We start from the raw sequence: 57,671 nt of genomic DNA, 5'->3' as shown, positions 1-57,671 counted from the left end.
ACCGTCTTGCTCTACAGCAGGCCTTACATAATCATGTAAAATTTGCTGAATTTTAACTTCTACTTCTGTACCTTCAAAATTCACATTCTCATCCTGTACTTTTTCTTGTACGTTGTATTCTGATTCTACAGCACCCTTAACAAATTCTTTCAAAATAGGCTCAATATCATTCCACTCTGCATCTTCTGTTTTGGTTACCGTAACAAAATTACTAGCGAAAAACACGCCGTTAACAAAACTGAATTTATATAATTCTGATGCAAATCTTGATGCAGATGCACTTTCTTTATTAGGGTAATCTACACTGCCGTTGATTAATAATTTATTAACAATGAATTTCATTGTTGAGGGGTTAGGTGTTGATTCTGTATATACGGTAATATTCATATCCTTAATATTTTTAACAAAAATACTATCCAAATACCTAACCCTATCATGTAGATTTAGTTTTTACTTCATCATGACTGTTTATAGCAACTAAAAAAGCCAATCATACCATGATCCTGGTTGATGATTGGCTTTTAAGAACATTATATACTGATGTGCTTTAGGATTAAGTCTTCCAAAAGACATTTGAAAAAAAATCTATGATTTACGTGTTTTCAGTAGCGAAAATCATCATTTTAAGTTTTTCCTCTGCCTCTTGTAATTCTTTAAGCATCTTGTTTTTATACATATCCGTTTGGTTTTGAATCTCCGGAATAAGCTGTTTATAGTAATGGATACCTTGTTCTAACTGCGCTCTAAACTTGGTATAGTATTTAACCTTTTTGTCAGATAAATCTTGCCAGCTCATGCTGATATCTTTTTTTAGATGCTCTATATACAAATTAAGTTCGTTAATAAACATATTAGAGCGCTCTGTACCAGCCAGTAAATTGATTTTTCCGTAAATGTGTTTTACCATCTCATCTAAAGAAAACTTGCCAGAAAAATAAGCAATATTAGGACCAGGGCAAATGGTTACTGCTTTGCTTTCTTTCGATTTTATCATGTCGTTCTTTAAATAAGCAGAGGTAACTAGGCCCTCGCATAGGCAAATTTTCTCTGTTACTTCGTTTATTTTAGTTTGCAAGTCTTGTTCATCTAAACCACTGTTTTGAAGCGATTTTATTTTTAAGTTTTGATATTTTCTGGAAGCTGTACAAATAGGCTCTTTGGTAAACTCGGTATTAGAAACTAAGTATTTTTTGGTACATGGGCTGCCAGGTTTTCCTTTTGCAATACGCTCTAAACGAAGTTTTTCTGCAGTAGTTTTTCTGAAATTATTAAAAGGAACACCCAAAGGCGATGAGCCGCTGATGTAAAAATCCTCTCGAGTAGCTTCAGCTAAATTGTTAAGCGTTTCTTCATCCACATTGGTAGCTTCCGGAACCAATAAAAACGGACTGCCCCAGCCCGTAGCGTCTAACTCATAATGCTTTAATAAAAAATTGTCTTCTGCTGCTGTACCTATACCACCCTGTACACTTATTTTCATTCGAGGTGTTTCTATATCGCCAGTATAACCTTTTGTCAATAGCGCATTTTTGTACATCCCGGCAAGCTCGGCAAGCATTTCTTGTCTTTTTACCTTAAATTCTTCTAAAATAGGGCCCAATAAATAACCCTCAGTAGCAAAGGCATGGCCGCCACAATTTAATCCCGATTCTATCCTAAATTCTGAAACCCATAAACCTTTTTTTGCTAAGAATTTTGCTTGAATTAGAGCCGATCTAAAATCAGAAACTTTTAAAATAATGGTCTTTTTTATTAGATGGTTTTCATTAGGATAAAAATCTTTGAAATTCTCTAAATGTGCGTATAATCTAGGGTTCATCCCGGCAGATAAAACCACGCCAGCATTTAATTTACTCTCCGCAAAACCTTGTAAAGAAGCCAACGCATCACTCAACTGCTCTTCACCATGGATAGGGCTATTTATTTTATCCACTTTAGCCATAATATTTACATCTATGGCTCCTTTTTGCATGTTATCTTTTAATTGCTTTTGTACAATTGCTTTTATTTCTTCATCTTGAATGTTAAGCATTTGTAAATAAGTTTTTTTAAGTGCAGAGTGATCTGGTTGTAAATCAAAATACCTTGTCAAATCTGTACCAGGCTCAAAAGCTTGTTGTTTTAAAGCTTCAAACTGTTTATCAAGCAAGTCTTGCATCAAGTTTAAATAGGCAGTAATTCTTTTGGCTCTAAAATGCGGTTCGTTATCTTGAATAGGGATATAGTTTTCCTGGTTTTGCTTTGCGTGGTATGCTCGCATTCTTTCTATTAAATGATCATCAACAATAGATACAACAGAAGAAATACCATAACGGCCTACTTTTAGCGGCGTATCAACAGAATATGCTAAACCTAAAACAGGAATATGAAATGTATGACTCATTAAATTATTTTTTTTACGAAATACCGATTAATAATCCTTTTAGAATATGATTTTAGTCACTTAAGCTTTATTTTTTGGTCATATTTAGAGATAAAAGAAACCTTTTTTGATGACGATTGTCATTTTTTATAAGCTTAAAATAAAGCTATTTTGAGCCATAAAATTTAGCCACATGGATGTTCATTATATCAGTGCCGCAGAGGCCGTTAAAGCAGTAAAGTCAGGAGATAGGGTGTTTTTACATGGAAGTGCTGCAACACCTGTACACCTTATAAAAGCCTTACAACATAGGTATCAGGAATTGGAAAATGTTGAATTGGTTAGCATCACCACTTTAGGAGATGTCAATTTTAATGATGAAAAATACAGAAATAGTTTTTTCTTCAATTCCTTATTTGTATCGGCAAATTCCAGAGCGGTAGCTAATAGCCAGTTTGGCGATTATGTACCTGTATTTTTAAGTGAGATACCTATCCTGTTTAACGAAAACTATTTACCTATTGACGTAGCCATTATTCAAGTATCCGTACCAGATAAACATGGTTATTGTTCTTTAGGAACATCGGTAGATATTGCCAGAGCAGCCATAGAAAATGCGAAATATGTGATTGCTCAGGTTAATCCTTTTATGCCCAGAACACACGGAGATGGGTTTATCCATATCAATAAAATAAATGCATTGGTTTGGCAAAAGGCAGAGCTTCCAGAAGTAGATTATGCTACAAAAGCCAGCGATGTAGTGGTGCAAATTGGTAAAAATGTGGCTTCTTTGATAGAAGATGGTTCTACCTTACAATTAGGAATTGGTAGTATTCCAGACCAAGTTCTAAAAAATTTGGTAAACCATAAAAATTTAGGTCTGCATACCGAAATGCTTTCTGATGGAGTAATCCCATTGATAGAAAGTGGCGTTATTGATAATAGTATGAAGAAGCTTAACAGAGGTAAAACGGTTACTTCTTTTATGGTAGGCACCAGAAAATTGTATGATTTTGTGGATGATAATACATCGGTAAGGGTGATGAATATCAATTATGTAAATGATACGAGTGTTATCCGCCAAAACCCTAAAGTAATTGCTATCAATAGTGCCATAGAAATTGATTTAACAGGTCAGGTTTGCGCAGATTCTATAGGAACATACCAATTTTCTGGTATTGGTGGGCAAATGGATTTTATCAGAGGTGCATCTTTATCGCAAGGTGGTAAACCTATAATTGCTTTGCCATCAACTACCAATAAAGGAATCTCCAGAATTGTTCCTTTCTTAAAAGAAGGTGCAGGTGTGGTAACCACCAGAGGACATGTACAATGGGTGGTAACGGAATATGGTATAGTAAATTTGTATGGAAAAAGTTTAAAACAAAGAGGAAGAGCTTTGATAGAAATAGCACATCCAGACCATAGAGAAGCTTTAGAGAAAGCATTTGAGGAGCGATATAAATAATCTTCATAAGTATTTTTATTAGTAATACTTTTAAGATAAATTAGCCAAATGGATAAAGAGGCTTTACTGGAAGCAATTATTAATAACGCTATTGATGGGATTATTACCATTGATACAACAGGATTAATAGAAGCCATTAACCCATCGGCCTGTGAACTGTTTGGTTACCAGGTTAATGAAGTAGTAGGTAAAAATATATCGATGTTGATGCCAGAACCTTATAGGTCTCAACACGATGGTTATATCCATCGCTACCACCAAACAGGCGAAGCACATATTATTGGGATTGGTAGAGAGGTAACTGGGCTAAGAAAAGATAGAAGCCAATTTCCATTCAGGCTAGCCGTAAGTAAAGTGCAGTACGAAGGCAGGATAGTTTATACCGGATTTATACACGATTTAAGCAGAGAAAAAGACGCCGAAGAGCAATTAAGAAAATACACATCCAGACTAGAGCATTTAGTAGAAGAGCGAACAGAAGCTTTACAATCTATTGTTGCGCAGTTACAAAATGCCAAAGAAGAGGTTAGTTTATCTCTTGAAAAAGAAAAAGAACTTAACCAATTAAAAAGCCGATTTGTATCTATGGCATCACATGAGTTTAGAACACCCTTAAGTTCTATACAACTCTCTGCATCTTTGATAGAAAAATATGCCCAAGAGTATCAAAATCCCAATATTGCCAAACATGTGGGCAAGATAAAAGTTGGTGTGGGCAACCTTACCAATATTCTTAACGATTTCTTATCTCTGGAAAGGCTGGAGGCTGGTAAAATTAATCCACAAGCAGCACCGTTTGATTTGGTAAAACTGGCAGAAGAAATTACCGAAGAAATGCAATTGATAGCCAAGCAAAATCAAAATATCATTTATCAACATACTGGAAAAAGCAGCTTAGTTACTTTAGATGCAGCCTTATTAAAAAATTGTATCATCAACCTGATTGCTAATGCTATTAAATATTCTGGCGAAAACACCTTTATAGAGTTTAATACCGAGCTGGATGAAAAACGCTGTATGGTGATGATTAAAGATGATGGTATTGGTATTCCTGTAAATGATCAAAAACATTTATTTGAACCTTTCTTTAGAGCCAACAATACAGGGAGCATCCCGGGTACTGGTTTAGGATTAAATATTGTTAACCGTTATATTAAATTGATGAATGGCGAGGTGGAGTTTGAGAGTGCAGAAAACAAAGGCGCTAAATTTACCCTGATTTTTAATCTTTAGCATGAAAAAGAAAATCCTGATTATAGAAGATAACGAGGATATTAGAGAAGGAACAGCAGAAATTTTAGGTTTGGCTGGTTATGAAGTGGAAACTGCCGTTAACGGCAAATTGGGTGCAGAAAAAGCCCAAAAATACCTTCCAGATTTAATTATTTGTGATATCATGATGCCAGAACTTGATGGTTATGGTGTTTTGTATCTGCTGAATAAAAATCCGGAAACGGTTAATATTCCTTTTATTTTTCTGACGGCTAAAGCAGAAAGAGCAGATATGCGTAAAGGAATGGAGATGGGAGCAGATGATTATTTGATTAAGCCTTTTGACGATATGGAGCTTTTAAACGCTATAGAAAGTAGGCTTAATAAAAAGCAAAAACAAGAAGCCTTTTATACAAAAGGCTTAAAAAGTCTGGAAGATTTTGCCTCACAGGTTGAAGATAAGCAGGATTTAAAATCGTTAATCTCTCAAAAGAAAATAAGACAGGTTAAAAAAGGTCAGATTATTTATTACGACCAAGACCATGCACAAGGTATTTATTTAGTGCTCGAGGGTAAAATTAAAACCGTTAAGTTAAGTGAAGATGGCAGAGAACTTTTAACCGGAATTTACCATGCCGATGAATATTTTGGTGTGCATGATGCCTTAATTAGTCAGTTGCATACAGAAACTGCCGAAGCTATGGAAAATAGCAGCATTTGCATGTTGCATAAAGACCAGGTGAATGCCTTGTTAAACCATAATACAGCAGTTGCCATGCAGTTTATTCGGTTACTTTCTGCACATATTCATCAAAAGGAAGAACAATTGGTACAACTGGCTTACCACTCGGTAAGGAAACGCTTGGCAGAAACTTTAATGCGTATCAGGGAAGTAAATAAAAATCAGGATATTTTTAAAATTTCTAGAGATGATTTAGCTGCAATGGCTGGTATGGCTACAGAAACTGTTAGTCGTACCTTAAGCGATTTTAAAGAAGAAAAACTGATTGAGAAGAAAGGTGGTGAGATACACATTATAGATGTAAACCGTCTTAAAAATATGAAAAATTGATTTTTATCACTTTTCTTGCTGATTACACTCATGTTACAATAGGAATATAGCTGGTAGCTTTGCTTGTATAAAGCGAAGCAAATGAAAGTTGTAGTTTACAGTACGAGGTCTTTTGAGAAAGAATTGCTGGCAAAAGCCAATCAAAAAAAGCATGATATTACGCTAATAGCTAATCCTTTAACTGATGAAACTACATCTTATGCAGAAGGTAAAGATGCAGTTGTAGTTTTTACAAGTGATGATGTTTCGGCATCCGTAATTCAAAAGCTTGCCCATTACGGCGTTAAATATATTGCCACACGTTCTGTAGGTACAGATCATATTGATAAACAAGCAGCGGCGGCAGCCAATATTAAAATAGCTAATATCCCTTCTTACTCGCCACACAGTATTGCAGAACACGTGTTAACGCTTGTTTTGGCTTTAAATCGTAAAATTTTATTATCAACAGAAAGAAGCAAAAACTTCGATTTCAGGTTAGATGGTTTGGTAGGTTTTACCTTGTATGGTAAAACTGTAGGTATAATAGGTTTAGGCGAGATTGGCTTGATTACAGCAAAAATATTTAACGGTTTTGGCTGTAAAGTTTTGGCTTATGACCAAGTAAAACATCAACATACAGGTATAAAGCATGTGGGTTTAGAAGAGCTTTATGCTAAATCAGATATCATTTCTTTACATGTTCCTTTAACTGATGAAACCAGGCATATCATCAATGCAGAGCATCTTGCAAAAATGAAACCTGGTGTGATGTTAATCAATACCGGAAGAGGAGGTTTATTAAATACCAACGATGTTTTGCAAGCACTTAAATCTGGTAAGATTGGAGCTTTAGGTGCCGATGTTTATGAATATGAACACGGCTTATTTTTTGAAAATCATCATCAAGACAAACAAAAAGATTGCTTGTTGCAGCAGTTATTGGCTTTTCCTAATGTGATGATAACACCACATCAGGCTTTTTTAACTAAAGAAGCCTTACAAGAAATAGCACAACTTACCATAAAAAGCTTAGACCTTTGGCAAGAAAATAAATGTGTGGGTAAGGCTTGCGCATGTGCTAAAAATTGTCAAAAAGAAGCTACCAAAATAAAGCAATTATCACCTCACCAATCCTAGTATGCTTAGCCAAAATATCACAACTAAATATACGGTACCTGTACCTAGGTATACCAGTTATCCTACGGTTCCGTTTTGGGATGAAAGTACCTTTAATAAAGCTTTATGGTTGCAAAAAGTTAAACAATCTTTTGATATCAGTAATCATAATGATGGTATAAGTGTTTATATCCATTTACCTTATTGCGAAAGTTTGTGTACCTATTGTGCCTGCAATAAGCGTATTACTAAAAATCATGGTGTAGAGGAGCCTTATTTACAAGCCGTTATCAAAGAGTGGAAAATGTATCAAGCCGTTTTTGGCACCCAACCTCAGTTAAAAGAAATACACTTAGGCGGAGGCACACCCACATTTTTCTCGCCAGAAAATTTAGCGCTTTTAATCACAGGTATTTTAGAAGATTGTATCATTCATGAGGATGCAGAATTTAGTTTTGAAGCGCATCCGGCAAATACCACTCTCGCACATCTTGAAGTATTACATGCTTTAGGTTTTAAAAGATTAAGCTTAGGTATACAAGATTTTGATGAGCAAGTGCAAATCATGATCAACAGAATACAGTCTGTAGAAGAGGTAGATATCGTAAGTAAACAAGCCAGAGCCGTAGGTTATACTTCCATAAATTTCGATTTAATTTATGGTTTGCCCTTACAAACCGTTGCTAGCCTTACAGCTACGATAGAAAAGGTTATCGGCTTAAAGCCTGATAGAATTGCTTTTTATAGCTATGCGCATGTCCCTTGGGTAAAATCTGGTCAGCGAAAATTTACAGAAGCCGATTTACCTGATACCCATTTAAGGCAAGAATTATATGAAAAAGGCAGAGAAATGCTTCTTGCTGCTGGTTATTTAGATATCGGTATGGATCATTTTGCTTTTGCCAATGATAAGTTAAACATAGCTGCACAAAACAAAAAGTTACACCGTAATTTTATGGGTTATACCCATCAGTACACCCGTTTATTGGTTGGTTTAGGCGTTTCTTCTATTAGCGATACCTGGGATGCCTTTGCCCAAAATGTTAAAAGCGAAGAGGAGTATTTGACTTTGATTAATGCCGGAGAAATACCAGTAGTAAAAGGACATGTGTTAAATGAAGAGGATTTATTAATCAGGAGGCATATTTTAAATATCATGTGTAAAGGTGTAACCACCTGGACTGATGAAGATTTACAAAACGATGCTTTCAGAGAAAATTTATCAGGATTAACAGAGCTGGTAGAAGATGGTTTAATCATTCAGGAATATCAATCTATAAAAGTTACCAAAATAGGAAAACGCTTTTTACGAAATGTTTGTGCTGTATTTGATGCTCGCTTGCAAGCAACTAAGCTAAGTAAACCACTATTTAGCATGGGCTAAGGTTATAGAAATCAAATCTGAATGTCATTTAATAAATGGCATGATTGTGGTTTCTTGTTTCTTTAAAATATCTCTACTAAATTAGTAGAGAATTAAAATTTTAGAATTATGTTAAGACTAGGTGATGTAGCTCCAAATTTCAAGGCAAAGACCTCTGAAGGAGAAATTGATTTCTATGAATATTTAGGTGATAGCTGGGGTGTATTATTTTCGCATCCGGCAGATTATACACCAGTTTGTACAACCGAATTGGGTCGTACAGCAGCTTTAAATGATGAGTTTGCTAAAAGAAATGTAAAAGTAATGGCTTTAAGTGTTGATTCTGTTGAATCTCATAAAGGCTGGATAAGTGATATTAATGAAACACAAGGTGTAGAGGTAAATTTTCCTATCATTGCTGATGAAGATAAAAGTATTTCAGAAGCTTATGGTATGTTGCATCCTAATGCATCAACAACTTTTACAGTAAGGTCTTTATTTATTATAGCACCAGATAAAACTGTAAAATTGATTATATCTTACCCTGCATCAACAGGTAGAAATTTTCAGGAAATTTTAAGGGTGATAGACTCTTTGCAGTTAACCGCTTACCACAGTGTTGCTACACCAGCAGATTGGAAAGATGGGGAAGATGTAGTGGTTGCGCCAGCTATTAAAACAGAGGATATTCCGGCCAAGTTTCCAAAAGGTTTTACAGAAATTAAGCCATATTTAAGAACAACTCCGCAACCTAATAAGTAATTTTTATTAAATCTGTTGTTTTTAGAATATATTTTATATTTTAGAGATTAAGAAATAAATAGAATTACAATCTTTCTTAAATTATTTTACCCAATCAGTAAGAAATTTAGGTCTGATTATTATTAAAACACTAAAATTAATTATGAAAACGGGTAAAGTAAAATGGTTTAACGCTCAAAAAGGTTTTGGCTTCATTATTTGCGATGGAAAAGACATTTTTGTTCACTTTAAAGATGTTATTGGAGGGGTAAATGCCATCTCAGACAATGATGATGTAGAATTTGAGATTGCTGATGGTAAAAAAGGTCCTCAAGCTATTAATGTAAAGAAAGTTTAAAAACATAAAGCTTTAAAATGTTCTAAAAGTCCTGAATAATGTTCAGGACTTTTTTATTTTACATCCATCCTGATAGGGGTTAACACCATTTGTTTCTGCATAAATCATCAGATTTTTAAATCCTTAACTTAAAATATTAGAAGGTTTTAAACTACTAATGAAAAATATGTTTAGTGATGAGATAATTAATTTGATAAAAATTAATAAATAAGTTTTAATCGGTTATATGTAGCAAAGGTTTTAATAAAGCTACATTGTATTATTAAAAATATTCAATAAATTTGAATAAATCTGATCTCCAAAAAGATGTTGCTAAGCCATAAAGAGGAAGATAAATTATTGTTATTACAAATGCAAGAAAACGATGATAATCTTGCGTTTGATACCCTTTATGATAAATATTGGGAGCAAATGTATAATGCAGCTTACAAACGCCTAAAAGATGCTGATTATGCAAAAGATATAACCCAAGATATTTTTCTGCAATTATGGCTTCGCCGTAAAGAGCTTTCTATTGATAATCTGGTTTCTTATTTACACACATCAGTAAGAAATAATGTTTTTAAATGGATGGAAAAGGAGCAAAGGTATACACCAATTCCTGAAGTTCTGATTCAATTAGGTATAGCCAAAGACCAAACTGATGCTGAAATACTAAGAAAAGAGTTTTTACTCAAGTATGAAAGATTGATAAACTCTTTAACTCCATCACAACAAGAAATCTTTAGGATGAAATATCAGGAAGATTTAACCACGCAACAAATAGCAGATAAGCTTCAAATCAGTAGAAAAACGGTTCAAAACCAATTAGGAAAGAGCATGGCTCAACTAAGAGAATCTCTCGGACCTTTATATTTGATGTTCTTACTTCAAAATCTATAATTTTTTTTTATTTCTCGTGGGACTTTTCGTTTCTCGGCGGTCATATCTTTAAAGGCTCATCAAACTAAGAGTCGATACAAGATGGATCCAAAGGAATTTTATAAAATTCTTCGAAAATATAGGCTAGGAGAGGCAAGTCAGGAAGAAATAGACTTTCTAGATGCTTACTATAACCTTTTTGAGGTAGAGGAGAATGTGTTAGACGGAATGCAAGATAAGGCTAAAAGCCAATTAAAAGATGCTATAAAGGCAGGTTTGAGTGAACAAATTGCTGCGGAAGAGCTTAAAAGCTCTTCCAAAGTAATTTGGATGAAGAAATGGTTGATTGCTGCATCTGTTCTATTATTTACGGGTGTTGCTTCTTATTTGTTTTTTAAGCAAAGCGGTAGCATAGAAACAGGTAATCCAAAAGTGAAACTTGCAAAAGTTGAAATTAAACCTGGTGGTAATAAAGCTGTTTTAACTTTAGCAGATGGTTCATCAATAATCTTAAATGATAAAGAAGATGGTTTAATTACACAAGATGCTGGTGCAGAAATAGTAAAAACTAAAGATGGTCAGATTGTATATCATACCAAACAAGCAAACCAATCTGCAGCTATAAATATGATCAGTACGCCGCGTGGAGGGCAATATCAATTGACTTTAGCAGATGGTACCCAAGTATGGCTTAATGCGTCTTCATCTATCAAATTTCCTACAGTTTTTACCGGAGCAGAACGTAAGGTTGAAATTACCGGAGAGGCCTATTTTGAAGTTGCTAAAAATATACATAAACCTTTTAAAGTGGTATCAGCTCATCAGGTTATTGAGGTATTAGGTACGCATTTTAACATCAACACTTATGATGATGAAAGTGCTGATAAAACCACGCTTTTAGAAGGCAGCGTAAGGGTACACAAGCTTAATATGCAGGGAAAAGAAGAAAATATTTCTGCTGTGCTTAAGCCTGGCCAGCAAGCTGTTTTAGCCAATAACGCTAAAAGCTTCAAAGTATCAGCAGCAGATGAAGAAGCCGCCATAGCTTGGAAAAATGGATATTTCAAATTTAACAGAGATAATATCCAAACCATTATGAGGCAGGTTTCCAGATGGTATAATGTGGATGTAGAGTATCGCGGAAAAATATCAGAAGATTTATTTGTTGGAAAAATTAACAGAAGCGAAAACGTAACAGAAGTTTTAAGAATTCTAGAACTAAGTAAAATCAATACAACTATAAAAGGTAATAAAATTATCATAACCAATTAATCATGTTTAACCTAATTTATAAATGATATGAAGACATAAGTACTGTTATTGATAATCCAACAAAAAAACCGGATGTGCTACCAACACAACCGGCTTAAAGGAAGCTTTGTAAAAAAGCTATTTCCGGTTTGGATTAACCCTAAAAAAATTCTGTGGAAGGAACTTAATCTATTAACCCAAACTTTACAAAAGTATGCAATTAAATGTTTACGGTAAAATCCGGAATGTATCCGGCTTATTCCCTTCGAAAACGTTTCGTATTATGAAACTGACGGTCATCTTATTAACTCTTGGATGTTTACAGCTTAGCGCAAAAAGTTTTTCGCAAAGTATCAGTATTTCTGGAAAAAATATCTCTTTAGAAAAAGCACTTACTACCATTGGCGAGCAAAGTGGCTATTTCTTTTTTTATAAGTATAACGAGTTGGTAAATGCCAAGCCAGTTACTTTAAATTTAAAAGCAGCAAGTCTTGAAAAAGCTTTACAAGCAAGCTTTAAAGGCCAGCCTTTTAGTTATTCTATTGAAAATAAAACGATTATAGTTAATAAAATTGAAATTAAACCTGAGCCTAAATTACCTGTAGATATAAAAGGTAAAGTTACAGACAACACCGGACAGCCCTTACCTGGCGCTACCATAAAAGTTAAGGGTTCTGATAAAGTTACCCAAACTGATATCAATGGTAGCTTTAGCCTAAATGGTCTTGCAGATAATGCAGTTATTGTAGTAACCTATACTGGTTTTGTGGTACAAGAAATTGCTGTAGCTGGTAAAAATAACATCAACGTAAGCTTAGTAGAAGATAGCCAGAATTTAAATACTGTGGTAGTAGTAGGTTACGGAACTCAACAACGTAAAGATGTTACGGGTTCTATCAGCTCTATCAACGCACAAAGAATTAAAGATCAACCTGTAGTGAGTTTAGATAACGCTATGGCTGCACAAATGGCAGGTGTACAAGTTACCCAGGCAACAGGTGCACCAGGTGGTGGTTCTACTGTAAGAATTAGAGGTGCAGGTTCTTTAAGTGCCGGAAACGAGCCTTTATATGTGGTAGATGGTTTTCCGGTTACTAATGATTATAACCAAAGAAATAACCCTTTAAATACCATTAACCCTGCTGATATTGATAATATTCAGGTTTTAAAAGACGCATCAGCAACAGCAATTTACGGTTCCAGAGGTTCTAATGGTGTGGTTATCATCACTACAAAATCTGGTAAAAGTGGTGTTTCTAAAATTGATTTTAGTGTAAATACAGGCGTACAACAGGTAGAAAAAACTTTAGATGTATTAAATGCTAGAGAGTATGCTTATTTTATTAATGAAGCTAGAAATAATGCTTGGGTAAACTCAGGACCTGGTCGTTCTGCATCAGACCCTAACTCTGCTCGTTTAAATAACGTCATGTATTTATTGCCAGCTGTATTCTCAGATCCTGAATCTTTAGGCGAAGGTACTAATTGGCAGAATGAGATTTTTAGAACGGCACCAATGAGTAATTATCAGCTAAATTTCTCTGGCGGTAATGATAAAACCAGATTCTTTGTTTCTGGTGGTTATTTAGCACAAGATGGTATTATCCTAAATTCAGACTTAAAACGCTACTCTTTTAGAGCTAATGTTGAATCTCAATTAAATAAAAGAGTAAAAGTAGGAGCAAACTTAACGCCTTCGTTTACTTTCTCTAATCAAACTTTAGCAGAAGGAAACTGGCAGGGAGGTGGTATAATACAATCGGCCCTAACAGCTGCTCCTCATTTAGCTCCTTATGATGCTAATGGAAATTATACACAAATTACGGGACAAGGAGTAGGAACTAGCGAGGTTGATAACCCTGTGAAAATTGCTAAAGAGTATTTCCAACAGCAAAATACTTTAAGATTATTAGGTACTGCTTTTGTGGACATCAATTTGGCAAAAGATTTAAATTTTAAAACTTTAGTAGGTGCCGATTTTAGAAATTTTGATCAGGATGTATTCAGTCCATCTATCATTAATCCTAATAGTACCAATGCAACAAAACTTCCTGTAGGTTCTTATGAAGAATCTAATAGTAGAAACTGGTTATCAGAGTTTACTTTAAATTATAAGAAAACATTTGATAAACATGCTTTTGATGTATTAGCGGGTTATACTATCCAAAAGGAAAGAACAGATTTAACTAGCTTAAGTGGAAGCAACTATGCCAGCGATGTTGTAAGAACAATTAATGCTGCTGGTTTAGTAACTGTTGGTGCAGCATCAGGTCCTCAAGAGTGGTCTTTATTATCTTATATCGCTCGTTTAAATTATAGCTATAACGATAAATATCTGTTAACTGCAACTTTCAGACAAGACGGTTCATCTCGTTTTGGTGGTGATAATAAATGGGGAACTTTCCCTTCGGTATCTTTAGGATGGAGAGTTTCTGAAGAAGATTTTCTTAAAGATGTAAATTGGTTAAGCGAGTTAAAAGTTAGAGCTAGTTATGGTTTAACAGGTAATAACTTTATCACTAATTATGGCTCTGTAGGTTTAACAGGAATAGAAAATTATATTTTTGGCCCTAGTGGAGGTATCGTAAATAACGGTATCAGACAAACCACCATTGCTAACAGCCTTTTAGGTTGGGAGAGAAACAAACAGTTTGATGCTGGTTTAGAGTTTGGTTTGTTACAAAACCGTTTCTCTATGTCTTTTGATTATTACAATAAAACTACCTCAGACTTATTGCTAAACGTACCTGTACCTACTTTAACAGGATATAGCGAAGCTTTAAGAAATATTGGAGAAATTAATAATAAAGGTTTTGAGTTTACTTTGGTTAGCCGTAATATGGTTAAAGAATTTAAGTGGACTACAGACTTTAACTTCTCTACCAATAATATTAAAGTGGTTGCATTAGGTCCAGATGGTTCTCCTATCTTAAGAAGGCAAGCAACTTTTGCAGCAGGTAATACACACATTACTCAAATTGGTTCCGATCCAGGCTCTTTCTTTGGTTATAAGGTTGTGGGTATTTATCAAAATGCTGATGATGTTGCTAATAACCCAGCGGTAGAAAACGCTTCTGGTGCAAAAATATCTAAGCCAGGTCAGTTAAAATTTGCTGATGTTAATGGTGATGGTAGAATTACTGCAGATGACAGAACAAGTTTAGGAAGCCCTTTCCCTGATTTTACTTACGGCATGACTAATAGCTTCGCCTACAAAAACTTTGATTTTGCATTTACACTACAAGGCGTACAAGGTTTTGAAGTTTTAAATGCAGCTAGAAGATTTTATGGTAATTACGCAGGTTCTTACAATGTACTAAGAAGTACTGCAAATGGCTGGAAATCAGAAACCGACCGTGGAGATGGGGTAAGCCCACAAATTGATCGTAATTTTGGTGCTTTAGGTGTTGCATCTGTAATTAATAACGTTACTTCTCAATTTGTAGAAGACGGCTCTTTTTTAAGAATCAGAAATATTACTTTAGGATATAACTTGCCAGCATCAGCTCTTAAAGCCTTAAAAGTGGCCAACGCCAGATTAAGCTTTACCATCCAAAACGCTTATACTTTTACTAAATACGAAGGCTATAACCCAGAGGTAAGTTTTGAAGGAGCTAATCCTTTAGTACCAGGTGTTGATTCAGGAGGTTATCCCTTAGCTCGCACCTTTATGTTTGGATTAAATTTTGGATTCTAATACAGTTATAGACATGAGAAATATTAAAACATTATTCACTGCAGGCGTAATTGTATTACTTTCTGCAAGTAGTTGCAAAAAAGATTTTTTAGAATTAGCACCTATTGCCCAGCAAAATGCTAATAACTATTATAAGACTGGAGATGACATGAAAAATGCGCTCACAGCAGCTTATGGAGGTTTACAATATGCTGGCTTATACTATTCTTCTATGCACATCATTGGCGATTTACGTTCTGATAACACAGAAATTACCAATGTAAACGCCGGAGCAGATTTAGACGCTGTAGACAAGTTTGTAAACTTACCTACAACCTCTATCAGTAGCACTACATGGGCGGGCCATTATCAGGCTATACAAAACACCAATATTGTGATAGAGAAAATACAGGCGGTTACTATGGATGAAAATTTAAAAGCCAGATACATTGGCGAAGCTAAATTTTTAAGAGCCTTAATGTATTTTAATTTAGTTAGGATTTTTGGTGGTGTGCCCCTTGTAACAAAAGTAATTGTTAATCCACAGGAAGGTTATGATTATGGTAGAGAAACAGTTGCAAATGTATACAATCAAATTATCACAGATTTAACTGATGCTGAAGCTGTTTTACCATATGAATATACAGCTGGTGATATTGGTAGAGCAACTAAAGGTGCTGCGATGTCTTTATTAGGAAAAGTATACTTAACCCAAAAAAGATGGGACTTAGCCGCTCAAAAACTTGAACAAGTTATTGCTGCACAGGCACAAACCAAATATCAGTTATTACCATCTTATGCTAGTGTATTTGGTATAGCAAATGAGAATAGTCGTGAGTCTATTTTTGAAGTTCAATTCAAAAGAGCTTCTAACGGAGAGGGCAGTCCGTTTACCAATCAATTTGCACCTATCGGTTCTGGTACAGCAGTGGTAACAGTGGGTAACCCTCTAGGGCAAAACATTCCAACGGCAGAAATGAACAACGCTTACGAAGCTAATGATGCTCGTAAAGCAGTTTCTATGCGTACCAGCTATGTGCTTAACGGAAATACAGTTAACCATAATTATATTGTTAAATATTCTGGTACTCCGGCAGCTAACATAGATGGTGATAATAACTGGATTGTTTTAAGATATGCTGATGTACTTTTAATGTATGCAGAAGCTTTAAATGAGTTAGGTTACGTTGCTGATGGACCTGCATTTACTTACTTAAATCAGGTTAGAACAAGGGCGGGTTTACCTAGTAAAACTAGCAATAATACTAATCTGGCATTAAGAGTAGCAGACCAAGCAGCTTTCAGATTAGCTATAGAGCAAGAGAGATTTGTAGAATTAGCTTTTGAAGGTCACCGTTGGTTTGATCTGGTGAGAACAGATAGAGCTTTAACACTTTTAGCGTCTAAAGGAATGGAAGCTCATGAAGCTTTATTCCCAATCCCGCAAACACAAATTGATATTAATCCATCTAAGATTACACAAAACCCAGATTACGATTAATTTCTAATATTTAAATAGGGGCTAAAATCGTTCTTTACGTTACAAACAGTATTTGTAATTGTTAAGTAAAACGAATGATTTTAGCCCTTTTTATATAGTTTATTTCCCCCAATTTATTTATTCTCATGAGAATTTTAAGTCTGCAATTGCTTATTTTAATTAGTATGAGTTTTATTGTTAAAGCTCAAAACAACCCACTTACACTTAACCAAAAAGATACTGGGTACAGAGGGATATGGTATAGCAACCAGCCTTCTAATGATGAATATGTATATAAGTATAGCGGAGGTTTAGGCACCTATCCAGCCAATCATTATCCGTTTTCTATTTATGTTAAAGAAGTTGATAAAACTTTTTTTTGTTATGGAGGAAGCGACTCTTCTGGGAAAACATTACTACACACCATTTCTTATTTTGATCATCAAACAGGGTTAGTTCCAAAACCTACGGTAGTTTTAGATAAGAAAACGGATAATGCTCATGATAATCCGGTGATGAATATCGATAAAGACGGATATATATGGCTTTTTTCTACAGCACATGGTACCAACAGTCCTTCTTATATCCATAAAAGTAAAAAACCTTATGATATTAATGAATTTGAAGAGATTAAAGCTACCAAACTAGTGAGTGATGAAATAGTAGCTATGAATAATTTTTCTTATTTGCAAACTTGGTATCAGCCGAATAATGGTTTTATTAATCTGTTTACCCATTATGACAGAAAAGTTATTCCTGGTCAGCCATCTAAACCAAGAAGAACAATCAGTTTCATGACGAGTCAAAATGGGGTTAATTATTCTGAATGGAAAGATATAGCAATTATAGAGGAAGGCCATTACCAAACCAGTGGTAGCTATAAAAATACAGTAGGTACTAGTTTTAATTTTCATCCTATTAAAGTAGGAGAGAATGGTTTAAACTATAGAAGTAATCTTTACTATTTACAAACTTCAGATTTTGGTAAGAGTTGGCAAAATGCAAAAAACGAAACACTAAGCGTACCCTTAAAAGAAATTGATAATAGTGCTTTAGTTAAAGATTATTACAGCCAAGGCTTAAATGTTTATATCAATGATTTAACTTATGATGAAACAGGAAAACCTGTTATTCTATACCTAACCAGTAAGGGTTATGAAGCAGGGCCAGAACAAGGTCCGCGTACATGGCATACCGCCAGATTTACCGGAGAAAACTGGGAAATTAATCCGATAACTACTTCTGGTAATAATTATGATATGGGTTCTTTATATATAGATGATAAAGGTATCTGGCGAGTAATTGGACCAACTACTATGGGGCCTCAACCTTATAATACAGGCGGAGAAATGGTGATGTGGACAAGTAAAAATCAAGGTAAAACTTGGAGAAGTAAAGCTTTAACCGCTGGTAGTATATATAATCATTCTTATGCCAGAAGACCTGTAAATGTTCATCCAGATTTTTATGCTTTTTGGGCAGATGGACATGGGAGAGAAAAATCAGTTTCCAGATTATATTTTTCTGATGTAAAAGGGCGTGTTTATCAATTACCAACAGAAATAAATACTGATTTTATTAAGCCAATCCGTATAAAAAGAAAGAAGTAGCATCATAACTTTAAAAGTATAGTCACAAAAAATATTAAAGAATTTTCAGTTACTTTTTAATTTTTTTTATAACTTTCAAATCTTAAATAATTAAATGTAAAAGATTAGGTTATGCCAATTATACCTACCACACCTATAAACAGAGTTTTAAGCTTTATGATATTGCTTTCTGTTGTATGGTGTTCTTGTTCTAGGATAGAAAACAAGGATTTAACTTTCTTAGATAATGTAAAACTAGAATCTAGTATTTTAAAGGTAGAAATTCTTCAAGATAGTTTAGAAGTACCTTGGGATATTGCAATAACGAATAATAATTTTTTGTTTTTTACAGAGCAATATGGTGCTGTATCTTGTATCAATCTAGAAACGCATCAACAAAAAAAGTTATTGGTTATACCAGAAGTTTGGCATCAAAGAACTGCGGGTTTACTAGCCATGGCAGTTCATCCAGATTTTAAGCAAAATCCTTATGTATATGTGCATTATACTACAAAAACCGATACTTTGGTATTTAATAAATTGGTAAGGTATACTTTTAAAGGCGATACACTGGAGTCTCCAAAAGAGTTGTTGAAAGTTAAAGGTTTTAAAGCACATAATGGAGGGCGTATAACCTTCTCAAAATCTGGTAAAATACTTTGGGCAACTGGCGACGCTTATCATGGTGATGAATCTCAGGACTTAAACTTTTTGAATGGTAAAATTTTGCGTTTAAACCCCGATGGCAGCATACCAGCCGATAATCCAAATCCTAAAAGTTACGTATGGGCCAGAGGTTTTAGAAATATGCAGGGTATTACTGTTACCAATAAAGGAAACGTATTTACATCTGAACATGGAGATGCCATTGAGGACGAAGTAAATTTGATAGAAAAAAATAGAAATTATGGTTGGCCTGCTATAGAAGGCTTACATAATTTACCAGAAGAAATTGTTTTTGCTCAGGCAAATAACACCAAAGAGCCAGTTAAATCTTGGACTCCTGTAATTGCTCCTGCTGGTATAGCGTATTATGGTTCTGCAAGTATTCCCGAGTGGAATAATAGCCTACTATTAACTACCTTAAAAGGTCAAAGTTTACGTGTTTTAAAATTAAATGAAGAGGGTAAAACTATCGTATCCGAAGAGATATTTTTTGAGAATTATTATGGGCGTTTGAGAGATGTATGTGTGGATGCAAACGGTGTTATTTATATTTCAACAAGTAATAAAGATTGGAAACCTCAAGTTGATTTTCCCTTACCCGGAGATGATAAGATATTAAAAATAAGTATATCCGATAAGGTATTAAAAAAGCCTTTAACAGGTGCAAAGGCTCAAGCAACGCCACAACACTTAAATGCAGCACAACTGTATCAAAGTTATTGTGTATCCTGTCATCAGGCGGATGGAAAAGGCGTAAAAGATGTTTTTCCGGCTTTGGCAGGTTCTGCTATTGTAAATGGCCCTTCAACAGGTCTTATTAAAGCGGTGTTAAATGGAATCAATAGAAAGGAAAACCCTCAGAAAATGCCAAGTTTCGCTTTTTTAAAAGATCAAGAGTTGGCAGATATTCTTAATTATATCAGACAAAATTGGGGAAATCAGGCCTCTAAAATTAACGAAACAGAAATCGCACAAAACCGCTAGTATGGAAGAACAAAATCAGCAAAATAAGCTGGTGAAATTATTAAAAGGTCTAGGGCCAGGTATTATTACAGCAGCTCTGGTTTTTGGTCCAAGTAAAATGACCATTACTTCAAAACTTGGTGCAGAGTATGGCTACTCAACCCTTTGGGTGGTTATAATTGCTATCTTCTTTATGCTCATTTTTACCAATATGGGGGCTCGTATAGGGTTAAGTAGCGAAAATAGTCTCTTATCTCAAATCAAAGTAAAATGGGGTAACAAAGCTGGATTAATAATAGGGTTTGGTGTGTTTTTAGTCACCACTTCTTTTCAAGCAGGAAACTCTATAGGGGTAGGTATTGCCATTGCAGAAGCCAGCGGTACTAAAGCTTGGATATGGGTTTTGGTCTTCAATATCTTAGGCATTGCATTGTTATTTTTTAGAAGTTTTTATAAAACCCTAGAACGTTTAATGATTGCATTGGTAGGATTGATGCTTTTCTCATTTTTAACAACTTTGTTTTTGAGTAAACCTTCTTTAACTGGTATTGCTGGTGGGTTTATTCCAAGTTTTCCAGTGGGTTCAACAGGTTTGCTAATAGCTTTTATGGCTTCTTGTTTTTCTATAGTAGGTGCTTTTTATCAGGCTTATTTGGTACAGGAAAGCAGAAAGCCTGGCGCCAAACCTCAAAAAAACAGAAGCGCAACAGGTATATATATTTTAGGGCTCATGAGTGCAGTTGTCATCATCTGTGCTGCTGCCGTATTACATCCGCAAGGAATAAAAGTAAATTCTGCATCAGAAATGTCTAAAGCTTTAGAACCATTATTTGGGACATACGCAGCTGATTTATTTTTAGCAGGTTTATTTGGTGCCTCTTTTTCATCATTGGTTGGTAACGCTACCGTTGGCGGTAGCCTTTTGGGCGATGCTTTGGGTTATAGCAGTAAATTAAGTTCTAAAGCAGTAAGATTACTGATAGCTTTAGTGATGGTTTGCGGAGCCAGCATTTCTCTCATCTTTGGAAAGCTACCTTTAGAACTTATCATTTTTGCACAAAGTGTTACCATATTTTTAGTTCCCATTATAGGTATAGCCATGTTTTCTATTGCCAATGACAAGAAAATGATGGGTGAAAATGTGAATAATAGTTTTGCTAAAGTAGGCGGAGCTATAGGCTTAGTACTATTAAGCTCTTTGGCAATTTGGAATTTTTACGAGCTATTTATTAAATAATTATAAGATTAAGCAAGAAACGAATGAAAGATTTAGAAAAGTTAGAATCTGAATTATTAGCACCATCAGCAGCATTAATTGCTGATATGGCTAAAATAGAAGGAGATATTATTCTTTTAGGCATTGGTGGTAAAATGGGCCCAAGTATGGGTAAACTAGCTGTTGCTGCAGCTAAAGCCGCGGGTATAAACAAAAGAATTATTGGTGTTTCGAGATTTTCTGATGCTAAAGCAAAAGCAGCATTAGAAGCTGTAGGTATAGAAACCATTTCTTGCGATTTATTAAATGATGCAGAATTACAAGCACTCCCTGATGCTAAAAATGTGATTTACCTAGCTGGAAATAAATTTGGCACAACAGGTAAAGAGGGTTTTACTTGGGCTATGAATGCTTATTTACCGGGTAGGGTAGCAGAAAAATATAAAAACTCAAATATCGTAGCGTTTTCATCAGGTAATGTTTTGCCTTTTGTGCCTGTAACATCTGGCGGTGTTTCTGAAGAAACTACACCAGAGCCTATTGGTGAGTATGCGCAGTCTTGTTTGGGCAGAGAACGTATATTTGAATATTTCTCTCAAAAAAATCAAACACCTACACTTATTTATCGCTTAAACTACGCTGTAGATTTTAGATATGGTGTGATGATGGAACTTGCAAAATCTGTTCTAGAAGGCAGAGAAATTGACCTGCGTACAGAAAACGTGAATGTGATTTGGCAAGGAGATGCTAATGAAATTGCTATACGTTCTTTATTACATTGTGAGGCGCCAGCAAAAATGTTAAACGTAACAGGTCCAGAAACCCTGTCAATTAAGTGGATAGCCAACCAATTCGGGAAAATTTTTGGTAAAGAGCCTAAGTTTATTTATGAAGCAGAAGGTACAGCATTACTTAATAATGCATCAGAATGCCACAGGTTATTTGGTTATCCTAAAGTTACGGTAAGAGAAATTATAGATATCACAGCAACTTGGTTACAACAAGGTGGTGAAGAGTTTGGTAAAGCAACACATTTTCAAGAAAGAGGAGGTAAATTCTAATGAAATTATTATCAGAAGAGCTAAAAAGACATTTACATTTTGGAACGGTTATTCCGGCTCATCCATTGGCATTAAATGCAGATAGAACATTAAACGAATTTAAGCAAAGACAATTAAGCAGATATTATATGTCCAGCGGTGCTGGGGGTATAGCCGTTGGTGTACACTCTACCCAGTTTGAAATCAGAGACCCAGAAGTAAATCTTTTTGAAACGGTTTTAAGATTAGCGTCAGAAGAAGTTGCCAAAGCAAGTTTAGACCGACCTTTTATCAAAGTTGCAGGTATTTGTGGGCCAACAGCACAAGCCGTTAAAGAAGCAGAAATAGCTTTAAAATACGGTTATGATATTGGCTTGCTAAGTATGGGAGGTTTACAAAACTGGTCTGAGGAACAAATCTTAGAGCGTGTTAGAGCTGTTGCTGCTGTAATGCCAGTTTTTGGTTTTTACTTACAGCCATCTGTAGGAGGTAGAATATTTAGCTATGATTTTTGGTTACAATTTGCTGAGATTGAAAATATTGAAGCCATTAAATGTGCTTCTTTTAATCGCTATCAAACGTTAGATGTTATGAGGGCGGTAAGCCATTCCTCAAGAAGAGACAAAATAGCGATGTACACCGGTAATGATGATAATATTGTGGCTGATTTGTTGACTATCTACCGTTTTGAGGTAGAAGGAAAAACTTTTGAGAAACAGTTTATTGGTGGCTTATTAGGTCATTGGGCAGTTTGGACACAAAAAGCTGTAGCATTACTTGAAGAGATAAAAGAACATCGGGCAAACCCAACAGCACAAAAGGCACATGAACTCCTGATTAAAGGTATAGAAGTTACAGATGTTAATGCCGCATTGTTTGATCCATCACATGCTTTCCACGGCTGTATACCAGGAATTCATGAGGTTTTAAGAAGACAAGGTTTACTAGAAGGCAGGTGGTGCTTGAACCCTAAAGAAGAACTTTCTGATGGCCAAATGGAAGAAATAGATCGTGTTTATAAGGCATACCCACACTTAAACGATGACGCTTTTGTAAGCGAATTTTTAAAAAACGATAAGTAAAATATGAACTTAAAATATATGCTAACGCTAGTAATAGCGACTGGTATTTCTTTGGCTGCTTTTGCGCAACCTAAAACAGGTAAGTTTACTAACTTAGGTCCGCAAGTATTTGCCGCCATGATACAAGGAAGTATCTTTGTTGAAGATACGCAAGGAAACCCCTTGGTTTATACCGTTGTTAGAGGGGAGCCAGCTCATTTACTGGCTTTTGATGTTAAAAGTAAAAAATTACTTTTAGATAAAGCTTTACCAGAATCTGATGGTGTTTGGGATATGGCACAGGCTAGTGATGGTTATTTATATATCCCAGGTGCAGGTGGTAATCTTTTTAAACACAAGCCCGGTACACAAGAGGTTGAAGATTTGGGTACAGCTTTAAAAGGCGAAACCTATTTATGGAACCTTACGGCAGGTAAAGATGGTGAAGTTTTTGGTGCTACCTATCCAGGCTGCAGGGTTTTTAGATATCACCCTAAAGATGGTTTTTCTGATGTTGCTAAAGGGCCTTTGGTTGCTGGCGAGAATTATGTAAGAAGCTTGGCCTACCATGCCAAAACCGGACTTTTATATGCAGGTATTGGTTCTCATGCTCATTTAATAGAACTTAATCCGATAAGCGGCGAAAAAAAGGAACTTTTACCCAAAAAATATCAAGACAAAGAGTTTGTATACAGTTTAGAAATTATACCGGGTAAAAACGGATCCGATCGTCTTCTAGCGCTCTTAACCGCCGGAAGTACTACATTGGTATATAATTTAAAAACCAAACAAATAGAGCAAGAAATTCAAGACATAGACATGAAAGCTGTCGCTTCGGATCAAAAAGGCAAAGCAGCTTTTTATACAGCTAAAGGTTCTTTAATGAGTTTTAATGCATCAAAATCTGCTGCTTTAGCAGAGAAGCTTTTGGCTGATGTTGGTACGGCTAATGCAATAAAAATTATTAAAGATGATGTTTATATATTAACATCAGGAGCCAATTTAGTTAAATACAGTCTTAAAAATAAAACTTCAGAGAAGACTAAATTAGCAATTCCGGCACAACCCATTCCTATCAATGCTTTGCTTTACGGTCCTGATGGTAATATCTGGATGGGAGGGTATTTAGCTGGCGGACATGCAACTTACCATCCGGTGAGTGGTCAGAAAAGCAGATTATCCGGTTTAGATCAAACCGAAGGTATGGCCTCACAAGGCGAAAATATCTATTTCGGAATTTATCCAAAAGGTAAATTTTACCAATACCATACGCAACAGAAATGGGATTTGAAAGCTAATAATCCAAAAAAGCTTGGTGAAATAGAAGGACAAAGTAGATCTTTTGCCGTATTAAGTATTCCAGAACGCCAGCAAATGGTTTTTGGAATGATACCTGAGTATGGTAAGCTAGGAGGTTCTTTGATTACATTTGATGTGAAAACGCAAGAATTAAAAGCTTTTCATGAGCCAATAAAGCAACAAGCTATCTCTAGTTTAGCTTATACAGGCAAAGAAATTTTAGTAGGTACAACCATTTCTGGTGGTTTAGGTATTTTGCCAGCCACAAAAGAAGCGGTTCTTTTCTCATGGGATTTAGATAAGAATATGAAAACTCATGAATTAGTACCTGTACCTAATGCCACTGCGATAACTTGCTTAATGAACGGACCTGATGGACACATTTGGGGAGTTGCCGATGGTACTTTGTTTATTTACGATGCTGTTAAAAAAGAAGTACAATCAACCTATAAATTATATGATTTTCCGCCTTTTAAAAGCCATATCTGGAGAAGTGCTTTCTTAGCTATCCATCCTTCGGGGATGATTTATGGGACAGGAAATAATAACTTTTTTAAACTCGACCCAAAAACTAAAGAAGTTACCATTTTAGATAAAGGAGCTAGTTTATTAGCTGTGGATGCTTTAGGAAATATATACTTTAAAAAAAATACCGATTTATGGAAATATACGCCATAAATTAAACAAGCGTTTGTTTTAAAAGATGCTGTAAGATGATATCAATACCTAAATTAAATCATGATGAATAAAATATTTTTAAGCTGTTTAATCCTACTATCAGGTTTTGGTTTAAAAGCACAACCCATAGACATAAACAAATTAGAAGTAGAGTGGACTTTATTATCCAATAATTATGAAGGTAAAAATCAGTTTACAGCATCTTTTATTATCCATAATAAAAGCCAACAAATTTTGCCAGCCAGCGGTTGGAAGCTTTATTTTTCGCACCCTAGAAAGGCTACCCAAGTAATTACTAAAAATGCTATTATAACAACTATTAATGGTGAGTTTTGTAGTTTAACACCTCATGCAAATTTCAAAGCCGTTTTACCTGCAACAAAAAGTGTAATCACTTATGTGGCAGAAGGTAAAGCTTTAACTTATTCTGATGGACCAGGAGGCTTATACTTGGTTTTTGATAAGGATCCAAAAAAAACTTATAACATTGTAAATTTCAAAATTAATGCTGTTCCAAATCAAGAGAAAGCTAAATTGAAATTATCTCCAGCATCCATCTATCAAAAGAATGAAGCCATAAAAAATGAAACATTATCAGCCAGTAGGATAATTTTACCATCTCCAATAAATACTGTTAAACTACAAGGGCAATTTGTTTTAAGTGCAAAAACTGTTTTAGTTTTTGATGAATTTTTTAGTCATGAGGCTAAACTTTTGCAAGATGATATTGCCCAGTTTTTAGGCAAAAAACTGACAACTAATAAAGATGTATCAACACCTGTTATCATCTTTAAAAAAGTAAATGGTTTAGCAAAAGAAGCCTATCAGCTAAAGGTTAAACCTGATTCTATCATCATTACGGCAACACAAACAGCAGGTGCTTTTTATGCCATACAATCATTAAAAATGCTGATGCCTTTATCGGTTTGGAAAGCAAAACAAACTCAAATTGCTATTCCTGCTGTAGAAATTACAGATGAGCCGAGGTTTGGTTACCGCTCTTTTATGTTAGATGTAGCCAGAAATTTCCAAACTAAGGCTCAAGTATTAAAAGTTTTAGATTTAATGGCACTTTATAAGTTAAACAATCTGCATTTCCATTTAAATGATGATGAAGGCTGGCGCTTAGAAATACCTGCTTTGCCAGAACTTACGCAAATAGGAGCAAAAAGAGGTCATACTTTAGATGATAAGCAAAATTTACAACCTGCTTATGGTTCAGGACCAGATACTAGTGCTTTCCCCGGAAGTGGTTTTTATAGCAAAGCAGATTTTTTAGAAATTTTACGCTATGCAAAAGCCAGACATATCAATATCATCCCCGAGATAGAAACTCCTGGACATGCCCGAGCAGCTATAAAAGCTATGGATGCCAGATATGAGCGTTTCATGAAAGCAGGTAATCCGTTAGAAGCTAAGCGTTATTTGTTAAGAGATACAGCAGATATTTCTATATACAAATCTGTTCAGGGCTATCGTGATAATGTCATGAATGTAGCCTTACCATCCACTTATACCTTCATAGAAAAAGTTGTGGATGAAATTATAGCTATGTATCAGCAAGCAGATGCACCTTTAAAAACCATCCATTTAGGTGGGGATGAAGTTCCAGCGGGTGTATGGCAAAAATCGCCAGCTATCCAAAACCTTATGCAAAAAGAAAACATCAAAGAGTATGATGATTTATGGTACTATTATCTGGCAAAAGCCAACAACATCTTAAAGCAAAAAGGCTTTTACCTTTCTGGTTGGGAAGAAGTAGCTATGCGTAAAACTAAACTAGATGGTAAAAATCATTATATCGCTAACCCAGATTTTACGACACAAAATTTTCATACCTATGTATGGAATAACGTTTGGGGTTGGGGACAAGAAGATTTAGCATACCGTTTAGCCAATGCAGGTTATCAAGTTATTTTAGCTCCTGTAACAAATTTTTATTTTGATTTGGCTTATGAAAAAGACGCTGATGAACCCGGTTTATATTGGGGTTCTTATGTTGATGTAGATAAACCTTTCTATTTCAATCCGTTTGATTATTATAAAAGTGCTAAAGAAGATTTACAAGGCAATCCGTTAGATAAATCTATTTTAAAAAATAAAGAACGCTTAACAGCTTACGGACAAAGCAATATTGTTGGTTTACAAGCCCAAATTTGGTCTGAGAAAATAAGTGGTCCGAAGCAATTAGAATATATGCTATTACCTAAATTATTAGGTTTTGCAGAAAGAGCGTGGGCTGCCGAACCTGTTTGGTCTTCTACAGCAGATAGTGTATTGGCACAAGAAGCTTATACACAAGACTGGAATTGGTTTGTAAACCTTTTGGGTAAAAGAGAGCTACCACGTTTAGACTATTTAAATGGTGGTTATCAGTATCGAATACCTGCAGTTGGTATTCATAAAGAAAACGGATGGATAAAAGCTAATTTTCAATTTCCGGGTTTTACCCTAAGATATACAACAGATGGCAGCTTGCCAGATGCAAATAGTACAGTATACACCAAACCTTTTCTGTATAAAGGAACTGTAAACTTTAGAGCTTTTGATAGTAAAGGCAGAGGAGGAAGGGTAAGTAGTATTTTAAAAGATTAATAAGCTTGATGTTGACCTTGTCTTTTTCAAAAGCACCTATAAAATAGCATATAAACAAATTTTAACTAATTGTTAGATAATACCGTAAATGTTGGAGTTGTGCTACCTGATACAAATAAAGTATAGTTTTTATTAGCTAAAAAGTTATAATTGGTGGTTAAAATAGGATTTGTAACCCCAGAAACAAATATATTTAAGGTTGAGCCAGGTTCTACCTCAATATAATTAGATGCTGTTTTAAAACTTAAATTGCTAATTAAAGCAACATCATTATTGTTTCTGATGGTAATACTTGAGTTTTGGTTGGCATAGCTAAAATGTATAAATCTTACTCTGGCATTGTTTAATGCAGATGGTGTACGATTATCCTCAACCTGTAAAGCTGTATTTTGAGTCCCTCCTGTAAAGAAAAAAGTATAATACCTATTTGCATTAATGTTTAAAGAGGAAGATGAGCTTACCAAAGAAGTACCTATATTTTTAAACTCTATTTTGCGATTACCAGCAGGTAAAGCGCTATACCCCGTACTTTCTAAATATCCTAAAGGTATAATGGGAGATTTTATATCATCGAAATAAATATCTTGCTTTGCAGAGCCCTCTAAAACGTTTATAATATTTACCTGTGCAGTACCACCAGTGATAGCACCATCATCAGAACTACACGAAGCTAGTAAGAGTGTGAAGATGAAAAGTTTAAAAATATGTTTCATAGTATTTGGTTATTTATGGAGTTTACTAAAAAAATCCCAAAGTACAATACCCGTACTGATAACGATATTGAAAGAATGTTTAGTGCCAAATTGAGGGATTTCTAAACAAGTATCTACTTCTTTCATTACCTCATCACTTACGCCATTTACCTCGTTTCCAAAGAATAAAGCAAATTTCTGATTATTTTCTGGTTGATAATCTAATAAAGAAATGCTGTTTTCTGCTTGTTCAATAGCTACAATTTGATAAGACTGTGCTTTTAATTCTTCAACAGCACCAGCAACATGATCAAAATATTTCCATGGAATAGATTGCGTTGCGCCTAAGGCGGTTTTTTCTATTTCGCGGTGTGGTGGTTGGGCTGTAATACCACATAAATATAAAGCTTCAACAGCAAAACCATCTGCTGTTCTAAAAGCAGAACCTACGTTGTGCAAGCTTCTTACATTATCTAAAACCACAATAATGGGTAGTTTTTCTTGTTGTTTAAATTCTTCGATTGATGGTCTGTTAAGTTCATCAAGCTTAAGTTTTCTCATGCCCTAAAGATACTATGCTTTTTCTTTATCAAATTGCTGTAAACAGATAAATTTAAAAGATATTTGCAACCTAAAAACTTGATATGCTAGAAAAGCTCCTTCAAAAATTACAAATCACAACGCTAAATGAGATGCAAAATGCAGCTTTAGAGGCTATTGCACAAAAAAATGATGTGATGGTGCTGTCTCCAACAGGTTCTGGTAAAACATTAGCATTTCTACTACCTATAGTAGAAAAATTAAATCATCAAATAAAAGGTGTACAAGCTATTGTGGTGGTTCCTTCCAGAGAATTGGCGATGCAGATAGACCAAGTTTTTAGGCAATTACAATCAGGATATAAGATAACATGTTGTTATGGTGGGCATTCTACGAAAGTAGAAAGAGGCTCTTTATCAGCTGTTCCTGCAATTATAGTAGCTACTCCAGGCAGATTAGCCTACCATATTAGAGCAGGTAATTTTGATGTTTCATCTGTTAAAACTTTGGTTTTAGATGAATTTGATAAATCATTAGAGTTGGGTTTTGAAGATGATATGGCAGAAATTGTTTCATCATTATTTAAATTAGAACAAAAAGTGCTTACTTCTGCTACTCAGTTAGCAGATTTTCCAGCATTTTTAGAGCTTCAACAATTAAAAACACTTAATTTTTTAAATGATACAGAGGCTATACCTGATATTAAAACAGTTATCTTACAATCAAAATCAAAAGAGAAGTTTAATATCTTAATGGATGTTCTTTATAGAAGCAAAGAAGGCCAAAGTTTAGTTTTTTGTAATCATAGAGATGCTGTAGAACGCATTACTTTAATGTTGGCAGAGCGAGGCATTGTAAATGGTGTTTACCACGGAGGTTTAGTACAGCAAGACAGAGAAAAAGCACTTTTTAAATTCAGAAATGGTACTTATCATATTTTAGTTACTACAGATTTAGCTTCCAGAGGGTTAGATATCCCTGAAATAGAAACAGTTATTCATTACCAAATTCCGCATACACTTGATGCTTTTGTGCATAGAAACGGCAGAACAGCAAGAATGAAAGCCAGTGGTAAAGCTTATTTATTGCTATCAGAAGAAGAAACTATTCCGCCTTACTTAAAAGAATACGAGTTTACTGATGCCATAGTAGAAACACATGAGATTACCTTAAAAGCTACAGAATGGCTTACATTTTATATCGCAGGAGGAAAAAAAGATAAGTTAAGTAAGATAGATATTGCAGGTTTATTGCATAAAAAAGGTGGTTTATCTAAAGACGAGGTAGGCTTAATAGCTGTTTATGACCAGATGTCTTATGTAGCTGTAAAAAGAGAAAAAGCAAAAGAAGTCTTAAAAAAAGTTATCCAAGAAAAAATTAAAGGCAAGCGCTATAAGATGGGGATAGATGAGTAAATAAATATGAATATATTTGATGCCACATATTTACTAAAAGTATGTGTGTTAGCCAATATTTTTAGCTCTAATCAATTAAATGACACAAGAGGAGTACATCAATCTTTATGAAAAATATCAGGAAGGAAAACTTACTGATGAAGAAATACGTGATTTTTTAGCATATAAAGACGAGTTTGAATTGGTTGATTACCCTTGGGACAATCAGAAAATGGGTTCCAAAGAAAATATCCAGGCTGATATTTTTAACCAAATTTCAAGTCAGATCAATCAAAAACCAAAGTCTAAAAATGTTATATGGCTAGCAGCAGCCTCTATTTTATTAGCTGTTTTTTCTTTACTTTTTTATTTCCAACTTAAAGATACCGATACAAGTAAAAATAAGATTGTAGAAAATAAATTGAATCAAGGTGAAATAAGACCCGGTAAAAATACAGCAGTTTTAAAACTTTCTGATGGTTCTGAAATAGCTTTAAGTAAAACCAAAGATGGTTTTATTAAATACGATGGTAATGCTAGCATTAATAAAAAAGCTAATTTACTGAGTTACAAAGGCAATGAAAATCGTGGCGAAACTGTATATAATGTAATTTATACTCCAAAAGGAGGGCAATATCAGGTTGAGTTAGAAGATGGAACTAAAGTTTGGTTAAATGCAGCTTCGTCTATACGCTTTCCTACTGTTTTTAATGATGATAAAAGAGTTGTTGAACTAAGTGGTGAAGCTTATTTTGAAGTAGCTAAGGATAAAAGCAAACCCTTTAAAGTTTTGGTTAAAGATGCTTCTGCTGCAAATAAAATGGATGTAGAAGTTTTAGGAACTCATTTTAATATACAAGCATACCATAACGAAGATTTTAAAACAACTTTAGTTGAGGGGGCTGTAAAAGTTAGCAATCCATTACAAAAAAGTTTTATTCTTAGTCCAGGAGAGCAATCGAGTCTCTCCGCTAAATCAGAAAATTTAACAGTTAGCAAGGCTAATATCAAAGAGGCTTTAGCTTGGAAAAACGGTTTATTCATTTTCAATAAAGAACATATTACAACCATCATGAGTAAGATAGCAAGATGGTATGATGTAGAAGTTGTTTATGAAGGTAATATGGATAAAAAAGAGTTTGTAGGAACAATTTCAAGAGAGGAAAATCTTTCAGAAGTATTAAAAACACTTGAGCTCACTGGAACCATAAAATTTAAGGTAGAAGGTAGGAAAGTTATTGTAAAATAGCGTATCTTGCTGTAGTACAATTACTATTAACCAATTTACATAAAAGGTCTTATTTCGTGAATTACTTTAGAGATGGCGACCGCTTTAGTCAACTTTATGGCTTGTTTAAAATTTTAATAAGCTCCAACTTCTGGAGGCTTATCCTGATGGTATTTTTCTTTTTGTTAGCAACAACAAAAAATTATGCCCAAAAGATCTCTTTGTCAGAAAAAAAAGCCTCTTTAGAAACTATATTTCAACTTATAGAGCAGCAAACTCCTTATCGTTTTACCTTTAATACCATAATTCTTGAAAAAAGCAGACTGGTAGATATTAAAATCAAAAATGCTGAGATTGGAGAGGTATTGGATTTGGTTTTTAGAAATCAGCCTCTAACTTACACCATAGTAAAACAAAACATCATCCTTAAGGAAAAAGAACCAAGCAACCAAGAGTTGATAGTGGTTTATGGAGCAGTAACAGATGAAAAAGGAGTTGTATTTCCGGGGGTCAGAATCAGTATCAAAAGTAAAAACATCAATACTTTAACAGACCAAGAAGGGAAATACAAACTTGTTTTAGCAGATACAAGAGACCAGATTTTGAGTTTTGAAGCGCTTGGCTATCAAAAGCAAGAATTCATCATTCAAGATAATTTTAATATAGATGTACAATTAAAACCAGACCTTAAAATACTAGAAGAAATTATTATTGTTGGTTACGGTGAGGTAAATAAAAGAGATTTAACAGGCTCGGTTGGGGAGGTTAATATGAAAGACCTTACTAAGGCACCAGTAAAATCTTTTGATGATGCTTTTGCCGGACGTGTTGCCGGCGTACAAGTTACCTCACCAGATGGTCAACCAGGTGCTGTACCCACCATCATTGTAAGAGGAGGAAACTCTGTGACACAAGATAATTCGCCACTTTATGTTATTGATGGTTTTCCTATAGAAGATTACAACATCAACGCCATCCATCCGGATGATATTGCTTCTATAGAAGTTTTAAAAGATGCTTCATCAACAGCAATTTATGGTGCCAGAGGCGCTAATGGAGTTGTTATCATAAGTACTAAAAAAGGAGTAAAAGGAAAATCTGTTTTTAACTTTAATAATTACTATGGTTTGCAGGGAAATACCTCGCAAATAGAACTTATGAAGCCCTATGAATTTGTTAAATACCAACTGGAATTAGATTCTGCCACAGCCACAAGTATTTACCTGCAAAATGGTAAAACATTAGAAAGTTATAGAGATGAGAAGGGCGTCAATTGGCAAGATGAACTTTTTAGAGAAGCACCCATGTCTAGTTCTTATTTTGCTGTAAGAGGGGGGAATAAAGATAATAGTTATGCTTTTTCAACTTCGTTATTTGACCAAAAAGGAACTGTAATAGCTTCGGGCTTTAAGCGTTATCAAGCCAGATTAGTTATAGAACAAAGTTTAAATAAACGCTTGAAAGTTGGTGTAAATGCTAATATGAGTGGTTTGAAAAGTTATGGCACCATTTTTACCGGAAGCAGAAATACATTTCTTAATGTTTTAATCAATACCTGGCAGTACAGGCCAATTGCGGGTAATTTCTCTATAGATGAGCTTTTAAATAATGCACAAGACCCAGCAGTTGTATCTGCCACCAATTACCAATGGAATCCGGTGCTTACCGCAACCAACGAACTAAGAGATAGGGTTAATAACCTCCTAACTTCCAATGTTTATGGTACTTATGACATCAGTTCCTCTTTGAAATTAAGAATGACAGCAGGCTTAAACTTAAGTAAATTAAGGAACGATGAATTTAATAACTCAAAAACCAGGCAAGGAAACAGCTCAAGCCCGTTGGGTCAGCGTGGTGTAAATGGTTCTGTTACTTTTACAGAGCTTAGTAATTTGATTAATGAGAATACACTTACTTACCAAAAATCAATAAATAAGAAGCATTTTTTTACTGTACTTTCTGGTTTTACAGTACAGGAGAATAAATTTTCTTATTATGGTTCGGGCGCTATCAGAATACCAAATGAAGCTTTAGGGATTGGAGGTTTAGCCCAAGGTGTACCAGTGGCCATTGCATCAGAAAATGCAGAAAACAGGTTACTTTCTTTATTAGGAAGGGTAAACTATAATTATAAATCAAAGTATTTGTTTACAGGTAGTTTTAGGGCTGATGGCTCATCAAAATTTACCGGAGATAACCAATGGGGTTATTTCCCATCAGGTTCTTTTGCGTGGAATATAGCACAAGAAAAATTTATGCAGGGGCTTCATTTTGTTTCTGAAACAAAATTAAGATTAAGCTATGGTTTAACCGGAAACAATAGAATTAGCGAGTATGCTTATTACGGCGCCATTACCCAAGGAGGTAACAATTCTTATATACCGGGCGGAACTTTTATCAGTGGGGCTTATGTTTCTAATTTAAGTAACCCTGATTTAAAATGGGAGAGTACCGCCGAATTGGATTTAGGCCTAGATATAGGTTTTCTTAATCAGCGTTTTACCTTAGCCGCCGATATTTATAAGAAGAAAACAAACGATTTATTGCTAAATGCACAATTACCCACATCCAGCGGTTTTAGTAATGTTTTTCAAAATATAGGTGCGGTAGAGAACAAAGGTTTAGAACTTACTTTACAATCTTTCAATATCAGAAAAGATAGATTTAAATGGAGTACCTCATTTAATATATCTTTTAGTAGAACTAAGCTGGTTGGTTTGGCCCAAAATCAAAAAGAACTATTAAGTACAGTAAGATGGAACTCTGGAAACGATTATGCACAAAATCCAGCTTATATAGCCAAAATTGGCCGTCCCGTAGCCATGTTTTATGGATATATTTGGGATGGTGTTTACCAGTTTGATGATTTTGATAGAACTGCTAACGGAGCTTATTTATTAAAAGCAGGTATTCCAAATTATGGTAATCCAGGACAAAGTATACAGCCTGGAGACATTAAGTATAAAGATATCAATGATGATAAAGTAATTGATATACAAGACAGAACAGAAATTGGAAATCCAAACCCTAAGTTTTTTGGTGGCTTAGCCAATAATATCAACTATAAAAATTTTGATTTACATATTTTTATGCAGTTTGTTTATGGTAATGAGGTAATGAATGTAAACCGCTATTTAATGGAAGGTGGTACAACTACATTGGGTGCCAACCAATTTGCAAGCTACCAGAACCGTTGGACACCAGAAAATCCATCAAATGAATATTTTAGAACAAGAGGATGGGGCCCATCTGTTTATTCATCAAGAGTTATAGAAGATGGTTCCTTTATTAGATTAAAAACCATAAATTTAGGTTATAAAGTAGAAAATAAATTTTTACAACGTTTAGCAATAGCCAATTGTAGAGTTTATTTAGCTGCTCAAAACCTTGTTACAATAACAAAATATTCAGGTAATGATCCAGAAGTTTCAGTATTTGATTCTGCTCTAACTCCAGGCTTGGATTATTCTGCATATCCAAGAGCAAAGGTGGTAACTTTAGGTTTAGATATTTCTTTTTGATATGAAAATTCTAACAGCCATAGCGTTTTTATTTTTAATGATACATAGTTCTTGCGAGAATTATCTGGATACAAAACCTATTAATTTTGTAACACCAGACAATTTTTACAATAACGAAGAAGAATTAACAGCTGCATTAATGGCTGTTTATTCAGAACTGGGGAGTACTACAGATGGTACATATTCCAGATTTTTATCCTTAGAAGCACCATCATCTAATGATGAGATGGTAAGAAGAGGTGCCAATACAGAATCTGCTGCCGATGCCTATAATGCAAGTGCTTCTTACGATAGGTTTTTTACAAGCTGGACAACTCTTTATTCTGGAATACAAAGAGCTAATTTATTACTGGAAAATATTGATAAAGCCCTGGTAACACCAGATATCAAAAATAAAATAAGAGGCGAGGCCTTATTTTTAAGAGCTTTTTATCATTTTATTTTAGTGTCTTATTGGGGTGATGTTCCTTTAAAATTATCCTCAACAAATTCATTAAACCAAATTTATATAGCCAGAACACCAGCTAAACAAGTTTATGATGCGGTAATTAAAGATATGACTGCTTCTTATGAGCTGGTTGATGAAATTACAACTTTTAACCATGCGGGCAGAGTATCCAAAACTGCTGTTGCAGGTATTTTAGCCAGGGTTTGTTTGCATGCAGCCGGGCGTTTACGAGATGCTTTTTATTATCAAAATGCAAAAGATTGGGCATTAAAAGTAATTCAATCTGGTATACATAGCCTTAATCCAGATTATAAGCAGATTTTTATCAACCACAGTGCAGATATTTATGATATTAAAGAATCTATCTGGGAAGTAGAATTCCAACATGATAATGGCTTGCAAAGAAATGAAGGAGAGCGTTTTGGTTCTACTATTGGTATCAGAAACAACGATGATAAAACAGGTTTTATGCAAGGTAATTATACCGCCACAGGCGTATTATTTAGTTTGTATGAGCAAGGCGATGTAAGAAGGGATTGGAATATTGCACCATTTTATTATCCAAATTTTGATAGAAATAATCCAGCAGTACAATATCCATCCAATTACAGATGGGGCCGTTATGTAGCTAAATGGCGCAGAGAATATCAAACCAAAGAGTATAATAAAAACTTTGGAGGCACCAATTGGCCATTGTTAAGATATGCTGATGTATTATTGATGTTTGCCGAAGCCGAAAATGAAATAAATGGAGCTACCCCGCAGGCCTATGAGGCTATAAATTGGGTTAGACGGCGGGCTTATCAGTTACCTGCTGAGCAAAATAGTATAGCAGATTTACCTCCCAACTTATCCAAAGAATCATTTTTTAACTGGATAAAAGATGAAAGAGCAAGAGAGTTAGCTTTTGAAGGGCATCGTAAATTAGATTTATTAAGGTGGAATTTGCTTACCACCACAATACAACAAATGCTTACACAAATTACTACAACAGCACCATCAGGTTCAAATACAAATTTAGGCTATTCTGGTAGGGTTGCTACTTTAAGACCATATCAAAATTTTAGTAACCGAGATTTGTTTTTTCCAATTCCAACACAAGAATTATCATTAAATAGCTTGATGAGACAAAATACCGGATGGTAAATAATTTTAAAAAAAGTATCTACGCTATGTGTGTTTAAGCATTTATAATACTCTTTACTATCAACAGCTTGTTAAACCAATTTTAAATCTGTTTGCATAAAGTGAAGATACACTCCTCATAATCATATCAGATTTAGACTTATGATGATTAATCTAAATAAACACTCTCAAGGTATTTAAATGCCTGTCTATTGCGATTAATTAACCAATTATAACCTAAAAATGAGAAAAATGATTCAAAAACAACAACCAAGAAATGTGCTTTCTTTGTCTTTGCTTTTAATAGCAGGACTATTTACCGCATGTGAAAATGATTTGCAACCACTTATTGGCGAGCAAAATGAAGCCACACAAGCCAGAGCAGTTTACAGTACTAGAACCGTAAATTGGAACAATCGCACTGATGGAGCTTATACCGAAGCTGAAGCAGATACAGATTTTGGAAACGTTTCTAGCTGGAATGAAGCCAGAGCATATAATTCTTCTGGTACCGCCCGGGTAAAGCTAGAACCTAATGCACTTTCTAATGAAGGTGGTATGATATCAAATATTGATATTTCTGATGGTAGCGAGTACGAATTGCAGTACGATGTTAAATTTCATAGTCAGTTTGATTGGAGCAGAGGTGGAAAGGTAGGTTTTGGCTTTAAAATAGGAGACGGTAATACCGGATGTGATAAAGCTGATGACGGAAATGGAGGAAGTGCCAGAATCATGTGGTATACAGATAATAATGGTGTAACCAAGCTGAAACCATATATCTATTATAAAGATATGCCAGGTACTTGTGGTTATGATTTTGGCAAAGTTTATCCAGCATCTGGAAGCATCCAAAAAGGGAGCTGGTATACCGTTAAAATCTATGTAAAAAGTAATACAGGTAGCAATACAAATGGTAGATTAAGGGTTACTATAGAAGGCGATACCATATTAGATACCGCTATCAGATGGACAACTAACGATGCTAAACGTTTAATCAATACCATGCCTTTTACCTCATTTAGAGGAGGAAGCGATTCTTATTGGGAATCTAGTACGGTAGGATATATCTATTATGATAACTTATCGTGGACTAAAATAAACTAATTAAAAGCATTTAAAAGGTTAATTAATCAAGCCAGATGCTGAAATTTTTCAGCATCTGGCTGTTTTTAAAAATGAAAGCACTTAAACTATTTCCATTATTGTTTTTATTACATGCTAACATACAGGCACAAAACCGTATAGAAATAGATTTATCTATGGCTTACCAAACAGATGATTTTAAATGGTCTATCGCTGGCAATAGTCAAGGTCAAAATCCAAATATTTTATCAGAAGTTAGTTGGCAAAACTTACAAGGCCCTACTTATTACCTAGGAATTTATTTACCCATATTCTCAAAAATTGCTTTACAAGCATCTTATGGCCAATTTTTTATTTTAAATGGGCGTGTAAACGATACAGATTATTTAGAAGATAATCGTACCAGCCCATCCTTTACTGTTGATTTGGAAAGTAATAAAGGAAATAGCAGAAATTTTCAATTGGGTTTAAGCTATCAATGGCAATTAAATAAAATCAAGCTAAAGCCGATATTAGCTTACAATTTATCACAGCAATTGCTTTATCTGCAAGATAATAACAACTTAAATAGCAGTTATAAAACCAACTGGTATGGTGTTATGGCTGGTTTAAATGTAAAATATCCATTGCTTAAAAGCTTAGAATTTAGCCACAACCTTGATTATCATCAATTAAAATATAGAGCAGTTGCCAACTGGAATTTAATAGAAAACTTTGCTCAGCCAGAGAGTTTTAAGCATTACGCTAATGGTTATGCCATTTCCGGCGCTACTAAAGTTATGTATCTGTTTCATTCAAAAATTAATCCATTTGCTTTTTTTAGACTCCAATTGTGGAATACTGGTAAAGGCATAGATGAGGTTTTTTATGCCAACGGAACGCAATCATATACTCAATTGCAAGATGTTACCAGAAAAAGTACTGCATTAGGTATAGGTATTAATTATAAACTATAAAATAAACTCATAAAAATGTTAAAAAAAATTGCGCTGATTTTTCTATTTCAAATTGTATTAGGATATGCCAAAGCACAAGAAATAGCTCCACTATGGAAAGATTTTTTAGAAGCTAAAAAAACAGGTAAAGAAGCTGTTTTACCAGATTTTTCTTTTGCAGGATATCATTTTTCTGAGAAAAACATCCCTGATGTTAGCAAGCATAAATATTTTAATGTGAAAGATTTTGGAGCTATACCCAATGATGATAAATTTGATGATGAAGCCATCCAAAAAACAATAAAAGCCGCAGAAGCTTATCATAAACCTGCGGTTGTGTATTTTCCGGCAGGTAAGTACCTCATTGCGCCTGATGAAGACGCTAGCAAGTACATCAGCATACACAAAAGTAATATCATTTTAAAAGGAGAAGGAAGCGGAATTAATGGCACAGAAATATATCAAGCCAATAAAAGGGTAAATGGTCGTCAGTTTATTTTCAAACCCAATAATGCTAAACCCGAAAAAATTACCCAAATTATAAAAAATGCCAAAAGAGCAAGTTTTGAAGTTACAGTTACCGATGCCTCTACTTTAAAAGTTGGGCAGGATATCATCATCAACCATAGGAGCGAGGCTTATACCAAACAATATTTTGCGCCTTTAAATTTGAAACCACAATGGACAAGACTTTTTGGTGAGCAAGGTGGGATGCTGATTTTTGAAATCCATACCATTACTAAAATAGAAGGTAACAAGTTGACTTTTAAAAACCCTATTCATTTGGATATTAACATGATTGAGGGCAAAAGTTGGAATATTTTAACTTATCCATCTATTGAAGAATGCGGTATCGAAGATATTTTATTTACCAGTAACTGGAAAAGCTATCCAGAAGAATTTGTCCATCATAAAGATCAAATTCATGATTATGCTTATGAAGCCGTTGGGATGGAATTTGTGAAAAATAGCTGGGTAAGAAATTGTGTTTTTCAGGATTGGAATGAGGGGATACATATCAAGTCTGGTTACCAAATAAGTATTCTGAATACCCATTTCAGAGGTAAAAAAGGACATGCTTCAGTACATGCAAGGGCAGGTTATGGGGTTTTAATCAAAAATTGTTCTTTTAATGGAGCGCAGCATCATGGTGCTGGTAATGGTTATAGTGCCGTTAATACAGTAATAACACAATGTACTTTGGGTAAAGATCAAAATTTTGATATTCACTCGGGCCAACCTATAGCAACTTTGTTTGACGCTATAGAAGGTGGTGTATTTTATAATCTCGGCGGACCAGAACCTGGTTATCCACATCATGGCAAAGATTTAGTGCTTTGGAATTTTAACCACTTGGCAGAAAAAAATCAACATTATAATTTTTGGGATGAAACCAGAAGAAGGAATAATACCATAGCACAACCCATTTTGGTAGGTTTTACATCCAACACCACCGTAACATTTGAAAATATTGGGGTTAACCAATCGCAAGGGAAAAATGTATTACCAAAATCTTTGTTTGAAGCACAATTAAAGTTAAGGTTGACTCATGCTAAATAGACCCAATACTATCATATCTTAATTAATTACGTATCTAAAAAATATATGAAACAGCTACTCCTGTTAAAAGTGATTTGTTTATTAATGTTTTTAAACATTTCAAAATTAAGTGCCCAAAAAACTATTGTTGCTATTAAGGGGAACGAGTTTTATATCAACGGAAAACCTACTTACCCAGGAAGATACTGGCAAGGACATAAAATACAAGGTTTATTGATGAACTCTAGGATGGTACAAGGCGTTTTTGACGATTTAAACCCAAATACGAGAGATACCTTTGCTTACGCTGATACTAAAAAGTGGGATGCAGATAGAAATAACAGAGAATTTATAGCCAATATGCCTCTATGGAAAAGTTACGGCTTAAATTGCTTTACCCTTAACATGCAAGGTGGAAGTCCATTTGGCTATGGCAATTTTGATTTTTATAATCCTGGTTTTAAGCCTGATGGTTCTTTGCATCCTGCATATATGAAACGTTTAGATCGTATTTTAAAAAAAGCAGATGAGCTAGAAATGGTAGTGATATTGGGTTTTTTCTATTTTGGGCAAGATCAAAGAATAAAAGATGAAACAGCAATAAAAAATGCTACAGACAACATGGTAAACTGGCTGTTTAAAAAGAAATACAGAAATGTGATCATAGAAATAGCAAATGAAAGTGGTATACCCAGATATGACCATGATATTTTACAACCCAACAGAATTTCAGAACTTATTTTAAAAGTTAGAAATAACAGCCAAAATGGCTATCGTTTTTTGGTAGGAACAAGCTTTGCAGGAAAAAAAATACCTCATAAAGAAGTTATAGAAGCATCAGACTTTATATTGATACATGGTAATGGTGCAAAAGAACCTCAGCAAATTCAAACTTTAATAGACGGTACAAAAGAAGCATTGGGTAACAAAATAATGCCTATTGTTATCAATGAAGATGATCATTTTGACTTCGATAAAGAGGATTATAACATGTTAAGAGCGATAAAAAATTACGTTTCTTGGGGTTATTTTGATTTTAGATTTAAAGGAGAAACCAATTATAAAGAAGGTTTTCAAACCATTCCGGTAGATTGGGGAATTAACTCAGAAAGAAAAAAGGCTTTCTTTAATAAAGTTAAAGAAATAACAGGTGTGCGTTGATGAAAATCAAAATAACTTATCAGACATTATAAATTTTAAAAACAAATACATGAGAAAAATTAAAAGTATTTTAATAACATTCGGCATCTTAACACCTATCCTTACCTTATGTTCATTAACATTAGTTAAACCAGATGATGGCTTTGTAAGACTCTTTAACGGTAAAAATTTTGATAACTGGACTTTAACCTTACGTAATAACGATGCTGAAATGGCAAAGAAAGTTTTTACCATTGATAAAAAAGGCGTAATACATGTTTTTAAAGACTTTCCAGAAGGTTTTGGTAGCAAAACCGATTTAAATGCAACTCATGGCATGATGTGGTCTAACAAGAAATACAGCAAATTCATTTTTAAGTTTGAGTATAAATGGGGTAAAACACTTTTAAACAATTCTCATGTATATCAATACGATGCTGGTTTTTATTACCATTGTAAAGAACCTAAAATTTGGCCTGTTGGGGTCGAGTATCAGGTACGCTACAATCATATTAAAAATATCAATCATACAGGTGATTTTTGGGCACCTGGTGATCTAGTAAGATTTGATTGGACTGCTGATAAAGATGATAAGTTTGCATTTATAAAAGATGGAGGGCAACCAGTACCCAGAAAAAAAGGCGAACATGCTGCAAGTGCACAAGCTAAATTTAATGGTTTAAATGGTAAATGGAATACTTGTGAAGTAATAGTAATGGGTTCTAAATATGCTATCCATAAGTTAAATGGTAAAGTAGTTAATTATGCTACCAATTTAACTTTAGAAGAAGGCATTATTGGTTTACAATCTGAAACCGGAGAGATTTTTTATAGAAACATCATGATTAAAGAGCTAAATACCGATATTCCTGCTGAAGAGTTTTTAAAATGAGGTGATTTAAAAAATATCAAGCAATTTTATAAAAATTAAAATAACAAGATTATTTTTTAAACAAGTTCTAATATGTTTAAGTGCATGTGTTAATTGGTTTTCTACCGTACGTTTAGAAATATTAAGTTTTTTAGCAATTTCATCATTAGAAAGGCTTTCTTTTCTACTCATGATAAAAATTTCTCTGCATCGTTTTGGTAAAGCTTTTAAATAGTCATCTAACTTGTTTTCTAGCTCTAGGTATTTAATTTTATCATCTATCGGGTTTGAGTTTTCTGATTTATCATCTAAATGGTCATAATTTTCCACCAATTCTAACTTAGATTTTTTTAATGTTTTTAATTTTTTATACACATGGTATCTTGCGGCACTTGTTAAATAAGCCTGCAAAGATTCTATTTCTAATTGGTTTTTTTTATTCCAGATATTCAGAAATAAATCATTTACAATTTCTGAACAAGCGTCTTTATCTTTCAAATATTTAAAAGCTGTAGTAAAAACTTTAGACCAATACCTATCAAAAAGGGTTCTGAAAGCCTTTTCGTTATGTTGTTTTATAAGTTTCCACAATTCACTATCGGTCAGTTTCTCGTATCCTATCATCGCTTTTAGCTGGTAAGCTTTAGATTATCTAACATAAAAAAATCAATGATGGCACTACAAGACCTTTAAAAGTCTTATCAGTATTTCGCTCTCGTAAAGTTTTAATTGGCCCTCAAATAAAGCAAAATATACAGTCATAAAAAAATTTAAAATTTTTATGTGTGTGTTAAACACTTTTGGTCTCTCTTATTTTAGATAACAAGCCTAAACTCAAGGCTTATTGTAAAACCAATTAAATTAAAGATAATACTTCAGTTTGATGAAATATTAACATGATGAAAATTTACTAGCAGGTAAATTTTATTTCATTATTTTCTTTAAAGATGGATGATTTTTAAACTGATTTAATTAAGTTGATGATGAGACCACAATTATTAAAAGTTACTTCAGGACCTGTACATTCTTTTACAGTAAGACAGGATTTGTTGCCCAATATTGATAAGTTGCATTACCATGCAGAAATTGAACTTATCCAGATTGTGAAAGGTAGGGGAACGCAATTTATTGGCGATAGCATTAAAAGATTTGAAGCAGGAGATATATTTCTTATTGGTTCTGGTTTGCCACATAATTTAAAGTATGATGGACCTTATGTACAAGAATCAGGAAAATCATTAACAGAATCAAGGGTAATACAATTTCACGAAAACTTTTGGGGAGCATCCTTTTTAAATCTACCTGAGAATAAAATTATTCGCGATTTATTAGAACAATCTAAGCGTGGCATACAAATAAACGGCTTAACAAAAATTAAAATAGCAGGATTTCTGGATAAGTTAATTGATGCCGAAGGACCAGATAGAATATTATTGCTGATTTCTATCTTACAAATCATAGCTAAAGCAGCCGAAGATGTTTGTTTGTTATCATCTATAGGTTTTAATAATGAAGTTAAAGATTTTGAAAACCATAGAATGACCTTAATTTACGAGTATACTTTGGCTAATTTTAAAAAGAAAATACAATTAGAGGAAATAGCCAAAATTGCACATATTAGTCCGCATTCCTTTTGCAGATATTTCAAATCCAGAACCAAGAAAACCTATTCTCAGTTTTTACTTGAAGTTAAAGTTGGGCAAGCTTGTAAACTGATTATGGAGAATGATTTAAGTATCAAAGAATTATGTTATGAAAGCGGCTTTAACAATTTCGCCAGTTTCCATAAATATTTCAAAATCATTACAGGTTTAAGTCCTTTAAGTTATAAAAAGGAATTTAACCAAAGACAACCAGCAGCATAATTTTAGACTATCCAATTTATACCTTATAATGATTGAAAAGTATCAAAAAGCAGGCAATTTGAGTATTAAACAGCTACGAACTATTTTTACCATTTGTTTAGTTTTTATTTGCCAGCTTGCTTGGTCTCAAGAAAAACCCAATATATTATTTTTAATTATTGATGATTTAAACGATTGGGTTTCTATCTCCAATAAATTTCCGGGAGTTAAAACACCAAATATTGATAGGTTAGCCAAATCAGGGACTTATTTTGATAAAGCTTATAGTCAGGCTCCGCTTTGTGGGCCTTCAAGAGCTTCTTTTTTATCAGGTTTATTGCCATCTAAAACTGGCGTTTATCTCCAGATAAAAGATACTGATCTTAAACAATATCTCAATAACCAATTTCAGGCTGATTTTCTACCCAATTATTTCTCTAAAAATGGATATAAAACTTTAGGAGTAGGTAAGATTTTCCATAATGGAGAAGGTATTAATGCCTTTGATGAATATGGTGGAAAGTTTGAGGTTTATGGACCCTTGCCAGAAAAACGTGTCAATTATGATCCTGCTTGGTTTGGGCAAAAAGGAACACAAACAGATTGGGCAGCTTTTCCAGAAAAAGATGAGCAAATGCCTGATTATAAATATGCCAATTGGGCTGCCAGCCAGTTAACTAAAAATCATGAAAAGCCATTTTTCATGGCGGTAGGTTTTATAAGACCACATGTGCCTTGGTATGTTCCTCAAAAATGGTTTGATTTGGTAGAAAACTCGCCTACACAAATGCCTCCATACCTTAAAACAGATATGGATGATATTCCACAAATAGGAAAAGCTATTACAGAAGTTCCAGAAATGCCAACTACACAATGGGCAATTGAAAAAAATAATTGGAAAGATATGGTGCAAGCTTATCTAGCTTGCATTGCTTTTGTAGATGCTCAAGTAGGTAAAGTGCTTGATGCTTTAGAAAAATCAGCCTATAAAGACAATACTTACATTGTTTTATTATCAGACCATGGTTATCATCTTGGAGAGAAAAATAGGTTTGCCAAGCATTCTTTATGGGAACGTTCTGCCCACGTACCGTTAATTATAAGCGGTCCGGGTTTGCAACAAAATAAAGTAAATCATAATCCGGTAGGTTTAATAGATATTTATCCAACTTTGGTTGATTTAAGCGGCATACCTAAAAATCAACAAAATCAGGGTAGAAGTTTAGCTCCGCTTTTAAGAAACCAAATTAAACATTGGGATTATCCGGTTTATTCATTCTACGGTACCAATAATGTATCTGTTTACAAAAACAAATATCATTACATCAAATACGAAGACCTATCAGAAGAGTTTTATGATTTAGAGAAAGACCCACAAGAGTGGATAAATAAAGCGAAAGATTTAAAAGAATCAGTTTTATTAAATTCTTTCAGAAAGTTAGCACCAGCTAAAACAGCACCTTATGCGCCAAACTCTATGATGGAAGGTAATGCGTATTTCAAATCTAAGAAACCTTAAAATTCATCAGTAGTAAATATGGTAGCCAGAAGAGAAGGTCTTAGGCACATGTATACCAAGGCAGCATGACACAAAAATTTCAAAATCTATACTCATAATTAAATATGAAAAAAATAACCATAGCTAGTTTAATATTATCCCTTTTTATGATGGGGTTATGCCAACGTTTGCATAGTCAGAGTTATTATCAAAATCCTATTTTAAAAGGCTTTTATCCAGATCCATCTATTTGCCGTGTTGGTAATGATTATTATATGGTAACCTCTACTTTTGAATACTTTCCAGGGGTACCTATTTTCCACAGTAAAGATTTAGTGAATTGGAAACAAATTGGTCATGTGTTAAACAGGCCATCTCAACTTAATTTAGATAGTGTAAGAGCATCAGGCGGTATTTTTGCCCCTACCATAAGATACCATCACGGTACTTATTATATGATTACCACTTTGATAGGAACAAAGCAGGGGGGTAATTTTTTTGTAACGGCAAAATCTCCTACAGGCCCTTGGTCAGAACCTCAGTGGCTACCTAAAGAAGCCATTGGGATAGATCCATCTTTGTTTTTTGATGATGATGGAAAAGTTTATTATACCGGAAACAAAAAACCAGTAGACCAAGCTCAGGTTACCCGCTACAGGCAAATATGGCTGCAAGAAGTAGATTTAAAAAATAAAGCTTTTGTAGGCGAACGTAGCATTATTTTAGAAGAGGGCGCACTGCATGGAGCCGAGAATGCAGAAGCACCACACCTCTATAAAAAAGATGGCTACTATTATTTAATGGTTGCCGAAGGCGGAACTTTTGAAAACCATGCGGTTACCATTTTTAGAAGTAAAAATATTTTTGGTCCTTATGAAGGCAATAAGAAAAATCCAATCCTTACCCATCGTCATTTAGGATTAAATTATCCGATAACGTCTACAGGGCATGCAGATTTGGTAGATACCCAAAACGGAGATTGGTGGATGGTTTTATTAGCTGTAAGAAAATATGGGGGCTTACATTATAATTTGGGTAGAGAAACTTTTTTAGCTAAGGTAGAATGGCAAGATGGATGGCCTATTGTAAACCCCGGAGAAGGGAAAGTTTTAGCTCAACAAATAAAACCTAATTTACCTGCTTTTAACATCATTCCAGAAAATTTGAGAGATGATTTTACTGCAGATACACTTTTTCATTATTGGAATTTCTTAAGAACGCCAAGGACAAATTTTTGGTCGCTTTCTAAAAGAAAAGGTTATTTAAGACTCCAACTGGCAAAAGAGCAAATCACCAATTTAGTATCCCCATCTTTTATAGGAAGAAGACAACAAGACACTTCTTTTCTTGCAGAAACTTCACTTCAGTTTAATCCTAAAAAAGAAAATGAATTGGCTGGTATGGTGTTGATGATGAATAACAATTTTCAGTACCGTTTAGAGAAAATATTACAAAATGGTAAACCGCATGTACAATTGATTAAAAGGTATAAAGGGGTAGATGAAGTGGTGAATACCATTGCGGTAGAAAAGGGGGATTTAATCATGGGGATTCATGCTAAAGGTCAGGATTTAGATTTCTATATCAAACAAAATGGAACTAAACAGAACTTAGCAACAAAAGCAGATGGTAGGATACTAAGCGTAGTAAACACAGGTGGTTTTACAGGCGTTTATGTAGGTCTTTATGCCAGCTCCAAAGGTGTAAAATCATCTAATTATGCAGATTTTGATTGGTTTGAGTACAAAGGATTATAATATTTTATGGCTACGTTACATGGTTAATTTTAGGTACATTTTAATAGTAAGTATCAGTTTTACTTTGCTATCCAATACTTTTCTTCATGCACAGGATAAAGTAGAGCGTCCAAATATTTTATGGATTACTTGCGAGGATATGAGTGCTAATTTACCTATGTACGGCGATTCGACTGTTAAAACACCCTATTTAAGTAAGTTTGCAGAACAAGCTGTTAAATACACCAAAATGTATGCAGTTGCTGGTGTTTGCGCACCAAGTCGGTCTGGTATTATTACCGGTATGTATCCTCCGGCTATTGGTACACAGCACATGAGAACAGGTACAGGTAATGAAAAAGATCCGTCTATTCCAAGCTATGAGGCAGTTACCCCACCAGAGGTAAAAGCTTTTCCAGAGTATTTAAGAACCGCAGGGTATTATTGCACCAATAACCAAAAAACTGATTATCAAATAGGAGAACCTTTTACCGTTTGGGATGATTGTAGTAAAGATGCACACTGGCGTAACCGACCAAAAGATAAGCCTTTCTTCGCTGTTTTTAATATCAATGAAACGCATGAGTCTATGATATGGAAGAATGCGAACAGACCTTTACGAGTAAATCCGAAAGCCGTAAAATTACCACCTTATTATCCAGAAAGTGATGTTATCAGAAAAGATATAGCTCGTTATTACGATAATATCATACTTATGGATAGCATTGTAGGTAGCATTTTGAAACAGTTAGAAGACGATGGCTTGGCAGAAAACACCATAGTTTTCTTCTTTAGCGACCATGGTGCTGCTTTACCCTGGTACAAAAGAGAAATATATGAAAGAGGATTACATGTGCCTTTTATGGTAAGGTTTCCTGATGGTAAGATGGCTAATACAAGCGATAATCAGTTGATAAGTTTTATGGATTTAGCGCCAACTATTCTTTCTTTAGCTAATGTTTCTCTACCTAAGCATTTTAACGGACAAGCTTTTTTAGGAAATCAAAAAGCTAAAAATCCAAGACAATACATTTTTGCAGCTAGAGATAGATTGGATGAACATTATGATTTAGTAAGAACTGTTAGAGATAGTAAATTCCAATACATCCGCAATTACCAGCCAGAAAAGTTAAATTATATGGATGTTGGTTTTCGGAAACAAATGCCCTTAATGGCAGAAATACTAAAATTAAGAGACCAACAAAAATTAGATAGCATCCAAAGCAGATGGTTTAAAAATAAGCCCATAGAAGAACTTTACGATGTAGAAAACGACCCTTTTGAGTTAAATAATTTAGCTCAAAACCCTGTTTATGCTGCAAAATTACAAGAGCTAAGAGAGGTGCAGAACAATTGGTCTTTACAAATAAAAGATAAAGGTTTTATGTCCGAAAAAGATATGGTTCGTTTGATGTGGCCTGGTGGGATACAACCTGTTACAGCTAAGCCAGTTGCACAAATAACTACGCAAAATAAAAGTATTCAGGTTTCTTTAAGCAGTTCTACAAACGGAGCTTCTTTAGGTTATAAAATTGGCGATAATGGTTCGTGGCAATTATACCATCAGCCTGTAGCGGTAAAAAAAGGAATTAAAGTTTATGCCAAAGCTATCCGCTATGGTTATAAAGAGAGTGAGGAGATAATGATAAGCACAAATTAATCAAACATGAAGCGTTTTATAACATTTTTATATACCATTGTTTTGATGTTGATACTCAACAATAGTTCAGTATATGCTCAAAATAAATCTACTTTTCAAAATCCTATTTTAAGAGGTTTTTACCCAGATCCATCCATTTGTAGGGTGGGAGATGATTATTATATGGTTACCTCTAGTTTTGAGTATTTTCCGGGTATACCCATTTTTCATAGCAAAGACTTAGTAAATTGGCAACAAATAGGTCATGTTTTAGATAGATCATCTCAACTAAATCTTGATAAAATACATCCTTCGGGAGGGATTTTTGCGCCTACCATACGTTACCATAAAGGAACTTTCTATGTAATAACAACTTTAATCACCAATAAAAATAATACAGGTACAAACTTTTATGTAACAGCAAAATCTCCTGCTGGGCCTTGGTCAGAGCCTAATTGGTTAAAAGATGCACCAGGTATAGACCCATCTTTGTTTTTTGATGATGATGGAAGAGTTTATTATACCGGAAACAGAACTCCTGATGATAAACCGACTGGTTCTAAATACCGACAAATCTGGATTCAGGAATTAGATACCATTAAAAAACAATTGGTGGGTAAAGTTACAGTAGCTATAGAAGAAGGTGCATTGCATGGTGCTGTTGTGGCAGAGTCTCCGCACATGTATAAAAAAGATGGCTATTATTATATCATGATTGCCGAAGGCGGTACCGGTATAGACCACGCTGTAACCATTTTTAGAAGTAAAAATCCGCTTGGACCTTATGAAGGGAATAAGAAAAATCCCATCATTACGCATCGTCATTTAGGTAAGCAATATCCTGTAGCTTGTATAGGGCATGCAGATTTTGTAGAAACCCAAAATGGCGAGTGGTGGATGATTCTTTTAGGTGTAAGAACTTATGGTGGTTTTCATTATAATTTGGGCAGAGAAACTTTTCTTACACCTATTACATGGCAAGAAGATTGGCCTGTGGTTAATGCAGGCGTTGGTAAGGTATTACTAGAAGATAGAAAACCTAATTTACCATCCTTCAACGCTAAAAAAGAAAATACCTTTGATGATTTTAATAGCGATAGCTTACAGTATTACTGGAATTTTTTGCGTACACCAAGAAGTAAATTTTGGTCCTTAACAGATAAGAAAGGCTACATATCCTTACAGCTAAGAGCTCAAACTTTGGTTGATGTAGATCATCCTTCTTTTGTAGGAAGAAGACAACAAGACACTTCTTTCTTTACAGAAACAAAAATGCTTTTTGAGCCCAAAACAGCAAACGAAAGTGCAGGTTTGGTAGTCATGATGAATAATAATTTTCATTTCAGGGTAGAGAAGGTTTTAGAAAATCAAAAGCTTTACCTAAAACTAACCAGAAGACATGCAGGTAAAGAAGATATTGTAGCTAAGCAAGCCATTACAAATGGTGAAATTATTTTAGGTGTAAAAGCTATGGGGCAAGATTACTCGTTCTACTTTAAACAAAATAGCAACACGGTTTTACTAGCAGAGAAAATAGATGGCAGAACTTTAAGTAGGGTAAATACAGGTGGTTTTACTGGAACTTATATTGGTTTATATGCCAGTTCAAATGGTTTAATATCAAAAAATAAAGCATTTTTTGATTGGTTAAACTATCAGCAAATAAAATAATCCAACATGATATGAAACCTAAATTTTTAGCTTTTTTAAGCTTAAGCCTTTTGTCTTTAACGGCTGTTGTTGCACAAGATAAAAATAAGCCCAATGTATTATTTATTGCGGTAGATGATTTGAAACCTTATTTGAATTTTTATGGCTATACAGCAGTAAAATCTCCAAATTTAGATAGGCTGGCAGAAAAAAGTACCGTTTTTATGAGTAATTACTGTCAGCAAGCTGTATGTGCCCCAACCAGAGCAAGTTTATTAACTGGCTTGCGTCCAGATAGGACACAGGTTTGGGATTTAAAAACCCTCATCAGAGATAAAACGCCAGATGTTATTACTTTACCACAACTCTTTAAACAAAATGGCTATACTACGGCTGCGTTAGGTAAAATATTCGACCAAAGAAGTGTTGATAAAAAGCATGACGAAGCTTCTTGGTCTGAATCCTATAAAGGAAAGTATAAATATCCAGAACCTTATGGAGCTCCACTTTTAAATCATTATCAAAATCCTGAAATGAAGAAAAAGTATGCAAATGCAGAGGAAAAAGATATGGCTGAGGTAAAAGTTTCAACAGAATCTGCCGATGTACCCGATGATGCTTATGCAGATGGTGCAATGGTTAATGAAGCCATTCAAGATTTAAAGAAATACAGTAGTGCTGGCAAACCTTTCTTTTTAGCTGTAGGTATTCGTAAACCACATTTACCTTTTGTGGCGCCAAAAAAATATTGGGATTTGTATGATAGAGAAAAAATAGAACTTGCAAAATGGCAAAAACCATCTATAGATGGGCCAGCTATTGCTTATCATAATTCAGGCGAGTTTAGAGGTTATAGCGATATCAAAGCTTTAGCTAAAGAAGATGAAGCCTTAAATTTAAGTGCCGATAAACAAAGAGAAATTATACATGGCTATTATGCAAGTATCAGTTATATTGATGCATTAATAGGTAAACTGCTTGATGAATTAAAATCATCTGGATTAGATAAAAATACAATTGTTGTTCTTTGGGGAGACCACGGTTGGCATTTTGGCGATCACAATCTATGGAATAAACACTCTAATTTTGAGCAAGCTACAAGAACCCCTTTAGTAATTGCATTACCCGGACAGCAAGAAAAAGTAATATATAATTATCCTACAGAGTTTGTAGATGTATATCCAACTTTAGCAGAGCTAGCGCAAATTAAAACCCCTCAAGGTCTTGATGGCAAAAGTTTAGTAACTGCTTTAAAAGGAGTACAAGCTCCAATCAAAGATTTCGCAATAAGCCAATATCCACGTAAGGATAATCACATGGGTTATGCCTTAAGAACCAAACAATACCGTTATGTAGAATGGATAAAAGATTTTAGGACAACAACCAATTTCAATACAACTATGGTGAGTGCTATGGAGTTATATGATTATGAGAAAGACCCTCTAGAAACAAGAAACGTTGTTAACGATCCTGCTTACAAAAAAATAAAAGAAGAGCTAAGCCTCAAAATGCATACGTTTTATGCAGAACAAGCCGCGAAAGTTAAAAAATAAGCTAACCACCAATATATCTCAAAAATGAAAAATTTAAAATTATTAGTAAGTGTTATATCCATAGGGTTATTAAGTGAAGTCTCTTACGCTCAAGATGTTAAAAGTGCTTTTGCACATGCCGAGATACAAGCAACAGAAATGATCAAGCAAGTAAAACTGGCAAAAGAGAAAACCCCAAAAAATGGTAAAAACGAACCTTTAGTTTCTCCGCGTACTTTAGAAGATGGCGAGCTTAAATTAGTTCCGTCTAGAGATTGGACAAGTGGTTTTTTCCCCGGAGAATTATGGTATTTATACGAATACACCAAAAATCCTAAATGGTTAAATGCAGCAAAAACTTTTACTGCCGATATAGAAAGAGAAAAATTAAACGCAACCACCCACGATATGGGTTTTAAAGTGTTTTGTAGTTTTGGAAATGCTTACCGCTTAACTAAAGATAATTATTACAAAGATGTTATCATACAATCGGCTAAAACTTTAGCTACCAGATTTAACCCTAAAGTAGGGGCTATCCGCTCTTGGGATCATAACTCTGATAAATGGGATTTTCCTGTTATCATAGATAACATGTTAAATCTTGAGCTTTTATTTGAAGCAACCAAGTTAACAGGCGATTCTTCCTTCCATAAAATTGCAGTTACGCATGCTAATACCACATTAAAAAATCATTTCAGATCAGATTATAGTACTTACCATGTCATCAGTTATAACCCTCAAACAGGTGCTGTAGAAAAGAAAAATACACATCAGGGTTATTCGCATGAATCGGCTTGGGCCAGAGGGCAAGCATGGGCATTATACGGTTACACTTTATGTTACCGATATACAAAAGACAAAGCTTATTTAAAACAAGCAGAAAATATCGCCAAATATATTTTTACACATAAAAACCTGCCAGCAGATTTAATTCCTTATTGGGATTTTGATGCTCCTGAAATTCCAAATGAGCCAAGAGATGTTTCTGCTGCAACAGTTATAGCATCAGGTCTTTACGAGCTTAGTAAATACAGCAACAACAGTAAGTTTTATGTAGATAAAGCCAATACCATTTTGAAGAATTTAAGTACAAAATATATTGCTCCAAAAGGTACTCATAAAGGTTTTGTATTGTTACACAGCACAGGTTCTAAACCACATAATGGCGAGATTGATGTGCCCATTATTTATGCAGAATATTACTATTTAGAGGCGCTATTAAGATTTAAAAATTTATAAGAAACAGATATGAAAAAGTACTTAAGTATAACTGCTTTATTAATTGTTGTGACGTTAGTTGCGGCAAGTTTTCAAACACCTAAAAATGTTTTAATCATTGGTGATTCTATCTCTATAGGATATACGCCATTTATTCAAAAAGCACTAACTGGTGTTAATGTAGAGCATAATCTCGGTAACGGAGGTCCTACTACCAGAGGTGTACAAAATATAGAAAAATGGTTAGGAGATAGAGAGTGGGATGTGATTACCTTTAATTTTGGTTTGCATGACATGGTACACAGAGATTCTTTAAACAAATATGATGTGGTAAAAGGTAAAATCAGTGTTCCTTTAGAAGATTATAGAAAAAACTTACAAATCATCGTAGATAAATTAAAAGAAACCACAGCCAACCTAGTTTTTATCAATACCACCACAGTACCAGAAAATGCAGCAGGTAGAAAAGTAGAATCGCCAGCACAGTATAATAAAGTGGCATTAGAAGTAATGAAAAAGAATAAAATAGAGGTTTTAGATCTTTACAAAACATCTTTAACAGTACACCCGGCAAACTCTAAACCGGGTAATGTGCATTATACAGAGCAAGGCTACGAGCTATTAGCTCAACCTATTATTGATAAAATTAAATCCCTTTTAAAGAAATAAAAAAAGCTCAATAATATGAAAATCATTAAAGCTCAACATCCAATATATAAAATTGGTATAGTATTATTAAGTGTATTGATACTCTCTTTTACTTATTTTAAAGAGTCTAAATTTTACACTGTAAATAAAGATGGAACGCTAACCTTTAAACCTGATGAAAAAGGAAATATCATTCCTGATTTTAGTAGGGTAGGTTACCACATGGGAGATAAAGAAATCCCCAATGTTAAAGTAATTAAAACCATTTCGCCTGCTGGCGATGGAAGTAGCCAAGAAATTATCCAAAAAGCTATAGATGAAGTAGCAGCCATGAAGCCCGATAAAGATGGTTTTAGAGGTGCTATTTTACTTAAAAAAGGAGTTTACAAAATTCCTGGAGCTATCACTATAAAAAACAGTGGAATTGTATTAAGAGGCGAGGGTAACGATGCAAACGGAACAAAATTAATAGCTACAGGAAAAGACAAGCGTGTTTTAGTACAAGTTTCAGGCGATGGTGTACCCAGAGAAGTAAAAGGCACAAGAACTACAGTAACAGAAGATTATGTGCCAGTAGGTAGGTTTTATGTAGAAGTAGAAAAGCCAGAAAATTTTAAAGTTGGCGATGAAATTATCATTTACAGACCCGGTACCGACGCTTGGATTAAAGACTTGCAAATGGATAAAATTATAGAAAGACCAGGTACCATCCAATGGGATGCTAAAGGATTTAATTTGACATTTGAAAGAGCCGTTACAGCTATTAAAGGCAATAAAATATACATCAACCAACCTATAGTTATGCCATTAGAAAAAAAGTATGGTGGTGCAGAAGTCTATAAATTTACTTTCGCCGGTAGAATACAAGAAGTAGGGGTAGAAAATATATTATTTGAATCTGAATATGCTTCGGATACGGATGAAGAGCACTCTTGGAAGGCTATAGAATTTGATAAAATTGATAATGGCTGGGTTAGAAATGTTACATCTAGATACTTTGCTACTTCTTGCGTAAATGTTGATAGATATGCCAGATATGTTACTGTAACAGATGCTAAATGTTTAGATCCAAAATCGGTTATTACCGGAGGTAGAAGATATAGTTTTAATGTTGATGGTGCTTTTAATTTGGTTAAAAACTGCGAAACTACAGAAGGAAGACATGATTATGTAAGTGGTGCCAGAACCATGGGTCCAAATGTATTTTATAATTGTAAAGCATCTAATACGCATGCAGATATTGGCCCACACCACAGATGGTCTGCCGGAGCTTTATATGATAACATTATAACCGATGGTGAAATAAACATTCATGACCGTGGCAACTGGGGTTCTGGGCATGGTTGGGTTGGCACTACTCAAGTTATTTGGAACTGTAAAGTTAAAAGAGCTGCTGTACAAACTCCATGGATTTCTGGTAAAAACTATTGTATAGGTTTAATAGGAGAAAAATATGAAGGTAGGTTAGCAGGAAAGCCTGATGGTGAATGGGAAAGTTTAGGACAACATGTACAACCGCAATCTTTATACATCGCTCAATTAAAAGCAAGAAAGCTTAACAAGTAATTTGATTTTTTTAAATAAGATACTCATCATATAAACTTAACAATAGCTAGATAAAATTAACTTCCTGATGATTTAATGGTTAACCATTGATAATCGTGTGTTTAAATTAGGCTAATATCAACTATGTTTTTTTGCTGAAAACATAGGATATGAGAAAAATTTACAAATACACCTTATTAAAATGTGCAGTTTTATTAGCCCTAAGTATTTCGGTTAATGCGCAAGTTAACAGAACTTTGGTTTTCAGGCCATCCGCAGGTTCTGATGATGCAGAAGAAACAGTAGCAGGCGGCTCTGGTACTGTTGGACAAATGGATTTAGGCAGTTCTGATTTGGAATTGATGACCGATGGTACAAAAAAGCAAACCATAGGTATAAGATTTACAAATATTAATGTCCCACAAGGGGCAATCATACAATCTGCATTTATACAATTTGCTACTAAAGGCGATAAAAATGCCACATCAGGCATCATTACCATTTCTGCTCATGATACCGATAATTCTGCCACTTTTACCTCAACATCTGGGAATATCAGTGGCAGAACTAAAGTTTCTAATACGGTAAACTGGGCAGGTTCTACAAGTAGCACTTGGGGTACCAGTAATGCTGGTTTAGCAGGTACAAACCAACGTACACCCGATCTTAAAACTGTAATTCAACAAGTAATCTCAAGATCTGGCTGGGCAAGTGGAAATGCTTTAACTGTAATATTAACTGGCGAAGGGGTAAGAAATGCTTATTCTTTTGATGGCAGTAGTGGCGATTTAAACCTGATTCCCACGCTTATATTAACTTTTCAGACCAATGATGCCTCTATACCAACCACGAGTTTTCCTATTGCAAAAAATAGCATTTGGAAATTTCTGGATAATGGTAGCGACCAAGGCACAGTATGGACATCTCTAAATTTTAACGATGATACTTGGAATGCAGGAGCTGGAAAGTTAGGTTATTCCGATCATCCGGTTACTACCTTAAGTTTTGGTGCTGATGCAAACAACAAATACATTACTTATTATTTCCGTAAAAAGTTTAACGTTACCAATTTAAATACACTTTCTAGTAATCTGGAGTTAAACTTACTAAGAGATGATGCAGCAATTGTTTATATCAATGGTACAGAAGTTTTAAGAGATAATTTACCAGCTACGGGTGTAAATTATCTTACAAATTCTAGTTCTATTATTGATGGTACTGCAGAATCAACTTATACCTCTTTTATAGTTCCTACAAGTGTATTACAAAACGGAGATAACATCATTGCTGTAGAAGTTCACCAAAGAGATGGTACCAGCTCTGACTTAGGTTTTGATTTAGAACTCAAAGAAGGTCCTTTAAATCAAACGCCAGTGGTTTGTAATCCGGCACCAGCAAACTTCATTTCTGATTTTATTTCTGTTTTACCTTCTAGCCAGCCAGATTCGCTTCGTATCCCAAGCACACACAGCTTTCAAATGCTTTTACAATCTGGTAGTCCTTATAGCGATGCTTCAAACGGAAATGTAAAGTCTGCCTTTGATTTTACAGGCTATGCTCCAATTGCTGGAAGTAGTGAAAACGGATACCTATCTGTAAACCATGAAGGAGGAAGCACCAGTTCAGCAGGAGTTTCTATGTTAGATATCAATTACAATAGCACATCAAAACTTTGGCAAGTAACCAATAGTGCACCTATAGATTTTCTCGGAATCCAGGGAACAGCAAGAAACTGTTCTGGTACGGTAACCCCTTGGGGAACAATTATTACGGCTGAAGAATCATTGCCTTCT

At 34.5% G+C, this 57,671-nt stretch carries 42 protein-coding genes (2 of these 42 cut by a window edge); 37 read left to right on the top strand and 5 right to left on the bottom strand.

What is annotated here, in order from left to right:
- Together B2745_RS05535 and B2745_RS05530 are read right to left on the bottom strand one after the other, a co-directional pair.
- Nucleotides 1-387: the 5' portion of a NifU family protein gene (locus tag B2745_RS05535; protein ID WP_026903220.1), read on the bottom strand. The gene continues 165 nt to the left of window position 1, outside the view; the window shows 387 of its 552 coding nt (coding positions 1-387); the start codon lies at nt 385-387; its stop codon lies beyond the left edge, outside the window.
- A gap of 205 nt (nt 388-592) precedes the next feature.
- Nucleotides 593-2,383 (bottom strand): hypothetical protein, encoded by a 1,791-nt coding sequence (locus B2745_RS05530; protein WP_304064273.1) that lies wholly within the window; start codon nt 2,381-2,383, stop codon nt 593-595.
- Nucleotides 2,384-2,555: 172 nt separating this feature from the next.
- On the opposite strand from B2745_RS05530, the gene B2745_RS05525 reads away from it, so the two are divergent.
- From B2745_RS05525 to B2745_RS05440, 18 genes are all read left to right on the top strand, one after another.
- On the top strand, nt 2,556-3,830 hold the full coding sequence (locus tag B2745_RS05525) for an acetyl-CoA hydrolase/transferase family protein (protein WP_026903218.1): 1,275 nt from the start codon (nt 2,556-2,558) through the stop codon (nt 3,828-3,830).
- Nucleotides 3,831-3,878: 48 nt separating this feature from the next.
- Nucleotides 3,879-5,063: a PAS domain-containing sensor histidine kinase gene (locus B2745_RS05520; protein ID WP_304064272.1), complete on the top strand. Its 1,185-nt coding sequence runs from the start codon at nt 3,879-3,881 to the stop codon at nt 5,061-5,063.
- A 1-nt stretch (nt 5,064) separates the two neighbouring features.
- Nucleotides 5,065-6,114, top strand: coding sequence for a response regulator (locus B2745_RS05515; RefSeq protein WP_304064271.1), 1,050 nt, complete (start codon nt 5,065-5,067; stop codon nt 6,112-6,114).
- An 81-nt stretch (nt 6,115-6,195) separates the two neighbouring features.
- Nucleotides 6,196-7,233, top strand: coding sequence for a 2-hydroxyacid dehydrogenase (locus B2745_RS05510; protein ID WP_304064270.1), 1,038 nt, complete (start codon nt 6,196-6,198; stop codon nt 7,231-7,233).
- A gap of 1 nt (nt 7,234) precedes the next feature.
- Nucleotides 7,235-8,596 (top strand): oxygen-independent coproporphyrinogen III oxidase, encoded by a 1,362-nt coding sequence (hemN, locus tag B2745_RS05505; RefSeq protein WP_304064269.1) that lies wholly within the window; start codon nt 7,235-7,237, stop codon nt 8,594-8,596.
- A gap of 105 nt (nt 8,597-8,701) precedes the next feature.
- On the top strand, nt 8,702-9,337 hold the full coding sequence (locus B2745_RS05500) for a peroxiredoxin (RefSeq protein ID WP_304064297.1): 636 nt from the start codon (nt 8,702-8,704) through the stop codon (nt 9,335-9,337).
- Nucleotides 9,338-9,479: 142 nt separating this feature from the next.
- Nucleotides 9,480-9,674, top strand: coding sequence for a cold-shock protein (locus B2745_RS05495; protein ID WP_026903213.1), 195 nt, complete (start codon nt 9,480-9,482; stop codon nt 9,672-9,674).
- Between the two features lie 306 nt (nt 9,675-9,980).
- A complete protein-coding gene (locus tag B2745_RS05490; RefSeq protein WP_304064268.1) occupies nt 9,981-10,556 on the top strand; it encodes an RNA polymerase sigma factor in 576 nt (191 codons plus the stop codon).
- Nucleotides 10,557-10,637: 81 nt separating this feature from the next.
- Nucleotides 10,638-11,807, top strand: a complete 1,170-nt coding sequence (locus tag B2745_RS05485; protein WP_304064267.1) for a FecR family protein — start codon at nt 10,638-10,640, stop codon at nt 11,805-11,807.
- A 262-nt stretch (nt 11,808-12,069) separates the two neighbouring features.
- On the top strand, nt 12,070-15,483 hold the full coding sequence (locus B2745_RS05480; protein WP_304064266.1) for a TonB-dependent receptor: 3,414 nt from the start codon (nt 12,070-12,072) through the stop codon (nt 15,481-15,483).
- A 13-nt stretch (nt 15,484-15,496) separates the two neighbouring features.
- Nucleotides 15,497-16,963, top strand: a complete 1,467-nt coding sequence (locus tag B2745_RS05475; RefSeq protein ID WP_304064265.1) for a RagB/SusD family nutrient uptake outer membrane protein — start codon at nt 15,497-15,499, stop codon at nt 16,961-16,963.
- Between the two features lie 125 nt (nt 16,964-17,088).
- On the top strand, nt 17,089-18,552 hold the full coding sequence (locus B2745_RS05470) for a BNR-4 repeat-containing protein (protein WP_304064264.1): 1,464 nt from the start codon (nt 17,089-17,091) through the stop codon (nt 18,550-18,552).
- 111 nt (nt 18,553-18,663) lie between these two features.
- Entirely contained in the window at nt 18,664-20,181 is a 1,518-nt protein-coding gene (locus tag B2745_RS05465) for a PQQ-dependent sugar dehydrogenase (protein ID WP_304064263.1), read from the top strand.
- Between the two features lies 1 nt (nt 20,182).
- A complete protein-coding gene (locus tag B2745_RS05460) occupies nt 20,183-21,397 on the top strand; it encodes an Nramp family divalent metal transporter (RefSeq protein WP_304064262.1) in 1,215 nt (404 codons plus the stop codon).
- Nucleotides 21,398-21,420: 23 nt separating this feature from the next.
- Complete coding sequence (locus B2745_RS05455) at nt 21,421-22,437, top strand: NAD-dependent epimerase/dehydratase family protein (protein ID WP_304064261.1); 1,017 nt, start codon at nt 21,421-21,423, stop codon at nt 22,435-22,437.
- Complete coding sequence (locus tag B2745_RS05450) at nt 22,437-23,498, top strand: dihydrodipicolinate synthase family protein (RefSeq protein ID WP_304064260.1); 1,062 nt, start codon at nt 22,437-22,439, stop codon at nt 23,496-23,498. Before B2745_RS05455 ends, B2745_RS05450 begins: the two co-directional genes overlap by 1 nt.
- An 18-nt stretch (nt 23,499-23,516) precedes the next feature.
- On the top strand, nt 23,517-25,454 hold the full coding sequence (locus B2745_RS05445; protein WP_304064259.1) for a hypothetical protein: 1,938 nt from the start codon (nt 23,517-23,519) through the stop codon (nt 25,452-25,454).
- A 60-nt stretch (nt 25,455-25,514) separates the two neighbouring features.
- Nucleotides 25,515-28,049: a family 20 glycosylhydrolase gene (locus B2745_RS05440; RefSeq protein WP_304064258.1), complete on the top strand. Its 2,535-nt coding sequence runs from the start codon at nt 25,515-25,517 to the stop codon at nt 28,047-28,049.
- A gap of 65 nt (nt 28,050-28,114) precedes the next feature.
- Here the strand turns inward: B2745_RS05440 and B2745_RS05435 are convergent, their stop codons facing one another.
- Complete coding sequence (locus B2745_RS05435; protein WP_304064257.1) at nt 28,115-28,762, bottom strand: DUF4397 domain-containing protein; 648 nt, start codon at nt 28,760-28,762, stop codon at nt 28,115-28,117.
- Between the two features lie 9 nt (nt 28,763-28,771).
- Nucleotides 28,772-29,302, bottom strand: a complete 531-nt coding sequence (locus tag B2745_RS05430) for an RNA methyltransferase (RefSeq protein WP_026903200.1) — start codon at nt 29,300-29,302, stop codon at nt 28,772-28,774.
- Between the two features lie 83 nt (nt 29,303-29,385).
- Here B2745_RS05430 and B2745_RS05425 point away from each other — a divergent pair, with 83 nt between their 5' ends.
- From B2745_RS05425 to B2745_RS05385, 9 genes are all read left to right on the top strand, one after another.
- Nucleotides 29,386-30,696 (top strand): DEAD/DEAH box helicase, encoded by a 1,311-nt coding sequence (locus tag B2745_RS05425; protein ID WP_304064256.1) that lies wholly within the window; start codon nt 29,386-29,388, stop codon nt 30,694-30,696.
- 79 nt (nt 30,697-30,775) lie between these two features.
- Entirely contained in the window at nt 30,776-31,924 is a 1,149-nt protein-coding gene (locus B2745_RS05420; protein WP_304064255.1) for a FecR domain-containing protein, read from the top strand.
- Nucleotides 31,925-31,980: 56 nt separating this feature from the next.
- Nucleotides 31,981-35,424, top strand: coding sequence for a TonB-dependent receptor (locus B2745_RS05415; RefSeq protein WP_304064254.1), 3,444 nt, complete (start codon nt 31,981-31,983; stop codon nt 35,422-35,424).
- 1 nt (nt 35,425) lies between these two features.
- Entirely contained in the window at nt 35,426-37,018 is a 1,593-nt protein-coding gene (locus B2745_RS05410) for a RagB/SusD family nutrient uptake outer membrane protein (protein WP_304064253.1), read from the top strand.
- A 231-nt stretch (nt 37,019-37,249) separates the two neighbouring features.
- Nucleotides 37,250-38,104: a polysaccharide lyase gene (locus B2745_RS05405; RefSeq protein ID WP_304064252.1), complete on the top strand. Its 855-nt coding sequence runs from the start codon at nt 37,250-37,252 to the stop codon at nt 38,102-38,104.
- Nucleotides 38,105-38,175: 71 nt separating this feature from the next.
- Nucleotides 38,176-39,039 carry a hypothetical protein gene (locus B2745_RS05400; RefSeq protein WP_304064251.1) on the top strand — a complete coding sequence of 288 codons (864 nt, stop codon included), beginning with the start codon at nt 38,176-38,178 and terminating at the stop codon, nt 39,037-39,039.
- 15 nt (nt 39,040-39,054) lie between these two features.
- Complete coding sequence (locus B2745_RS05395; protein WP_304064250.1) at nt 39,055-40,578, top strand: DUF4955 domain-containing protein; 1,524 nt, start codon at nt 39,055-39,057, stop codon at nt 40,576-40,578.
- A 45-nt stretch (nt 40,579-40,623) separates the two neighbouring features.
- On the top strand, nt 40,624-41,718 hold the full coding sequence (locus B2745_RS05390) for a hypothetical protein (protein ID WP_304064249.1): 1,095 nt from the start codon (nt 40,624-40,626) through the stop codon (nt 41,716-41,718).
- A gap of 49 nt (nt 41,719-41,767) precedes the next feature.
- Nucleotides 41,768-42,589, top strand: coding sequence for a 3-keto-disaccharide hydrolase (locus B2745_RS05385; protein WP_304064248.1), 822 nt, complete (start codon nt 41,768-41,770; stop codon nt 42,587-42,589).
- Nucleotides 42,590-42,595: 6 nt separating this feature from the next.
- Here B2745_RS05385 and B2745_RS05380 read toward each other — a convergent pair whose 3' ends face one another.
- A complete protein-coding gene (locus B2745_RS05380) occupies nt 42,596-43,192 on the bottom strand; it encodes an RNA polymerase sigma factor (RefSeq protein WP_304064247.1) in 597 nt (198 codons plus the stop codon).
- A gap of 356 nt (nt 43,193-43,548) precedes the next feature.
- Here B2745_RS05380 and B2745_RS05375 point away from each other — a divergent pair, with 356 nt between their 5' ends.
- The 10 genes from B2745_RS05375 to B2745_RS05330 all read left to right on the top strand — a co-directional run.
- Nucleotides 43,549-44,433: an AraC family transcriptional regulator gene (locus tag B2745_RS05375; RefSeq protein WP_342662615.1), complete on the top strand. Its 885-nt coding sequence runs from the start codon at nt 43,549-43,551 to the stop codon at nt 44,431-44,433.
- A 28-nt stretch (nt 44,434-44,461) separates the two neighbouring features.
- Nucleotides 44,462-45,931, top strand: coding sequence for a sulfatase (locus B2745_RS05370; RefSeq protein WP_304064246.1), 1,470 nt, complete (start codon nt 44,462-44,464; stop codon nt 45,929-45,931).
- Nucleotides 45,932-46,035: 104 nt separating this feature from the next.
- Nucleotides 46,036-47,667 (top strand): glycoside hydrolase family 43 protein, encoded by a 1,632-nt coding sequence (locus B2745_RS05365; RefSeq protein ID WP_304064245.1) that lies wholly within the window; start codon nt 46,036-46,038, stop codon nt 47,665-47,667.
- Nucleotides 47,630-49,306 carry a sulfatase family protein gene (locus B2745_RS05360; RefSeq protein ID WP_304064244.1) on the top strand — a complete coding sequence of 559 codons (1,677 nt, stop codon included), beginning with the start codon at nt 47,630-47,632 and terminating at the stop codon, nt 49,304-49,306. Before B2745_RS05365 ends, B2745_RS05360 begins: the two co-directional genes overlap by 38 nt.
- A gap of 6 nt (nt 49,307-49,312) precedes the next feature.
- Entirely contained in the window at nt 49,313-50,956 is a 1,644-nt protein-coding gene (locus B2745_RS05355) for a glycoside hydrolase family 43 protein (RefSeq protein ID WP_304064243.1), read from the top strand.
- 11 nt (nt 50,957-50,967) lie between these two features.
- Nucleotides 50,968-52,488 carry a sulfatase gene (locus B2745_RS05350; protein ID WP_304064242.1) on the top strand — a complete coding sequence of 507 codons (1,521 nt, stop codon included), beginning with the start codon at nt 50,968-50,970 and terminating at the stop codon, nt 52,486-52,488.
- Between the two features lie 24 nt (nt 52,489-52,512).
- The gene (locus tag B2745_RS05345; protein ID WP_304064241.1) at nt 52,513-53,706 is read left to right on the top strand and encodes a glycoside hydrolase family 88 protein; all 1,194 of its coding nucleotides are present in this window, start codon (nt 52,513-52,515) and stop codon (nt 53,704-53,706) included.
- A 9-nt stretch (nt 53,707-53,715) separates the two neighbouring features.
- Nucleotides 53,716-54,354 (top strand): SGNH/GDSL hydrolase family protein, encoded by a 639-nt coding sequence (locus tag B2745_RS05340; RefSeq protein ID WP_304064240.1) that lies wholly within the window; start codon nt 53,716-53,718, stop codon nt 54,352-54,354.
- A 15-nt stretch (nt 54,355-54,369) separates the two neighbouring features.
- Nucleotides 54,370-55,899, top strand: coding sequence for a hypothetical protein (locus B2745_RS05335; RefSeq protein ID WP_304064239.1), 1,530 nt, complete (start codon nt 54,370-54,372; stop codon nt 55,897-55,899).
- A gap of 149 nt (nt 55,900-56,048) precedes the next feature.
- Nucleotides 56,049-57,671 carry the 5' portion of an alkaline phosphatase PhoX gene (locus B2745_RS05330; RefSeq protein WP_304064238.1) on the top strand. 1,443 nt of this gene lie beyond the right edge of the window, so 1,623 of the gene's 3,066 nt are visible here — the first part of the coding sequence; the start codon lies at nt 56,049-56,051; its stop codon lies off the right edge, out of view.

Source organism: Pedobacter glucosidilyticus (genome assembly GCF_002483235.1).
GTDB lineage: Bacteria > Bacteroidota > Bacteroidia > Sphingobacteriales > Sphingobacteriaceae > Pseudopedobacter > Pseudopedobacter glucosidilyticum_B.
The sequence above is the reverse complement of the archived record's forward strand: the minus strand, read 5'-3'. Positions and strand labels throughout refer to the sequence as shown.

Coding starts and splice junctions, on each gene's coding strand:
- B2745_RS05375 (WP_342662615.1), top strand. CDS start 43,549: ATGATGAGACCACAATTATTAAAAGTTACTTCAGGACCTGTACATTCT.
- B2745_RS05470 (WP_304064264.1), top strand. CDS start 17,089: ATGAGAATTTTAAGTCTGCAATTGCTTATTTTAATTAGTATGAGTTTT.
- B2745_RS05420 (WP_304064255.1), top strand. CDS start 30,776: ATGACACAAGAGGAGTACATCAATCTTTATGAAAAATATCAGGAAGGA.
- B2745_RS05380 (WP_304064247.1), bottom strand. CDS start 43,192: ATGATAGGATACGAGAAACTGACCGATAGTGAATTGTGGAAACTTATA.
- B2745_RS05475 (WP_304064265.1), top strand. CDS start 15,497: ATGAGAAATATTAAAACATTATTCACTGCAGGCGTAATTGTATTACTT.
- B2745_RS05365 (WP_304064245.1), top strand. CDS start 46,036: ATGAAAAAAATAACCATAGCTAGTTTAATATTATCCCTTTTTATGATG.
- B2745_RS05455 (WP_304064261.1), top strand. CDS start 21,421: ATGAAAGATTTAGAAAAGTTAGAATCTGAATTATTAGCACCATCAGCA.
- B2745_RS05465 (WP_304064263.1), top strand. CDS start 18,664: ATGCCAATTATACCTACCACACCTATAAACAGAGTTTTAAGCTTTATG.
- B2745_RS05460 (WP_304064262.1), top strand. CDS start 20,183: ATGGAAGAACAAAATCAGCAAAATAAGCTGGTGAAATTATTAAAAGGT.
- B2745_RS05335 (WP_304064239.1), top strand. CDS start 54,370: ATGAAAATCATTAAAGCTCAACATCCAATATATAAAATTGGTATAGTA.
- B2745_RS05390 (WP_304064249.1), top strand. CDS start 40,624: ATGAAACAGCTACTCCTGTTAAAAGTGATTTGTTTATTAATGTTTTTA.
- B2745_RS05480 (WP_304064266.1), top strand. CDS start 12,070: ATGAAACTGACGGTCATCTTATTAACTCTTGGATGTTTACAGCTTAGC.
- B2745_RS05485 (WP_304064267.1), top strand. CDS start 10,638: ATGGATCCAAAGGAATTTTATAAAATTCTTCGAAAATATAGGCTAGGA.
- B2745_RS05345 (WP_304064241.1), top strand. CDS start 52,513: ATGAAAAATTTAAAATTATTAGTAAGTGTTATATCCATAGGGTTATTA.
- B2745_RS05435 (WP_304064257.1), bottom strand. CDS start 28,762: ATGAAACATATTTTTAAACTTTTCATCTTCACACTCTTACTAGCTTCG.
- B2745_RS05370 (WP_304064246.1), top strand. CDS start 44,462: ATGATTGAAAAGTATCAAAAAGCAGGCAATTTGAGTATTAAACAGCTA.
- B2745_RS05410 (WP_304064253.1), top strand. CDS start 35,426: ATGAAAATTCTAACAGCCATAGCGTTTTTATTTTTAATGATACATAGT.
- B2745_RS05360 (WP_304064244.1), top strand. CDS start 47,630: ATGCAGATTTTGATTGGTTTGAGTACAAAGGATTATAATATTTTATGG.
- B2745_RS05495 (WP_026903213.1), top strand. CDS start 9,480: ATGAAAACGGGTAAAGTAAAATGGTTTAACGCTCAAAAAGGTTTTGGC.
- B2745_RS05425 (WP_304064256.1), top strand. CDS start 29,386: ATGCTAGAAAAGCTCCTTCAAAAATTACAAATCACAACGCTAAATGAG.
- hemN (WP_304064269.1), top strand. CDS start 7,235: ATGCTTAGCCAAAATATCACAACTAAATATACGGTACCTGTACCTAGG.
- B2745_RS05530 (WP_304064273.1), bottom strand. CDS start 2,383: ATGAGTCATACATTTCATATTCCTGTTTTAGGTTTAGCATATTCTGTT.
- B2745_RS05445 (WP_304064259.1), top strand. CDS start 23,517: ATGCTAACGCTAGTAATAGCGACTGGTATTTCTTTGGCTGCTTTTGCG.
- B2745_RS05490 (WP_304064268.1), top strand. CDS start 9,981: ATGTTGCTAAGCCATAAAGAGGAAGATAAATTATTGTTATTACAAATG.
- B2745_RS05440 (WP_304064258.1), top strand. CDS start 25,515: ATGATGAATAAAATATTTTTAAGCTGTTTAATCCTACTATCAGGTTTT.
- B2745_RS05385 (WP_304064248.1), top strand. CDS start 41,768: ATGAGAAAAATTAAAAGTATTTTAATAACATTCGGCATCTTAACACCT.
- B2745_RS05430 (WP_026903200.1), bottom strand. CDS start 29,302: ATGAGAAAACTTAAGCTTGATGAACTTAACAGACCATCAATCGAAGAA.
- B2745_RS05515 (WP_304064271.1), top strand. CDS start 5,065: ATGAAAAAGAAAATCCTGATTATAGAAGATAACGAGGATATTAGAGAA.
- B2745_RS05405 (WP_304064252.1), top strand. CDS start 37,250: ATGATTCAAAAACAACAACCAAGAAATGTGCTTTCTTTGTCTTTGCTT.
- B2745_RS05520 (WP_304064272.1), top strand. CDS start 3,879: ATGGATAAAGAGGCTTTACTGGAAGCAATTATTAATAACGCTATTGAT.
- B2745_RS05450 (WP_304064260.1), top strand. CDS start 22,437: ATGAAATTATTATCAGAAGAGCTAAAAAGACATTTACATTTTGGAACG.
- B2745_RS05350 (WP_304064242.1), top strand. CDS start 50,968: ATGAAACCTAAATTTTTAGCTTTTTTAAGCTTAAGCCTTTTGTCTTTA.
- B2745_RS05355 (WP_304064243.1), top strand. CDS start 49,313: ATGAAGCGTTTTATAACATTTTTATATACCATTGTTTTGATGTTGATA.
- B2745_RS05400 (WP_304064251.1), top strand. CDS start 38,176: ATGAAAGCACTTAAACTATTTCCATTATTGTTTTTATTACATGCTAAC.
- B2745_RS05510 (WP_304064270.1), top strand. CDS start 6,196: ATGAAAGTTGTAGTTTACAGTACGAGGTCTTTTGAGAAAGAATTGCTG.
- B2745_RS05525 (WP_026903218.1), top strand. CDS start 2,556: ATGGATGTTCATTATATCAGTGCCGCAGAGGCCGTTAAAGCAGTAAAG.
- B2745_RS05340 (WP_304064240.1), top strand. CDS start 53,716: ATGAAAAAGTACTTAAGTATAACTGCTTTATTAATTGTTGTGACGTTA.
- B2745_RS05395 (WP_304064250.1), top strand. CDS start 39,055: ATGTTAAAAAAAATTGCGCTGATTTTTCTATTTCAAATTGTATTAGGA.